The organism is Bacillus sp. JJ1562 (genome assembly GCF_036962705.1).
Lineage (GTDB): Bacteria > Bacillota > Bacilli > Bacillales > Bacillaceae_L > Ferdinandcohnia.
On sequence record NZ_JBALOQ010000051.1, the window covers coordinates 1 to 43480 of the forward strand.

The following is a 43480-nucleotide window of genomic DNA, read 5'->3' on the forward strand; positions in this document are numbered from 1 at the left end:
CTCAAGGACCTCAAGGCGAAACCGGGCCTCAAGGAGAGACGGGACCTGGCTTAACAAGTTTTGAAATAGTATCAAATTGTGTAACCGGTAGTGGTTCCCAAACCCTAACTATTACTTGTCCTGATGGTAATATTGCATTATCGGCTGGTTTTAGTTTAACTGGTGCCGGATCTCCGAGAATAACTCGGATGGAACCTGTAGGTACTCATCCTAATCAATGGATTTTTCGCGCAGAAGGTACAGGTAATCAACAGTATACCCTTTGTGGTTATGTAATTTGTGCGAGATAGTTTGCCTTAACCGGAATGTAATTAAGATGTTTGGAAGGTTTTGAGCAACAAATAAAAACACTTAGACAGCCTGTTCCCTGAATTTAAAAATGGGGATAGGCGTTTATTTTTTACTGGCAGACTTCAGTCTAAGAAACATTAGAATTACTTATATTTCTAGTATATCGAATCCTACATTTTATTTCGCATAGTTGGCTTACTGAGTTAAGCAACACTTACAATTTCCCTGTGGCGGTATAGTTTCTTGGACCTATATCATGTTGCCCGTAAGTTGAAAGTGTGTAATATCTTTATTGATGAGTGCATAAAGTGCGAATATGTAATTTTTTAAATAAGTATCGCTTCAACCAATCTTTTACAGAGCTATTTTATCTCTAGACTTTATTTTTTCACCTAAAAGGAGAAGTGATTAAAATAGCTTTTGAGACAAGAATTTTCATATTATTACTAGTCCAAAAAAACTCATCCTAAAGGTTATCTAATAGAAAGTGAGGTTGGATATCTATGCACTTTCCTCTACAAGAACCCGTTCTCATATTTGGTTTTGCTGTTTTAATTTTTTTGTTATTCCCATTACTGATGGGTAAACTGAGAGTTCCTGCAATTATTGGTCCCATTATAGCAGGAATTATCGTCGGACCAAACGGGCTCGAATTATTAGCACGTGATTCCACAATTGAATTGCTTGGAACAGTCGGATTATTGTTTATTATGTTTATTGCAGGGCTTGAGTTGGACCTTGATGGTTTCAAAAAACACCGAAATCGAAGTGTTTTATTTGGCATCCTATCCTTTTTAATCCCATTAATCCTTGGAATAATAGTAGGACTATGGCTCGATCTCAGTATGCTGTCAGCCATTTTATTTGGTGCCATTTTCTCTACACATACACTTTTAGGGTACCCTGCCATTAGCCGACTTGGTGTTGCGAAAAACAAAGCTGTCACAACAGCAGTTGGCGGTACATTAATAACGGATAGCTTGGCATTGCTTGTTCTTGCTGTAATAATAGGGGCATCGGATGGCGGTTTAACAATTGGATTTTTAGGATACTTGATTATTGCTACAACCCTATTTGCTGTAGTCGTTCTAATTTGTACACCTTACCTGACAAAGTGGTTCTTTAGGCGCTCTAATAATGAAGGAACGATCGAATTTAACTTTGTTCTGGCCATTTTATTCGTTGCAGGGGCATTATCACTGTTTGTAGGATTAGAACCAATTATCGGGGCATTCTTGGCCGGTCTAGCTTTAAACCGGTACATTTATGATCACGGCCCATTAATGAATAGAATCCGTTTTACAGCAAATGCATTATTTATTCCGTTTTTCTTGTTATCTGTCGGTATGTTAATGGATCTTCGTGTACTTATATCTAGCCCTGATTCATTATTAATAATCCTAGTAATCACCATTGTAGCAGTTGGCAGTAAACTACTTGCCAGTTGGATTACGAGTAAAGTATATGGGTATTCCAATGCGGAAAACAAGGTAATGTTTGGTCTTTCCACTACACATGCTGCAGCAACATTAGCCATAACAATGGTTGGGTATCAATTTGGATTATTTGACCAGCAAATCATAAATGCCGTCATTATTATTATTTTAGTTACCTGTATTCTGGGTCCATACTTATGTGAAAAATATGGCAGAAAACTGGCCGTTGCACAAGATAAAGTGGTAATAGACGATGCACTACCTGAACGTATATTAATCCCGATGGCGAACCCAAATACAATGGAATCTCTGCTCGATTTAGGGTTTGTGATAAGAATTGCGATGAAGTCAGATGAACCGCTTTACCCATTAACAATCGTCCAAAAGGATTTAAAACAGGCAAACAATGAAGTGGCACAGGCTGAAAGAATGCTTGGACGCTCTCTCATGTATGTATCAGGGGCAGATATTCCTGTTAAGCTATTGACGCGGGTGGATCATAATATTGGCTGGGGGATCGAACGTGCTGCTATTGAAGAACGAATCACCACTATTATCGTGGGGTGGGATGGTGCAGCTGGTGAGGGAAACCAAAAGGTCTTCGGGAAAGTTATCGATAATTTCCTTGAACATACCTATCAGCGCTCACTCATAACAAAAATAAGGCAACCGTTGAATACGATGGATCGGGTGACTTTTATTCTGCCAAATAATGTCGTATATAAACCGGGCTTTGAAGACTCAATTTCAATTATTAAGGGTATAGCTTCACAACTCAGTGCAACAATTAAAGGCCTTGTCATTCGAGATGACATAGAAACTTATAAAAAAGTTTCCGAACGTGTACATCCTAATATTAATATCGAGTTCCAATCCATTGATGCCTGGAATTCCCTTTATGAACATGCTTTGAATGATGTTAAATCAACCGATCTTGTGATTTTATTAAGCGCTAGAAGAGGTACCGTGGCATGGCATCCAGAATTAGAAACGATACCGAAAAAACTAGCTGCAATGAATGTAGGGAACTTCATCGTGTTCTACCCAACTGAAATGAAGGAAACAGACATTCGCGGCTCACGTGGGACTGAAATCCCGAAAGGATTACTTTTTAAAAGTGATTATGAGGACTAATGATGATTTTATGTACTGAACGGGTCTAAGGTATTGTAGGAGGCTAAAGCAGCTATAGATTTAGATTAAAGTATGTTTGGATCAAATAAAAACCCTTGCCACATCAACGTTTGTGGCGAGGGTTTATTTTTTTATGTATTCATGCCTAGAAAATAACCTACCCTCCTGTCCCGGTTTTTGACCTTAATTACGGATTCGGAATACTTTATTTGTAAGTGGATATAGAAATTTAACCCCTTTTTTCGTTAGCATATCCCCTACTATATGCGAAAGGTAAGCTATCGTGGAAATAAGAGCCAAACCGTCAATCTTTGTACTAACTTCTAACAGATGTGACATATACCACCAATAGAGCAATGCCCAAATCGTATGCGTTGGTCCTCGGTGTGCAAACCACCCAGCCACCCCTATGTATAAGGCAAACATAACCAGCCACCACAATTCATTCGCACCTGCATAATATAGAAGGAATAAACTGAAGATGCTCATTAGTATATTTTTCAGAGTTTCCTGGCTCTTCAGGGAAAGTCCTAAAATAACGGCTCCCCACCCAAAAAGTAGAAGTATATTTTGTTGATTAAACCATTTTCCATCAATGAAAGACAAGAAATTTAAATCTAAAAAGAATGTAACCAATGACAGGACCATTAATATCCCACCTACAAAAACTCCACCTTTTTTGATTAGTTTAGCTGTCTTCGTTACACGTCTATTTAACAGATTATTTCCATCTAAATCAGGAGCAAGGGATGCCACACCTGATGCAACTAAAAAGATAGGCATCGTTTCAAGTGTTTGGCTAACAGTCGCCACCACTCCTATTCCTAACCCCACTGCTAAATGAGTTCGACCTTTCATGTTGCCACCTCGTTGTTGTTAATTCTCTTATTCTACCAGGGGTTATCAAAAACTGTTCAACTTTACGGTTAGGTTCCATTAAACTAGAAAAAACTTTATATGACATTAAGACAATCATAAGTCTTAATTCTATATCCTCCTACTAACCTTAAATCTCCATATTTCATTCTAATTTATTTGTCGATATCAGCTCATAATTTGTGAATATTTCCCGGGAATTTGTTGAAATTTGAAAAATAGTGATATTTATTGGGGGCGATGGGTATATTTTTTAATGTATCTGGTGTCGCAATCTCTGTTTCATTGTTCATTCTAATCTCTCTTTTTGTTCACAAGATCTTAGCTATATTCCTTAGGAACTTGTCCGTATCGCGCAACGATATAAGGCTCCGCTGTCGGATAAGACAAGATACACGGATTGCTTTTTTAAAAAAACTCATGGCCGTTTCACTCATAAACTTTTGAATTTGTAGATGCTGCAATACCACTTCCTAGGAAGAGTGTGGTCTTTCATCATATGTATATCCTGTTGCATCTCAGGCTTCCCTTAAAGATAAAGGTTCTGGAATCCAAGGCATATCGCCCAGCGATACGAATTAAAAAATAGTGACCAGCCCCTTTCTCGTTGAACACTATTAAAGAGCTACTGGAACCGGTTAACCTTTATTTTAGACTGGAACATTTCGCTTATTAGCTGGGTCACGCTTCACACGTGGCTGTGCGTTCATTGGTTCATTCTAATCTTTCTTTTTATTGATAACAAGATCTTTGGCTGTATCATCTAGGATCTTGTTCGTATCGCGTAACGATATAAGGCTCCGCTNNTAAGGCTCCGCTGTCGGATTCAAAATAGATACGCGGATCGCCCTCTCTAATAACTCATGGCCTTTTCACTATTTAAAAAAGACCATACTTTTGAAATTGTGGGTGCTGCATTCCCTTTACTAAGAAGAGAATGGACATTCATCATATGTATTTCATGTCGCATATCAGACTTCCTTAAAGATAAAGGTTCTGGAATCCAAGGTGTATCGCCCAGCGATATAAAACAAAAAAAGAGTCGTTCAACCCCTTCTAGATTACTCTATTAAAGATGACTCATATTTTTATTATGATTCTTAAGCACCTTAACTCCCATTTTATCAATCATTTTTGTTTATTTTCTTCAAGTTGTGTCGATTAAAATTTGTTACAAATACCTTCATAAATCTTAATTTTGCATAAAAAATCCAAACAGGTACATTTATTTTCGGAATATCGATAAAATTCCTCCCCATTTTTCTTTAGGTTTATGTATCGCTTCTTCTAAACGTTTATTGAAATCATTTTGTGAATTCCATTCTTTTTTCTGTTCGTCCCGCAAATTTTGTATTTCTTTTTGTAAAAGCTCAGATTTTTGTTTTTCTTGTTGCAGCAATGTTTCGTAATGGTTCTTTTGTTGCTCAGTTAATTTTTCAATTCTAGCATTCGTTTTTTGCGCTGAATTTCCAATAGTAGAACTTATAAAATGATGATCTTGCTGAAGTCGGGATACCTTTGTTTTAAGCTCTACCATATCGTTTGTCAGTTGGACATTCATTTCACGTGTGGCTGCGAGTTCATTAGCTAAAAACATGAATATCTCTTTTAATTGATTAGGATCTTGTGGTAAATTTTCATATGTATTGGTTATCGTAATCTTTGTTTCATTGGATTCTTCTAATCTTTCTTTTTGTTGTTCCACAAGGTCTTTAGCTGTATCGTCTAGAGACTTTTCTGTATCGCGTAACGCTATAAGTACTTCGATGTCAGATTGAACAAAAATACGCCGATCGCCATCTTTTAAAAAATTATATCCATTCTGCTCTAAGATTTGGCCATACTTTCGGACAGTGGGTGTTGCAATTCCCACTTTTTCTGCCACTTCCTTAGTAGTGAAAGCTCGTTCATTAGGTTGTATATCACGTCTCATATCGCACCTCCCTTCTTTTAATATGAAGGTTTTTAGATTTATTTGCAAGTTTCATATCGCCCGGCGATACGAAATAAAAAAGAGCCCATCTGCCCCATTCATAAAGATTCCTTTGATATTTTCAATCTCTTAACAAAAATTTATCCAATTCACGTACTTGATCATATGCATTTAATAGATTTTCAGGTACCAGTGTTCTCCCATATTCCCAAGCATTTTCTTCGATTTCTGCTAAAAGCAGTTCCTTTTCTTTTTCCTCACCATAAATGAGAGTCTTTAAAACTCGTGTGTTTTTTCTAAATTCTATATAATAACCAAGCTGACGAAAAAGAATAAGCTTTACAAAGTTATCATCTGTTTCTTTAACTTTAAAATTTATTTTAGAATTATATCCGTTAATTTGTAAGTAGTTAAACTTTATCGTATTTGTTGATACATTATAACTCATCGGTACAGTGAGTTTATCGCTGGATTCAACATTTATTTTTAGTTTGAGTTCTAATAACGTATCATTAATTATCTTCTCAATATGCCACATATATAGCATTTTTCTTCACCGTTCCTAAAAAAATTTTCAACCATCACAAGAAACCGCAGTCATTTTTACATTATAATAAGCTGCATAATGGGACAAGAGTCATTTATCATGGGCACGATTTACTGTCACTCTTCGATCAATCTTGTTTCACATCAATGTTTTACAAATTGACTTTTATAAATGAAATCCACATCGGACCATGTAATTTATAATTTCCCTTATTCTTAAGAGTTTGATAGATTATACCTGCTTAAACCCCCGCTCTTAGCATCTAATAAATATTGGCAAACGTGTGTGTAAGTTAAGTCTTCAAAGACAGGAGCAAGGGAAGCCACTCCTTGTACAACTAAAATGACAGGCATCATTTCAGGTGACTGGTTAACAGACGCCACCTATTTGTTGTTAATTCTCTTTTTCTATCCGGGTTTCACGAACCGAATATGAAAAAAAGAGGTTTCCCTTTTTAAAATAAATGTTTAATTTGTTCTTCTATCACTTGTTTTAGCTCTTCCTTTGAAGTGATAGTTTGTATTTCGTAATAATCAAGAATAATATGGTAGATGCTGTAGTCAAGCATAAATATCCTTAGTTCATCGATTGGCATGGGTGATTGTTGCAAAATGCGTATCATTTCATACCATTTATTTATTTCCTCTTCCTGAAGAAGATGTTTATATTTCTCTTATTATATAAATTTATAGTATGAATCGCCCAAAAAATCTTGAAAAACAAGTTTTTAAAAGATAAAAAAGACTACCTCCATGGAATTAGGAAGTAGTTTATACTTTTGAAAAAAATCATTTACATGATTAGATCACATTATGGTGAAAAACAGCTTTCACTATTTCTTAAGAGAGGGCTGGTATTACATCATATCGTTCGTATGGTGTTAGCAAAATGCTAACATTTTTATAGATGGGACGTGCTCTGCAAATTTTTCTATCTCTTCCCTTTGTCATAAATTTCACCTAGTGCTCTTGGAGCGCGATTTGATTTAGAGAAAAAGATTAGTAACAATAACGTTAATACATAAGGTAAAATCATGAATAAATCGGTAAAACTACTTGGTAATGCCATTGACTGAGCAAAAAACGATCCCCCAGATTTTGCAAAACCAAATAATAGACAAGTTGCTAAAGTAGGCAGAATCCGCCAGTTACCAAATATCAGTGCAGCAATAGCTAAGAAACCATATCCCATATAAATATTTGAAGAAAAGTTAGCTGAAATAGAATAGGCAAAACACATGCCACCTAGACCTGATAATAGACCCGATATGAGAACTGCGGAAAACCTTATTTTCGATACATTTACACCGGCTGCATCAACCGAATGAGGATTATCCCCGCTCGCTCTTAGACGCATACCAAATTTTGTTTTATATAATAGATACCAAGCAAAAATGGCAATCACGATGATAATCACTTCGAACGTATACATATTCGTAAAGACCGCACCAAGCACTGGTATATTGGCTAAACCTTCAATCGTAAACCGCTCTGATACACCTAATCGAAATTTGTCCGAAGCCGATCCAAATACAAGTGCATTTATTTGGGTTGTTAAGAAAGTTGTTAGCGCTAAGGCCAAAATATTTATTACAACACCACTGATTACTTGATCTGCCTTAAACTTAATGCTTAATACAGCATGAATAATGGAAAAAGCCATCCCGCCAATCATCGCAAATAATAATGCCACGTAAAATAGATTTTGAATATCTGTACCAGTTGCATTTGCGATTAAAACAGCTGACAGCGCTCCGATGAAGGCTCCAAATCCTTGAAAGCCTTCAAGTGCTAAATTGGTAATACCACTCTTTTCACTATATATACCGCCTATTGCGATAATAAAAAGAGGCAGAGCAAAGGATAATCCATCAATAATTATTGTATCCATTATGATTCAATCTCCTTTCGTTCCACTTCTTTTTCCTTCAAACGGCTTACTTTATATTTCATGTATGCACCACATGCACTGAACAATAGGATTAACCCGATGATAACCGAAGAGATTTCTTGTCGGATTCCAGCCTGTGAACTCATATATGTGCTTCCCTGATCTATAATCGATACTAGAAATGATGAAAAAATAATACCAATTGGATGAGAGTTCCCTAAAAGGGAAACAGCAATGGAATCAAAACCGATACTTGATAATACTTTTGGTTGGATGGAAGCAAAATAACCTAAATAATAAGTGACACCTGCTAAACCAGCCAAACCTCCTGAAATCGCCATGGCTAAAACTGTATTTCTTCCGACATTAATCCCCGCATATTTTGCTGCATTGCGGTTGGAACCTACTGCTTTAATTTCAAAACCAACTACAGTTTTGTCCATGAAAAACTTTATTAAAATAGCAGCAATAATGGCCAAAATAAAGCCCAATGGAATATCCATTTTAAGATTGGCTATATCGACATTTACTAATGTCAATCTGGCTTCTTCTGCAATATATTTGGATTGTCTTGAAATTGGATCAACATAATACATTTGTATAAAAAAGCTTATGACATATTGAGCAATATAATTTAACATGATCGTAGTTACTACTTCATTAATGTTAAATTTATATTTTAGCCACCCTACTAATCCTCCCATTAATCCTCCAGCGACAATTCCGATTACTAACACAAGCGGCTTAGCAATGATGGCATCTAAACCACTGTAACCAACGATAATCGTCGCTAAGAAACCAGAGACAAGCATTTGTCCGGAAACCCCAATATTAAATAGACCCGCTCTAAAAGCAACAGCAACTGCTAAACTGGCAAACACAAGTGGTGTCATGGCGTTTAGTAAACTCAAAAAATCAGTTAACATGCTCTTATAGCCAGCATAAGATGGCTTAGGCATAATCCCTGCCCCTTGAAGTAAGTTGTAAAATGCTTGTAATGGATTTTTGCCAATCAAAAGTATAACAATAGCCGCAGCGATAAAACTTATGAGTATGGAGACTAATGGAATGGAGATAGGTTGCCATTTCTCATTACTTATTGGTCGAATAAGACTATATCTTAAGATGTTTTTCTTTTTATCTTTACTCATGCTTTGCCCCCATCATATATTCGCCAACTTTATTCGTCGTTAATGCTTCACTACTAGCAATCTTTTGAAGTTGGCCATTATATATAACTCCTATGGTATCTGCTACATTCATAATTTCATCTAACTCCAATGAAACTAGTAAGATCGCTTTTCCTTGATCTCGTTGTTGAATGATCATTTTATGAATGTTTTCAATCGCACCAATATCTACTCCTCGTGTTGGCTGAACGAAAATCATAAGTGGCGACTGTAATTCGATTTCGCGAGCAATAATTGCTTTTTGCTGATTACCACCACTCATCGAACGAACTTGCGTCTTATTGCCTTGTCCACTTCTAATATCAAATTTATCAATCAACTGACTTCCAAATTGCTCAAATTCCTCTGTTTTTAAGATTCCCTTACTAGCAAATGGCTCCTTATAGTACTGCTTTAATGCTAGATTAGTTGATAAATCAAAATCCAAAACGAGTCCAAAGCTTTGTCTATCTTCAGGTATATAAGAGATTCCTGTTTCTGTTCTGTTTCTTATCGTTTCATTCGTAATGTCCTTACCCTCGAGGATTATTTTCCCGCCACTAACCTTTGTTAATCCAGCAATAGCATCCGCAATTTCAACTTGTCCATTATCTGCGACACCAGCAATAGCAAATATTTCGCCACCGTGTATGGTAAAGGAAACATCTTTAACTACTTCAAATCCATATTCATTTTTAATGGTTAGATGTTCAACCTTCAATACTTCCTCTTTAAACTGAGCAGGTACTTTTTCAGATTCAAAGCTTACCTCTCTACCTACCATTAATTGAGCCATAAGATTAACCGGGGTTGACTTTACATCCAACACATCAATTAATCTACCTTTGTTCAATACAGCGCATCGATCGGCCACTTTCTTAATTTCTTCAAGCTTATGCGTAATTAATATGATCGTTTTTCCAGCGGTTCGTAAGCCCTCGATAATATCGAGCAAGAAATCAATTTCTTGCGGGGTTAAGACTGCAGTTGGTTCATCAAAAATAAGGATTTCTGCTTCACGATAAAGCACCTTTAAAATTTCTACCCGTTGCTGCATGGAAACAGTAAGATCGACTATTCTTTTCGTAGGATCGACTTCTAAGCCAAACTTTTTAGACAGTTCTTCAATTTTACGATTGGCATTTCGAATATCTACGTATGGAAAGAGACCTGCTACTTTTTTGATTGGCTCGACCCCTAAGATAATATTCTCGGTAATCGTATAATCAGAGACCAACTTAAAATGCTGATGGACCATTCCTATGTTAAGCTTTGCTGCATGGTTAGGTGAGCTAATTTGTACTTTATCTCCACGAATAAAGATTTCTCCTTCATCTGGTTCGTACATACCACCCAAAATACTCATCAATGTTGATTTACCTGCACCGTTTTCTCCAAGTAAAGCAAAAATTTCTCCTTTTTTAATACCAATGGATACATCATCATTCGCTACTATTCCAGGAAATCGTTTGGTTATATGTTTCATTTCTACAATATAATCAGACATCTTACTTCTCCTTTATCACACTAATAGGAAATAAAAGAAGTTCATCCTTCCCTAAATTGAGGAATGATAAACTTCTATGATTCATTTCGTTATTGTGCTCTATTTAATGTTATAGCCCTGGAAACTCTTCTGGAGTATGCTCATTAAAATTAGATGCGGGTACAATTGTACCATCTTTAACTAATTCGTATGCTTCATTCAATTTGCTAAGTGCATCATCTGATAATTGATGACGACCTTCTTCTTTTATAAAGCCAGTTGAATCTGAATCTGCATAAAGAACTACATTTCCACCTTCAAAAGTTCCATCAACAACAGAATTTAATGTCTTTTCGATATTCATAGCCATGAATTTCACCCCAGATGTTAATACGATGTTTTCAGAACCATTTACACCGTCATCATATTGGTCAACGTCCACGCCAATTACTTTTACGTCGCCTTCAGCTTCCTTAACTGCTGTGAATACACCATTACCAGTACCACCTGCGGCAACAAAGATGATATCTACACCTTGTTTAATTAACGCATTTCCGATCACTTTACCAGTTGCTTCATCTGCAAAAGATCCTGCATAGTTACCACCAACATCAGCACCTGTAACATCAGTCCCTGCATAACCTGATAATTCAACCATTTCTACATTCTTTCCAAAAACCTTATTTGCATAGTTTACACCTGATTCAAAGCCAAATTGATAATTTACATTTGACGGATAAGCTATACCATTTACAACCGCTACTTTATTTGATTTTGTTTCAAGGGCTGCAGCCATTCCTGCAAAGAAGCCACTTTCTTGTTCAGCGAAATTCATTGCATATATATTATCGAAATCTGTTTGGTCACCTACAGGTGTAGGCTCAGAGTCATTTAAAATAAATATTTTATCAGGATTTTCTACAGCAATACTTGAAACACCAGCAAATTGAAACCCAGGTGTTACAATCACATCATAATCTGCCACAATATCAGCAACAGCTTGTACAGCTGCGGCTGGGTCACCAGTTTCTTCTTTAACAGCTTTTACTGTTGCTGTTGGGTGTTTATCAATAAAGCTTAAAATTCCGTTATAGTTATCTTCATTAAAGCTGCCATCATCCACGCCTGAAGGGCTTGTTACAATAGCAATTTTTAATCCTTCTTCACCTTTTTCAGACTTAGCTTCATTTCCATTAGCTGAGTCACTTCCGCATGCTGCCATTACAGCAGTTATTAATGCAATAAATAATATCATTACGATTTTCTTTGTATTTTTTTTCATCGAAATGATCCTCCTCTGTAAGTCATGTTGTATTGTTTTTGTAAAAATTAAAAAGCACCGAGTTATACCGGTGCTTGACTTTTAGGAAGGTAAATAATAGAAATAAAACATACGTTTATCTCCATATTTATATACACAACCTCGTAGTCAAGCTATTTACGGTAGCTTGGTAGAAACTTTAGGGCCATATCCCCAATATTATACGAGAATAATATTTAATTTTCACTCACTCATAGTAACATCATAAATTTTAACTGTCAATAAAATACGTATATTTTTTTATGGATTATAATCAACGTTCGGAAATTGAGTGTATTGTTATATAAAAATAGTAATATTATTTTTCGAAGAAAAAGGAGAAGACCTTATATAATACTAGTGTTCTTCAACATAGTAATATATAAGGAGGTAACATAAGTTGTTCAAAATCGCATCCTTTAATGGAGTCACGATACTTTTTAAGTTACTTCTCCTTAATGTACCGATATTTATATATGAGCCATGCTACAACAGTTATTATTACTACAAAAACTCTTCCTAACTCCAGTCCAGGGCCTTTATCCGGAATTAATATCATCCCCATAAAAATACCAACAATAAGGCCGATGATAATAACTGTAATTGTCCTCACTTTTCTAATCATCCTTCCTTTATTGATTTCGGAGTAAAAGCTAATATTTTTCGGTTTCATCTCTTAATCCGGTAAATTTCCTGATCTTGTTCCCATTTCATAAGATGGAGTGACTTGATCATACATTAGATGTAGCATCATCCCAACAGATGCATGGGGAAGATTGTGACAATGATCCATCCACATGCCTGGATTATCTGCAACAAAAGCCACATCATAAGATTCACCTGGTCGTACATTTAGAGTATCCGTTATCCAAGGGGTTTTTACCTTTTCACCATTTTTCCTTAATACTGTCATGTGATGACCATGGAGGTGCATTGGATGTTCTGTAAAGCTTCTATTTACAAACGTTGTTTTGATTTTTTCTCCTTCCTTTACAATGAACGTTGGTGTGTGAGGGAATACCTCGCCATTAATCGTCCATAAAAAGTTGGGTTTGCCATTATAAAAGCCCATTTCATTTGAGAATATCATTTTGAATTCCCGATCAAATTGTTTTGTTTCTGTTAAATTATTTTCCAATACGTCCCCATAATTTTCTGGACTAAATATGTCTGATTCCTCTTTGAATTCTACATCTTCCATGTTAGAATTTTCATTAAAAATAATGCTAGGAGAATGTTTATCACTAAAATTTCCTATTTTAAATTGAACAGGGTTTTCTGGCATTGTAAATATGACATCATATCTTCCACCTGCCGCAACTTTAAAAGCGTTTTTATCAAAAATTTGGCCTGGGTTCATTATTGGAACACCATCAATGCTGAATATTTTATAATCAACTCCTTGTAACAAGTATTTTCTCGATAAATTATCTGTATTAATAATTCGTAATCTTACTTTATCACCCGGTTGTACTTGCTTTAGTTGACTATCATCAAACAAACCAAAGGACATTGTCTTATCCAGATCAGTTTCCCATCTATGATTGATTACCGTAATATCTTCATCTACAGGCTCCGTTTCGCCTTTTGTTTCAACGATTAGGGATCCAAAAAGGCCTTTTTTTACTTGTTCGGATGCTTGCTGATGAGAATGAAACCAGTATGTGCCTACTTGGTTTGCGTGAAACTTATATGTGAACGACTCTCCAGGTTTAACAACATCTTGCGTCATACCAGGAACACCATCCATTGCATTTGGCACATTGTAACCGTGCCAATGAATCGTAATGCCACTCTCAATGTCTTTGTTTTCCAATTTAATTTCTATCATTTCTCCTTCTTTTACACGAAGTTGTGGTGCGATTGTTCCGTTATATAACCATGCTTTCACTTTTTTCCCTGACTGAAGTGAAATTTCCTTTTGTTCTGCTACTAACACAAAATTTTTATCTGCGGGTGCGGATATATCACCTGTTAAATCCTTTACTTCTACCATTTTTGAATGATGTTGGTGGTGATCTCCGTGAGCCATATTATTTGAATGCATGGTAGGTGCTCCGCCACCTTCATCAATCAGATGATGATTCATCATATCCGAGGATTCTGGCAACTTCGTTGTACTTATCCCAATAAAAACATTGACTACTATAATGAGAATACCTATGAATCCAATAACCACCATGGTTTTTAGAAATTTTAGGAACCTTATGCCCAAAGACTTGAATGTTAGTTGGCCTTGCAAAGCTACTTTATTTTTGCGAATCGAAATAAAAGTTGGGACAATAAGGATCAAAATTAAGCACACAGATGGCCCCGCAATTTCAAAAAAACTAGGCTGAATTGGCTGAGAAAATATATTAAGATAAACGATTATCCCTGTTGATACCATTGCGGCATAAATAGGTACGACCATAAAGGGATTGGTTGCATTTACAAGTGTTTGATTATCTGGAATACGATCATTCGATTCCTTTCTCCATTTTAATCGAGGTAAAGTGTAAACAATCACAGCTATGTTCCCAATTAAAGAGGTTGGAAAAATTGCTTTAATAGTTCCTTCAACAAATAACCAACCATTTTGCAGAAACATCATTAATATGCTTGCATACCAGAGAAACCCTAGTATAAGTGCAATGAGGCACGCACCGATTAATACATTTTTTCTATATAGAAGATGTTTATTGCTTTTCACATAAGAGAGATTGGTTGCCATCACACTTGCAATACACCAAAAAATAAACATTACCAATGGAAGTATATAACTTGCACCGAAAACAATTTCAAACATGACCTTTCCCCTTTCTTGCTTTTGTTATCTTCATTATAGGGAGCAAATGTTGCATTCCTGTGATGAAACATTAAAGGTTTTTTGATGGTAGATATATTCCTGTTTCAATCGGTATAATGGAATAAAAAGGAGGGTGAAGGGATATGAAAAAGGTATTAGTAGTGGAGGACGAAACAAAACTTGCGATGATTATAGACGAATTTTTAAAGGGGGAAGGTTATGAAGTGGAAGTTGCTAAGGATGGTTTGAAAGCACTTCAATTAGCAGTTCAGATGAAACCTGATATTGTCCTTCTGGATTGGATGCTTCCTGAGTTAAGTGGAATTGAGGTTTGTCGGAAATTACGGGAAATGGGTTTGTTTGGAATTATCATGATTACCGCAAAAGCTGAAGAAACTGACAAGATTATTGGTTTAGGGGTGGGTGCTGATGACTATATGGTCAAACCTTTTAGCTTACGGGAAATGGCAGCAAGAATACAATCTCTGTTACGACGAATGGCCCCTCCGGAAACTACGTCAACTACGATACGGAAATTCGGAACACTGGAAATATCCCCTGTTTCTCATCGGGTACGGCTAGACGGAAAAGAAATTATGTTTACTCCTACCGAGTATAAAATATTGGAATTTCTATCGGCTTCTCCAAACCAAGTATTTAGCCGTGAACAAATATTACAGCATGTCTTTCATGACGAAGACATTATCGATGTGAGGACCGTCGATGCCCATATTAGTAAATTAAGAAAAAAGGTAAATGGTTATATTCAGACCGTGTACGGGTTCGGTTATCGCTTTGGTGTGAACGATGAACATTAGAACGAAGCTCATTCTTTCCATGACAAGTGTGGTTCTTTTAATGGTAATTCTGTTCATTTTCTTGATTCAAATTTTGTTTTTTATCAGTCGGGACATCTCTTATTTTGCCAATAAAGAAGAGATTGAAAAAGTGGAAAATTTCATGGAGGATTATTTTAAGCGAAACAATTCTTGGGAAGGTATTCAGAAAGAGGAATTTCCGACGGATATGCCGTTTGTCCTCATTGATCGCAATCACAATGTTTTGTGGAAATCCGAAGATTTAGTCGAACAAACGGTTATAAATACAGCATTCCCAACTTCTCTTAAAGATGGTTCTCAAAGAATTGGTAGGCTATTCGTGATGACTCCAACCCAACAACAGATATACATAGTGAAAAATACTTGGGGCCAATATATGTACGGAATCATTGCATTAGCTGCTATTATAGGATTGTTTTTTGTATTCATCCTAATTTTGTTACTTTCCAGAACACTTACCAAACCTATTAATATCATTACGGAAAATATAAAGAATTACGAAATGGGTGACTCCACTATTAATTTTCAAATGAAACGTAATGATGAGTTTAATAAGATAGGTGATGCATTGGAAAGCATGAAACAAAACATTAAAAATGCAGAGATATCCCGAAAATCACTCGTTACAGATGTTGCTCACGAATTAAAAACTCCCCTAATGGTCATTCAGGGGGAAATTGAATTATTGCATATCCAACAAAAAACAATAACAAATGAAAAATATGATTCCATATTCAATGAGATTCAAAGATTAACAGCCATTATCAATGATTTATTATATTTATCAAAAATCGATGCTCGCCAAGTAGAAATAACGAAACAAAAAGTAGATGTGAATGAAGTTTTTGATCAACTTGTGGAAAAGACACAATTCTTATTAAATAAATATAACGCTGAAATCACTTTTAAAAAGAACAACGTACAAATAATCTGGGCAGATAAGGATAAAATCATACAATCGCTTTATAACCTTGTAACAAACGCACTAATACATGGTAAAACAACCACAAAAATTATTATAGAAACAAATAACAATCAAAATGAAACCGTTATTACTGTTACGGATAATGGGATTGGACTAGCTTGTGAAGATATTCAGCTCATATTTGAGCGTTTCTATAGAGGGGATAAATCGCGCAGCCGTGAAACAGGCGGGACCGGAATTGGACTATCAATAGTTAAGGCTTATATAGAATTGCATAAAGGAAGAATTGAAGTGGAAAGTCAAGTAGGTAAAGGCACTACATTTATGATTTATTTACCAAATCCTTAAAGTAGATATTTCAATTCAAAAAATCCTTCCTCACTTTATGCAAAATGAGGAAGGATAAAAATTCTATTTCATATGAGGTCACGATGTTTTTGATACCCCTTGAAGCCTTGATATAACAAGGCGCAGGCGTTATTACATCATGCCGCCCGTAAGAGATCGTGCGGATTCGATAAAATCCGGGAAATGACGGGCACCTTTAGCTCTCGATTAATCCGTTTTCCGTTAAATACTCTTTGGCTACTTCGTCGACGCTTCTATCTTCGATGTCGACTTCATAGTTTAATTTTCTCATGGTTTCGCTATCTAGTGATTCGGATAGAGGTGCAAGAATTTCTTCTAATTCTGGATAATTTTCGTACGTTTCAGTTGTCATGACTACTGCTGCGTTATAGGAAGGGAAGAAGCCTTTGTCATCCTCTAAGTTGATAAAGTCAAATGCTTCAATCCGGCCATCAGTTGCAAAGCCTACAGATACATCCACTTCACCGTCCCGTAATGCGTTATAGTAAAGTCCTGTTTCCATATCGATGATATTCCCTTTTTGGAACTCAAATCCATACAATTCCTCAACACCAGGTAGACCGTCTTTGCGGTTACTAAATTCAGCATCAGAAGCCATCGAAAGCTCGCCTGGATTTTTGTTGATGTATGCAGCAAGATCACTAATAGATTTAATACCTAATTCCTCTGCGTCAGCTCGGCGCATTATAAGAGTATACGTGTTATCTACACCATTAAGATTAGTCCAGATAATGTCATTTTCAGCTTGGTCAATATTATTTACCTTTTCATATGCTTCTTGTGGATCTGTTATTGGTTCTTCACCTAAGTAAGTGACAAGACCGGTACCAACGTAATCCCAGCTAAGGTCTACTTGTTTGTTTTCCAAGGCTTGTCGTAAAGCAGTACTGCCAAGGTCAGCGACTTCTTTCACGTCATATCCTTCTTCTTCCAATACATACTTCGTCATTTTCGCAAATAAGTATTGCTCTGTAAAGCTCTTAGCTCCAATTGTAATTTGTTTATCACTGCCGCCACTACAGGCTGCTAATATAAGTCCTGCAATCAATATCGTAATGAGTAATTTTAACTTATTCATTTTTTCTCCTCCAAAAATTTATTTCTTCGCTAGTCGTAATCCTTCTGGTACAAGGACTTGCCGCATGATTTTGAAAAAGTAATCTACTAAAATAGCAAGCAATGTCACTGGAACTGCTCCGGAAATTAAGAAAGCATTATCAAATAATCTGATTCCAGTAAAAATCCATGCACCAAGCCCGCCACCACCAATCAGGTAGGCAAGTGCTGCTGTTCCAATATTAATAATAATGGCTGTACGAATTCCGGCAATAATGGATGCTGCTGCATTCGGAAGTTCAATTTTTATTAAAATTTGAAATGGAGTTAACCCCATCCCACGAGCGGCATCAATGAAATTCTTATCAACAGACCGAATACCTGCGATGGTGTTTTGCAGAATCGGCAGTAGGGAATAGATTAATAGAGCCACAATCGCTGCTTTCATCCCAATGCCTAGGAATCCCATCGCAAGAGCCAATACAGCCAAACTCGGAATGGTGTGGCCAAGATTCGCGATATTCACAATCCAAAACTCAAACTTTTGGAACCTTTCCCTTGTTACAAAAATACCAAGTGGAATCGATATCATAATAGCTAGGAATCCCGATATAACCACAATGATTATATGTTGACCAAGTAAATGTGAGAATTTCCCGAAATCCTCGAAAATAGGGCGGAACATATCATTCATGATGGTCCATGTGAAAAAGGCGAGGATAATTAGCCAGAACAGAATTTTTACAATCCAAGCGATTCGTTTCTTTGCATTCATGATATCACTCCACCCTCTTTGGAGTTTCTTTTATTTGCTTATAAAGGAACTTTTCTACTAAGTCGAGGGTTAGAATCCCTTTTATTTTCCCCTTATGATCCTCTACAGCTAATTGCTCTGCCTCTTGATTCAAAAGTTTTGAAATGATTATACGTAGAGAAGTATCCTCTTGAACCATTTGTGCACTATCTGTCTTTTCAAAGTCAACCAAAGAAAGACTGTCAGTAAGGTCTTTCACAGAATATAGGCCTGTACTTTTTAAAACACGATCTTGTCCAATGAATTCAGAAACAAACTCATTGGCAGGATGGTGTAGAATTTCAAATGGGGCATCGTATTGCTGCAATTGCCCATTACGAATCAACGCAATTTTATCTCCCATTTTTACTGCTTCATCGATATCATGACTAACAAATAAAATCGTCTTGTTAATTTCCTTTTGAATCTGTAAAAACTCATCTTGAATCTTTGTACGAATAATGGGATCTAATGCTCCGAAAGGCTCATCCATCAACATAACTGGCGGATCTGCTGCAAGTGCACGAGCAACCCCGACACGCTGTTGTTGTCCACCTGATAATTCGTGTGGGTAGCGGTTGCGATACTCGTCTGGATGCAATCCGATAAGATCCATTAAATAATTAAAGCGATCATGCTGCTTTTTCCTATCCCATCCTAGTAAATCGGGAACAATCATGACATTTTTCTCGATTGTCATATTAGGAAACAGGCCATTACTTTGAATAACGTAGCCAATCTTACGGCGCATCTCAATCTTGTTGGAATCTTTTACACTTTTGTTATTTAAAATAATATCCCCTTCTGAGATGGATTCTAGTTGATTTACCATACGTAATAGGGTAGTTTTTCCACAACCAGAAGGACCGAGTAAGACAACAAGCTCCCCTTCCTTCACATTGAAATTCACGTCATCAATGGCTTTCTTATTGTCGCTATATATCTTTGAAACATTTTTAAATTCTATCACCTAATCACCTAACTTCTAGTTTTATTCCTTTAGGAGTAAATCTTTTTTCTAAGTATTTTAATAGCAGGTCAACGAGAATAGCCAATATGGATACAACAACAGCACCAACAAGAACCATGGTTGTATTCGATCTTGAAATTCCTTGGTTGATTAACGAACCTAACCCACCAGCTCCAATGTATGCTGCAATCGCACCAATTCCAATATTCAGAACGGTTGCTGTACGAACTCCAGCCATAATAAGTGGCATTGCATTCGGGATTTCCACCTTGATTAATCGCTGAAATGTTGTCATTCCAATCCCTTTTGCTGCATCCCTAATGTTCGGATCCACTTCTTTAATACCTGTATATGTGTTCCGGATAATCGGCAATTGAGAGTATAAAACTAAAGCAATAAATGCGGGGAGAAATCCAATTCCCTGTCCGATGGTGGATAAAATAGGAATCATAACACCGAACAAAGCGATACTTGGAATAGTCATTATAATAGAAAAGATCTGTAACACGGTTTCAGCTAAGTACTCATTTGTCGTTAAATAAATTCCTAATGGAACACCAATAAGTATAGAAAAAATAATAGCCAGTCCCACTAATTGGACATGCTCCACAGTATATTCCAAAACTTGAATATAGTTATTACTAAAATATTGGAAAAAATCGATAATAGTTAACACCTCCAGTGCAGTAATTTTTATGCTCAACATTTCACATTTTTTCAGTAAAAAGTGAAATGTTGAGCATACTTTTTGTCTACTCTTAAAGCGGTCAACCACTTCATCACTCTATTACTCTATCAGTTTTCCAAAAAATTAGCAAAAACGGTTTGTACAATCAAAACTGTACAAAGCGGGGTATTTGGAAGGTAATGTTGAATTTAAGAATGATTTGGGTATAATATGACGGATAATCGAGGAATACTGTCGAAATTGAGAGAAATTTATCGGCAATAGTGAATGTGCCGTATGAATCAGGTGAAGTGGATCTATTTTGATAGTAGTATTGAAAAGAATGGAGAAAATGATAAATGATATATCTTAAGTTGTTCAGAATACCGTTACACAAGAAATAAAAAAAACTTCCCACAAGTTTGCCCAACTCATGAGAAGCCACTATTAAAAACCTCGATGCTAACAAATTGTTAGCATTTCACTTTCAACTTACATACATACCCTTATATTTTAAGTGGTGAAGCGGCTTATTACATCATGCCGCCCGTAAGATGAGAGTGTGTAATATCGTTAACGATGAGTATGAAAAGTACGGGATATCAGTTTTTTAAGAAATCTGAGGTGTAACATCTTTAACGAGAATTTACCGTTTTTCATCAGATTGCGTTAGCAAAATGTTAGCAATTTCAAGCAGATATTCTGAAACAGTTGTTCACACACTCTACATGACTGGTGTATTGATTGTAGAAATCAAATTCATTATGGATGTAGCTACGTTCACCTTCATATACTTTTTAAAATCTAATGTTTACAATTATTACGCTTTATTATTCAACAAAACATTAAAAAAGTCGCTCCTAATTGAACTAGGAAATGGATAATCTCCTTATTTTCACCAGTCCAATCCTTAAAGTCTTCAAATTCACTTGATTTAATTCCAAAATGCTCATTTCTCCTGTCAATCTTAGCTATTCAAACTTCCTTTTAACCAGACGCGAGGATGATATGGACCGACAGGGATTTGGATAAGGCTTGTTTTTCCTATCGAATTGACTCCGTAAAGTTCATCACTTTGGTTCGAGTCGAATCCTAATAGTGGGTGTCCCCCCAACTCTAGGGCACATGCTGTCAAGAGCAGCCTTTGCACGAGTATACCTGCTTCCATCTGTTGAATTCTGTATCCTCTATAGCCCAGTTCCTTTTTGTAGTGGTCCTTGTCTCCAACAACATGCAGACAGAGTGGAACTTGAAACAGATTTACAATAGGCGTTGTTAAACAATTTTGCATATACTCGCGGAAATCCCCCTTAGATATTCTCCGAAGTGCATGTGCACCTTTGTCATAGGCGTAAGCACCATCTTTAACACCTTCCACGTTATAAAAAGTGCCATACAAATTTAATCCTGTATCATGATTCCCCTGGGTATTGTCAAGGTCTTTTTGATATGAAAATGATAAAGTCTCATTTAACAAAGTGGATACTGTTGTTTGACTGACTTTCCCTATCATAAAATCAATATCAGGAGAATGCCTCTCTCTGCAGACGGATGCTAAATCGTATGACATTGCCTCCGTAAATGGCAGTATGATTAACTCTGTACCTAATGCATTTTTAAGAGGATCATCTTTTTTTATGTTCACAAATGAATGTGTTGCTTCCAACATCGAGGCTTCATTGATCTTTTTCAGTACTGGGTAATCAATGACTCTCTTTGAACGGTTATATGTTACATGCTTGAGCAACGGAACTTCCCTTGACAATTCCGTTGCAGAAATATTTTTATCTATTTGAAATTGGTCAACATTATAAATAGATAATGGGATCACAGCATTTACACTTTCATCCTGTTCAGATAGCCCAAGCAAATGATTGATCGAACGATCTAGAAATTGGTAACATACCCGTGTTGAGAACCCCATCCTATCCGCCACTTCCAACGATTGCCCAATTAGCACGCCTGCATCTAACCCTTGTAACCTGTAAGAGAAATTATTGTATTTGTAAAAATTTTTCCAAAAAACCGTCGATACAAAAACAATGCAAAAACAATCTGAAAGATTATAACGATTTCCAAGACTTCTGGATAAATAGGAATCGTAGTTGCCTTCTCGTAGCAATAAAAGGCGATGGTGTGCAACATCGTAGTGGTAAACTCCCTCTGGTACATCCTCCAACTTTAAGTACACATATAATTCATTGGGATACAACGCTCCACCAGAGGGAACAAATCTGCGAAACAACTGGGCGTAGCTTACAGTAGGTTTTTCCTCGGTGCCCTCAATGAAAGGAACTTGAGAGTATCGAGTAAGACCATAAACATACCATAAGTAATGACCAAACTCCTCTAGGCTTGGTGTTGAATTAACTTCTCTCCCTTTGAAGATTAACGGTACATTTGCGGTAAGTGGAATCTCTGGTAAGCCACGGTACAGTTTATAGGGAAGTGGTGCGTCTTCCCAATCCGGTTGCCAATCCGACGCAAGAAGTTTATCAGTGTCAAAATGCAGATTGTATAGGAATGTATCTAGTTCCAACCTGAAACCCTCCTACTCTTGCAGTTATGGAAATGGATGGGGATATGGATTTAACTGTTCATATGTTAACGGTTGCTTTTTAAACCCGAGTTTCACAGGTACGTTGAGTACCCGGTCAAGACCTCTTATACGTGTAAGGTGATGTCCAAATGTCATTGGCAACATTCCAGGAATCAATACCTTTACACAAAATAAGCTGTTCCTTTTGGTTATAGGTGATGTTTGGTCAACCACAATGACTTCCAGGTCTAACCTTCGAAACTTATTTAGAATATCCTCAACATCATCCTTCAAATCAGCATTCACCAACGGACATTTAAATTCCTCATCAAATGTACGTAAAGGACGATTTTTATCCAATAAAAAACTTAAATTCTCCTCTGCTTCTTTCAGCCCGTAAAGCATGCCATGGTCCTCCATGGTACGTACAGCAAACGGATTCTGTAACATTTCTTCATATTTCTGTCGATTTTTGTCTAAGATTTCGTCATGCCTAATCATCATTCCTGCAAGCTCGTAAATCGCACTTTTTACTGCCTTTACAGGATCAGGATTAGCTCCTGCTGCACAAATGAGGTTTGCACCCTTGGATTTTCTGTTTTTTGCCACTGCCCAAACGCACGGAATCTCATGTTCCATTGTCGCATTGTAAAAAAGCAGGTCATACCCAGTGACTTCACGAATCCGGCTAACCATCAACTGCAATTCTTTATCGTTCGCAGAACTAAGGTCAAGGCGGGGAAGTGGGAGTTGTGCATACCAGGTTAATAAGAATGAGTCTCGCTCAACGACCTCCATAATGGCATGGAAAATGGCCTCCTCTAAACTCCCTCCTAATGCACAGCCGTTGGAAGTCTCATAAACAAATCCTTCTCCATATCCCAAACTGTAATAGGCCAGTAACTCCGGAACCAGAATAGGGCGTTCTTGTAAAAATGAATATCCCCAGACCCAATTCATTGGTTGATCAGGATGAAATGGTTTAAATGGAAATTGTGGCTTTGCATACTGTTCCTCCTCATGCAAACCTACCCTTGCAGGATTTAATGCTTTATCCGCCAAATTGTGATAGCTATCACGAATTACCTTCCTTTTGCCTCGAGGTTCGATTCCGCAATATCTCTCCAAACCCTCTAAAATAGCAGTTAGCTCACTCATTTCATAAGAATTAGATCTACCTGCTACTCCCTCGTCCCCAACAAACAACGGCATGTTCACTAAAACGTCAGCGAACGGCAGCCTAAAATCCTGCATTTTCCCATTCATGATACCAGTACGATAATCCAGATAATCTTTGACTAGCACGTTTTTTAATTCATCCATCGAACGGCATCGGTAACCAGCAGGATTCAATTTAGGGCTAGGTTCTAACTTAATGTAAGCCAATTCAGATGTGTCTTTAGGTATTAGACTGCATATAGGGCACAACGAATCTGGCAAGAAAAAGTGGCTGGAGATCGTTAACATTTTCAGATTTGTAATGAACACCCGTTCTCCTAAGCAGCTTTGTTCTCCTTGAAGAATCTTCATCACTTCGTTACTAATCAAGATCGCCATTTGCGATAGTCCGGTTCGTGATACCCATGCATCACGGAGTAAACCTTCTCTTGCTGCCATTTTCATCCGAAGACCCAACATTTCTTGGCGATCAGGTCCAGCTAACATAAGTCGTATGTCAGCACATTGAGAACATCCCGGTACATCAGGTCGTACAAATGGACCAATGATTCCCTCACCAAACGAAACGAAACCTCGAAGCCATGGAATACCTAGGGCCCTTAACCTCTCTTCAGCTTTTTGATGAACGTGTGGTTTCCAGGTATCGTGCAGAACAAGAACTAATTCTGTATTTTCGGGAACCTCTTCAAGAATGCTTTGGCGCCTAACAATATAGTTTGGGGACAATTGATCATAGACATATTCCGCTAATAGACCCTCACCATCTATAAGTATATAAGCAGCCATTAGGATCCCCCCTCTTGAACCTGAACTCCAAACACCCCTGCCAGCTCTTGCTTTAAAAAAGGCTCAAAGGCAAAGTCATAGATTACTAACCGCATGCAGTTCCGGTTTAATACATGAATAGACGATTGTAATAGCTCCCGAGACGTAATTTCATCACAAGATGGGATATCAAGTTTGCTTTCGTTTTTTTCTAGAAAAACCTCTGACTCCATCTCTTGCTTTACTGTAGAATTCACTTGGTTTTGAGATTCCAAAAGCGCTTGTTCCAATGCATTACGTAATGCCAATGTTGTATTTAAACCTGCACTTTTGTACAAACGGCCATTCGACCTTACACATGCCACAGGAAAGCCTAGTACATCCTCTTTGAAACCAATTGTTGGAGCACCATTTAAGGTAGTCAGGGCATTAAAATAAAATCTGCATCTCTTATCTTCTATGGCTCCCAACTTAATACCATAAACCGTACTCTGCTGATCGACCTTTCTCTTTTTCAATTCTTCACCTAAATATACTTGAAGGCCTCTACAAACAGACTCAGCGATTGTTTCTCCAGCACCGATGCCTATAAATTCCTTAGGTATGTTTGAACCTACCTTATTCTTCTGATGTTTGTAACCCACATCGTGCAAATTTATCATTTGTGAAACATACATTTCAATGCCCGTCAGCCCGGCCTCTTTTTTTGCTTCCTCATGTGTTAGTCCCGCACAGACAACTTCAGGAAGTAGCTCTGCGGGTCCCTCTGGAAGGGGGTTAACGGCTTGTACATAGCACTGTGCAAGTGGAAGTTGGGGTAAATTTCGTTCCTCCCAGGTATGGAAAATTCCTATTTCTTCTGACGTTAATCGACTGAAATACTCTAAGAGGTCACTCGATTGTTCATTTCGGTCCGTTTCCTGTTCAAGGCGTAAATCAAAATCTTCCACCTGTCTTAGAGTATCACGTGTAGACGTACCCAATGGATGTGGGATGAAGTAAAGCCAGTTTCCTTCGAGGGTTTCAAGATCAAGCATGTAAATTTGATGACTCTCATTGGAATCTGCAATCCCTGTAGCCCTTTTAAAAAATTCGAATACTGAAACATTTGCCAGAATCGATCCCGCTGTCGAAGAGAAGGATTGAGGCAGTTGATCTTTTTTTAGTGCTGAGTGATGGATTCTGCGCCAAGCGGACTCCCAGCATCCATCTGTATCCGTTTGATCGAATGGACCAGATAGCCCCACCTGGTCTAAATAGACGGATGGCATAAATGCCTTCTTTTCTTGTTTGCAAACCAGATTAACATCCCTTAGTTCATTTATATTGCCATCCTGCGAGACGTATAGAATACAATCATAGGGCTGAATTGCTTCTCTCCAGAAACTGCTCCCCGCGTCTTTATGAAAGGGTACATTCTTTATCTCGACTTCAGAATCGGTCTTACGGGCCTTTTGCACCAGTTCATTTAGCCTCTGCCAATTGGTAGGAATGGAATCTGTAACCATAACATTTATTTTGGGCAGACCTGATTCGATTAACGCGGAAACCAATGAAACCATAAAGGGCCCAGAGCCAACAGCCAGAACTTTCGCCTGACGATATTCTTGAAAATGGTACGCACCAGATTCCATAAAATTCTCTATAAATTCGATTTGTGTAGCATACTTTTCAAGAACGTTTCGATTTAATTGATGAGGAGCCTCTTTGCTTAGATCCCGTACAAAACCGTTGGTGTACAACATTTCTCCTATTTCGTACACCCTGTCCCGATAAGGGGCAGTTAATCCCACTGTTAATTCTCCCAATGTAAGCTCTCCATTGAACGAGGGAATTATTTTTTCAATCCACTGATAGATTGTATTACCTTCCATTCGTAAGGTGCTTAAGTTGTTTCTAAAATACACACCGCCATGTGGATCTGGAAGAAAAAAAGTATCCCTTTTGACCTTCAGACGTGAGGACGAGTCTAGTTTTGTCATACAGCCCCTCCTTATTCATAATCATATAAATATGCATTATTAGTTTATGTACGATTTTTTGTCCAATATGATAACTAATAAAGAAGTGCCCCTGCGACAAATTACGCAAGGGCATTTTTGATTTACAAAATTAATTTTTCCTTTAGGAAATTACCCGGCTCCAAACAGCTCAAACTGCCAAAAGAATTAAATAAAACCGAAACCGAAACAACTAAAACCGAAGCCAAAGCCGAAACAGCCCAAACCAAAGCAGCCGCCACAGCCACCACAGCCGCCGCATCGGAAGCCACAGCCTCCACAAAGCCTGCTCATCGTATGCAGGTCTTGGCTTTGATGATCCAGAGGAACTAACTGACCAACTTGGTAAGGGTCGATTGCCAACCCTTGTAGCTCATTTTGTAACATTTTATTTCTTTCCTCCCCATTGTAATTATTTTGGTTAAACATGAATAAAGAGTGGAAAGTCAATGCCAGTTCTGTGTAAACGAAATCATTAGTTACGAAGTGTACTCTCTTTAACAAATTATGTTTTCTTTTAGGTCTCTGTTACTAATCATAGAGCCTATTTCTTTTTCCCTCCAATTTTTATCTATTGTTTTTTTCCATGGAATGGTTATGTTTCTTTCTGCCGGTGGATAAACGACCGAAACAAAATAAAACTTCAGAAGGAACATACAACATGAAAACAGCAAAAACCAATAGTAATTGTTACTTTTTTAAAGAAACCTTCTTCAATTCGATTGGCATATTGCTGTAAGAGCATTGGTCCTAAAATCTGGCTTGGGACTTCTTTTATATCTTCAATAATAATCTTTGTCCCTTTAGCAATATTGCAACCTTTACATAATATCCAAGCATTGGCCTCGACACTTGCTGTATTAGGCTTAGAGACATTCTGTTTGGTTGTGTTCTTGAAACGTTGGTCACCCAAAAAATCTTGATACGCAAATTTTAACAACACAAAAAACCACTCCCTAATTTTTATAGGAAGTGGTTATTGATATTGATATAAGTTTATTCCATGACTACTTCTCAGAATGAAGTAAAAATTGAGCGAAAAATAGTAATTACTATTTCTCAAATGTATGGCTTAAAAGCCCTACATCATGCCGCCCATTCCACCCATGCCACCCATGTCAGGCATAGCAGGAGTTTCTTCTTTAATGTCAGCAATTACTGCTTCAGTTGTTAGGAACATAGCTGATACAGATGCTGCGTTTTGAAGTGCAGAACGAGTAACCTTAGTTGGGTCAACGATTCCAGCTTCAACCATGTTTACCCACTCACCAGTTGCAGCATTGAAGCCTACACCAAGTGCTTCGCCTTTTAAGCGTTCAACAACTACAGATCCTTCAAGACCAGCGTTGTGAGCGATTTGACGAACTGGCTCTTCTAAAGCACGAAGAACGATATTCACACCAGTTGCTTCGTCTCCAGCAAGTTCGATAGCAGCTACTTTGTTATATACGTTCACAAGGGCTGTACCACCACCTGAAACGATACCTTCTTCAACTGCTGCACGAGTTGCGTTAAGAGCATCTTCAATACGAAGTTTGCGTTCTTTAAGTTCAGTTTCAGTTGCAGCACCAACTTTGATTACTGCAACTCCACCTGCTAATTTAGCAAGGCGCTCTTGTAATTTTTCCTTGTCAAATTCAGAAGTAGTTTCTTCCATTTGAACACGGATATTGTTAACGCGAGATGCGATCTTATCAGACTCACCAGCACCTTCAACGATTGTAGTATTTTCTTTTGATACTACGATCTTAGAAGCGCGACCTAATTGAGTAATGTCAGCAGATTTAAGGTCTAAGCCTAAATCTTCGGTGATTACTTGACCACCAGTTAGGATTGCAATATCTTCTAGCATTGCTTTACGACGGTCACCGAATCCAGGAGCTTTAACAGCAACTGCATTGAATGTACCACGAAGTTTGTTCACAACCAGAGTTGCTAGAGCTTCACCTTCAACATCTTCAGCAATTAGTAATAATGGCTTACCTTGTTGAACAACTTGCTCTAATACTGGTAGGATTTCTTGAATGCTAGAAATCTTTTTGTCAGTGATTAGCACATATGGATTTTCAAGAACTGCTTCCATTTTGTCAGAATCAGTTACCATGTATGGAGAAGCATATCCACGGTCAAATTGCATACCTTCTACTACTTCTAGTTCAGTAGAGAAGCCTTTAGATTCTTCAATTGTAATAACACCGTCATTACCAACGCGCTCCATTGCTTCAGCGATCAGTTGGCCAACTTCACTGTCGTCCGAAGAAATAGCAGCAACTTGTGCGATAGACTCTTTACCTTCAATTGGTTGTGAAATAGCTTTTAATTCTTCAACAGCTACAACAACAGCTTTTTCAATACCTTTGCGAACTACCATTGGGTTTGCACCAGCAGTAACGTTCTTTAAGCCTTCGCGAATCATCGCTTGAGCAAGAACAGTTGCAGTAGTAGTACCGTCACCAGCTACATCGTTTGTTTTACTAGCAACTTCAGCAACAAGCTTAGCACCCATGTTTTCGAATGCATCTTCTAGTTCGATTTCTTTTGCAATTGTTACACCGTCATTAGTGATAAGCGGTGAACCAAATTTTTTCTCAAGAACCACGTTACGACCTTTTGGTCCTAATGTTACTTTTACAGCATTAGCTAATGCATCAACACCACGTAGCATTGCGCGACGAGCATCTTCACTAAATTTAATTTCTTTTGCCATTCTAAAGCCCTCCTCAAAAAATTAATAAATCTTATGATATAAAATGCTGCTTCTTATTAACCGATAACAGCTAAAATGTCGCTTTCACGTAAAATTAAGTATTCAGCACCTTCGTATTTCACTTCAGTACCAGCATATTTTGAGAAGATAATGCGATCACCAACCGCAACCTCTAAAGCTACTTTTTCACCACTGTCTAGTACACGGCCTGTGCCTACAGCCACTACTTTACCTTCTTGAGGCTTTTCCTTTGCAGAATCCGGTAATACAATTCCGCTTGCAGTTTTTTCCTCTGATTCAACTAGTTCAATAACAACGCGATCACCTAATGGCTTTAACAAGTGAAACGACCTCCTCAAATAATTTAAATAATTAGTTTTTTTCTTATTAGCACTCAAACCTCTTGAGTGCTAACACAATTATTATATTAAATAATCTCTATCTATTTTGCAAGCAATTTGATATAGAATTTGGAAAAAAGATTCTATTTCTTCCATCAAATACGCCCTTGGCGTATTTGCGCCCGATTTTTCAGGCCCACATGATGTGGGTTACAAAGACGTTGCCACAGGATGTGGCGCTCTTAGTCTTTGAACTTAAGCTCGAAAAGTTTCCTTTTAGATTCGTGGCATCTGCCGAAGGCTTTACCTTTATTCAGTCGGAGTTCAAACTCTGACGGAATAAGTTAATAATTTGTCCACCCTACCTATCCTATGTTACAAATAGGAAAAATAAACCAACATTTAAAGTTCTTTCAATGAAATTTTGGTTTTGCATTATACTAATGGATAAGTATGAATATATGTTACAATACAAAGGGTGGACAGGTTCATATTTATTACTATTCCATCTATAAAAAGGAGATTTTCATGAAAGCTCGATATTGGTATGTCATTTTAACTTATATCATCATGCAGTTCTCTGGAGTTTTAGGTATCCCGCTTTTATTATATTTTGGTGTTGGAAATGACCTAGATCCAGCCACTGCTACAAATACAATTATTGCACAATGGACTGTTATTAGTTTTGTTGCTGCACTTCCGATTGTATTATTTTTATTAAGGCAAGATATTAAGGAGAGACATCAGAACTTAAGACGTTCCTCAAAAGGTGAGGCAATTGGATGGGCGATTGCAGGTGTAGTAATGGCCATGACAGCCCAGATAGTTGCTGCAAACATTGAAATTCATCTGTTTGGAATTGAAGCTGGATCTGAAAACACCCAAGAAATCATGTCCTTGGTCAAATCTTTACCATTACTTGTCATCGTTGTTTCGATTATTGGTCCAATTCTTGAAGAGATTATTTTCCGCCAAATTATCTTTGGATCATTATATAAAAAATTTAACTTTTTCATCTCGGGCTTAATTAGTTCGTTAATTTTTGCTGTTGTGCATATGGATTTCACTCATATCCTTATTTATACCGCAATGGGCTTTACCTTTGCATTCCTCTATGTACAAACAAAGCGAATTATCGTACCGATTTTTGCGCATGTTGCGATGAATACTTTTGTTGTAGTGATGCAGACGGTTTTTGCAGATGATATAGAAAGGATTATGAAGCAAGCCGAGAAGCTACAACAGTCATTTATTGGGGGCTTTTAATTTATGCGAAGAACTTCACCTTTTGCAATGGGCATCATTTACGTATTAATGGGAACTTTATTTACTTATATCGCGATCAGTAGTGCAACGGAGACAATCTGGAACTTTTCCACCATTCTTCTAGCACTTGTCGCAACCTTCGACTTTGGTGTGGCAATCCGAATGTTTGCCCTACACTTTAAAATAAAAAAAGTCACAAACGCAAAAAAATAACCTCTGAACGGAGGTTATTTTTTCTATTCTCTGCACTTTTCTTTATTCCATCGAATTCGAATTTGCTGCCATCATTTCCGCTTTAAGCACCTTCCTGTAGGCACTTCTTGATACGAGAATACTGATTTCATATAATCCGAATAACGGCACGGTGACCATTAAATGAGAGATTATCTCAGGAGGTGTGATTAAACCTCCAATTACTAGAAGCACAAAATATGCATATTTTCGTATTTTCGATAAGAACATCGGTGTGACGATTCCGAGTCTTGTTAGGAACATTACAACAACCGGCAGCTGAAATAAAAAGCCAAACGGTAAAGTCAGCTGCAACAAGAATTGAAAATACTCATTAATCCCGATTACCTGATTAATATCAAGGCGATCCGCTAACCGCGTCATAAAATTCACAACAAATGGGAATAAAATAAAATAGGAAAACGACACCCCTACTAAAAACAATCCTACTGAAAGCGGAATATAACTTAGAGTTACCTTTCTTTCCTTCTCATACAAGCCTGGACTAATGAATGCCCAAAGCTGGTACAGTAAAAAAGGAGAAGAAATAACAAGTGCAATAATAAAGGCAAATTGCATGTAAATTTTAATTGGATCTGTCATACGGAAAGCATTCATTGTCAGCTCTTTGGCTTCCTTGGCATTTTGCAAATAAAGAATTAGCGGTTCGGCAAGAAAAAAGCTTCCTAATGCAACAATGAAGAAGAAAACGACTATATAAATCAGTCGTTTTCGTAACTCACCAATATGATCATAGACGGACATTTCTCTTTCGTTCATATGACCCATCCTATCGTTACTTCACATCATTAGTTTCGTTCTTTTTAACATCATCATCGTCATCATCTGCTAAGCCTTTTGTTGCGTTTTTGAATTCACGCAATGTATTACCTGCAGCTTTTCCTAATTGAGGTAACTTCTTAGGTCCAAAGATTAATAATGCAGCAAATACAATCAATAGGATACTACCAAATCCAAGATTTCCCACTGTGTGCACCTCCCAATAATTTTAAAATGTATTTCTATTCTTCAATTGAATAATGCTTTAAAAAGTAAACTAGTGCTTGTAATTCAACAGCCAGATCAATATGATGGACTCGAATATGTTCAGGCACATTGATTCTAGCTGGTGTAAAATTAAGGATACCTTTGATTCCTTTATTCACAAGGCGATCAGTAATCGACTGTGCTGCGCCAACCGGCACTGTTAAAATAGCAACCGTGACATCATCAGGCAATTCTTTTTCAAGATCATCTAAATGGCACACCTTTACTCCACCTATACTACTTCCTACTTTATTATAATCCACATCAAACGCAAGCTCAATTTTTGTATTATTATTTTTTGAAAAATTATAATGTAAAAATGCAGTACCTAAGTTACCAACACCGATTAACGTAACCTTCGTCAACTCATCCTGATCAAGGGTCTTACTAAAAAAGGATAATAAATAATTGACATTATATCCATACCCTTTTTTTCCTAATGCACCAAAATAGGAAAAATCGCGCCTAATCGTGGCTGAATCAACCTTTACTGCATCACTCAGTTCTGCAGATGATACCCTCTGCTTTCCCGAGGCATGCAAGTTTTTCAAAAACCGATAATAAAGTGGCAGCCTTTTGGCAGTTGCTTGTGGTATTTTTGATTGTTCAAGATTCATGTCTATTCCCCCGCTACTTGCCTTTTAAAATCTCCGTTCTTTCCACCTGTTTTTTCGGCTAAATAGGTTGGCCCAATCACCATGCCTTTATCAACCGCTTTACACATATCATATACAGTTAGCGCACAAACAGATGCAGCCGTAAGGGCTTCCATCTCGACACCGGTACTACCCTTTGTTTTAACCGATACGGTAATATGCAAAATATATTCATCTTGGGTCGTCCAACTAAAACGAATATCGACGCCCTTCAATGCCAACGGATGGCACATCGGGATTAGCTCTGATGTCTTTTTAGCTGCCATAATACCTGCAACCTGAGAAACAGCAAGAACATCCCCCTTGCTAACTTCATTATTTATTATTTGCTCATAAATCAATTTATTCACATTAATACTCGATTTTGCAATCGCTGTACGAACAGTATCAGATTTCTCTGTAATATCGACCATTTTCGCTCGACCCTGCTCATTAAAATGGGTAAATGATGTCATATATCGAACCCTCCCATAAACTATACACTATTTTACCACATCTGTCTTTTAAACATCTGTGAACATTATCATTGCAGTTGCTCTATTTAGATAATATAAGATACACTGTTGTTAGAAACAAGAGGTGAGAAACAATGATTTTACTACAAGTAAATCAGCTCAAAAAGTATTTTGCTGCTGATCTTATTTTATCGAATATAAAACTAGAAGTACAAACGCGTGACCGAATTGCCATAGTTGGCCGAAATGGTGCCGGAAAATCAACCCTATTAAAAATTATTGCAGGTCAGATGTCCCATGATGGCGGTGAAATCATTAAGCCAAAAAGCGTCACAATCGATTACCTCGCACAGGACACGGGACTTGAATCAAATCTTACCATTTGGCAAGAAATGCTGACCGTCTTCGCACCATTACAAAAGCTTGAAAAAGACTTAAGAAACCTTGAAGTAAAAATGGGAGACCCTTCTGTTTTTGAAAATACCGCTGATTATCAAAAACTGCTCGAAGAATACGACCAGCTTCAGGTCGATTTTAAGGAAAAAGGTGGCTATCAATATGAAGCCGATATTCGCTCCCTTCTACATGGCTTTAATTTTACAGAAGAATTCTACGAAACCAAAATATCTAGCCTAAGCGGTGGTCAAAAGACACGCCTTGCCCTTTGTAAACTATTACTAACAAAGCCTGATTTATTGATTCTGGACGAGCCGACAAACCACCTCGATATTAGCACGCTTACTTGGCTTGAACAATATCTCCAGGGCTATCCTGGTGCACTCTTAATTGTTTCACATGACCGATACTTCCTAGACAAAGTCGTCAATCAGGTCTATGAGATTTCAAGACACACTAGCTCCAAATTTGTTGGGAACTACAGCAACTATTTAAAATTAAAGGCAGAAAACTATGAGCTTGATTTGAAAAAGTACGAAAAACAACAGGAAGAAGTTGAAAAACTAAAAGACTTCATCGCGAAAAACTTAGTCAGAGCTTCAACAACGAAACGTGCTCAAAGTAGACGAAAACAGCTTGACCGAATGGAGCTGATGGACAGGCCATTAGGTGATGAAAAATCAGCTTCCTTCCGTTTTGAAATTGAAAGACAAAGTGGAAATGATGTACTGAGCGCAAAAGACATCTCCGTTTCCTATGTAAAAGAAAAACCAATTATCAAAAATATCAATTTTAATATTTATCGTGAAGACAGTATTGCATTAGTGGGCCCAAATGGGATTGGGAAGTCAACCCTATTAAAAGCAATTATCGATAAGCTTGACCATGTGGATGGAACAATTCGTTTCGGTTCTCATGTCACGATTGGCTACTATGACCAACAACAAGCAAACCTCACCTCGAATAAAAGAGTGTTAAATGAATTATGGGATGAATATTCGCTTAAACCTGAAAAAGAAATCCGCACTGTTCTTGGGAACTTCCTATTTTCAGGGGATGATGTGTTAAAAATCGTCTCAACCTTAAGTGGTGGAGAAAAAGCGAGGCTTGCTCTTGCAAAGCTTATGATGGAGAAATCGAACTTCCTCATTCTTGACGAGCCAACGAACCACTTAGACCTTGATAGTAAGGAAGTACTTGAAAATGCTTTAATTGATTACCCTGGGACAATCCTTTTTGTATCCCATGACCGATACTTTATTAACCGTATCGCAACGAAAGTATTTGAGTTATCCCCAGCTGGACTGACAGAATACCTTGGTGATTATGACTACTACCTTGAGAAAAAATTCGAAATGGAAGAATTGGCTAGACTTGAATCACAGGAGAAAAAGACTGATAAACGAGAAGTGGTCCAAGTAAAAACATCCTATGAACAAGAAAAGGAATTAAAGAAGCAAGAACGCCAACGAAAACGTAGAATTGAAGAAATTGAACTTGAGATATCCTCTCTTGAGGAAAAAACCGAAGAAAATGAACAGCTTCTGTGCGACCCTGAAGTCTACCAAAACCATGAAGAAGTTCAACGTATTAATGAAGAAAATGAGAAAATATCAGCTAAGCTAGAAGCCCTAATGGAAGAATGGGAATCCCTCCACGAAATAAGTGGTTAGACCTTTTCCGCTTATCCACAAAACAAGTTATCCCCATCTAAAAACAAGTTTAGATGGGGATTATTTGTAGCATTTTCCACATTTTTTCGAGTTATACACTAACTTATCCACATTATCAACATTTATCAACAGAGTTATCCACAAATAGTGTCCACAAATTCACATTAGTTATTTCAGTACTTTTTATTAGTTTTCCACAAATTTATTGAGTCTGTGGATTATTTATCAACAAAAAAATAGCCCTTATGGACTACTTTTTTGCATTTTTGTTTTATGACTAATAAGTGACATAGGATTTTTCATCTATGCTAGGACTAATAATTTCACCTTTTACTGTAAGTGAATTATTTCCGACTGTCTCTGATTTCCTCATACACTTATCCTGATATGTTGTAGAATTGTATTCATTTGAATAAACTCCTGGAATATTTCTCATGCTAGCTGGTGTTATTGTTCCCTTTACACATACTTTAGTGAGGGAATCAGCATTTTTTAATATGAAACCCGTTAAATCTGCATCCCCCGTAATATAAATACTTGAGTTCACAGGTTTCATAATTTGATCATATAGTTTGGCATTACCGATAATCACAATTGATGAATTAATAAATCCATTAGGATTAAACTTGCCGATTCTAGTCGGGTTATTTACGTCTAAACTATGGATAATTAGTTTAGAATGTGAAACTGCATGCGACAAGTGGTCAAGATTCACTCCTTTATTAAAAACAATAGAAGAATTAGAGATTCCATTCGTATCTGGAATTTTCGTAGGATCCAAATTTGAACTGCAATCTACCGTGGTTTTATTTTTATTAAAATCAGCAGTTGTACATGATCGTAAATTTTTACTTTGTATGGAATTAATAATGTCTTCATATATTGGTACAGGGGTAGGAGCACCGGCTGTTATTTCTATGCTGTTTGAGTTGATAAAATATGAAAAATCAAATGTTGCACTCAATACTTTTTCAAGATTTTCCCCATAATACCCATAACTATCAAAAGTAATACTGTAACATTGTGAATTGGCAGGTGTTTGGGGGGAGCAAGTCGTTTTCATGATCCCATTCGGGTTAATTTTAATTTTAAATGAACTATCTGCATCCACCGTCTTTTCTGGAAGAAATCCATCCCCAGTGTGAGTAAAAAGAGAGTTATCATTCTTATACAAATTATTTAATTCAATAGGAAATTGATTATTAAACTTTTCGATTAATACAGCTTTTGATGCTGCATTCGTAAAGTAGCGATTAATGATTTCTTTTTGCTTTGCTTGATCATATAATTGCTCATTTAGAAATGACTTTAATTGAGTTTCATAGTATACGACTCCCATTTCAGCAATGTCTGTTGTTTTTATGTTGGATTCAGTCTTACTAATTTGCTTCATGTTATTAATTGAAGCACCCATTACTGCCAAACCTAATACGGAAATCACAGTAAGTATTAATAAAACAACTACAAGGGACATTCCTTGCTCATTTTTTAAGTTCCGCATAATATCCCTCCTTACAGTCTGGAAATAATGGTTTTAATCTCGGACGTTTGGCTTGGATGCTTTTTATCTTTTATGATAATTTTTATGTATAAAGGTTGAGATGAATTAACAGTTGTTGTAGTCGAAAAAGGGACTTCAGCAGATCCTTGAGAATTGACCAATGAATAAACAAAGTTTTCATTTGATATTTCCACAGTATTAACAACAGTTCCGGATACATCTTTTCCTATGAGTTGAATTCTATTTGCATCTGGACTCTGATCAACGACAATATCATACATTGCATAAGTTTCATGGGCTTTCGTAATAGTAGTGACAAGGATATTCATTTCTTGCTGTCTTGAAACATTATCCCTTGATTTTTCGGAGTAGTTCATCCCATTTATTAAAACACCATAGATTAGTATGCTAACAATTGAAAAAAGCGCCATTGTTGCAAGTAGTTCAATAAGTGTAATTCCGCCATTGTTTCGGAGGTGTTTCATCATCTACTAATCCTCCTTTTAGTTCTCAAAGTAGGTAAAAGTTTCGGATAATACGTTTGTCCCATTTATAACTTGAACATTTATTTTTGATAAGGATATATCTATATTTTCATCACTGCTTGTATCCACATTGACTTTAATGGTAAAGTTTTGTTTTGTAAAAATAAGGGTCAAAATATCGTTGTTTATTTGAATATCCTGAGTTAAATTAAGGTTTGGATAACTGGATTTAGGAATGGACGTAACTGAAGAAGTTCTGGAATAATTGATCAAATTTTTTAGCGCCAGATTTTTTTCTTCATTTACTTTGAATTCTTCTTGTACTTCTCTGGCAATATTTGTTGCGTTCATTTTGTCAGAGGAGACTCCATTATATTTAGCTGACATGATGAAAAATGACATGAAGCTAAGCAATATGATGGTTAAAATAGCAATTGAACTAATTAATTCTATTAAGGTAACCCCTTTTTCGTTTTTAATGGATTGGGTCAAGCAATCACCTTCTATTAATATTTTCAAGTGGCAAAAGCACCATTTCCTATCTTTTTATATAACTAAATAGTATTATACATGATTTTTAAGAAGTCATTTGGTATTTTAGAGTAATTGGAGTGTGTGCTGTCGAAGTTAATAGTTATCGAAATGCAAAAAAGTCCCAAGTGTAGGTTTTTCACTTGGGACTTCTCTTTATTTCGCATATGATGGATTCAATCTAAGTTAAATCTCGATATCTAGGCCGGGATTGGCGTTTAACGCATAGGATGAACGTTTCCCTTTTTCGTACAAGACACTTCCAACTGCCGCAATCATCGCAGCATTGTCTGTACAAAGTGAAAGTGGCGGAATAATGAGCTTCACTTCTGGCATTTCCGAAAATGCTTCCTCCAAAGCTGCCCGCAATCCTTTATTTGCTGCAACTCCCCCAGCTAAAAGAACTTGTTTTACTTGATACTCTTTTGCTGCCTTCACAGTTTTTGTTACTAAAACATCAATAACACTTTCCTGAAAGCTTGCTGCTAGATTCTTTGGATCAATCGTTTCTCCACGCTGCTCCGCATTGTGGAGAGTATTAATGACAGCTGATTTTAACCCACTAAAACTAAAATCGTAAGAGTCCTCTTCTAGCCATGCTCTTGGTAAATCAATCGTCGCTGTTCCTTCATGGGCAAGTCGATCAATATGAGGGCCGCCTGGATATGGGAGACTAAGTGTTCTAGCCACCTTGTCGTATGCCTCGCCAGCAGCATCATCCCTCGTTTCCCCGATGACCTTAAAGGATGCATGCTCTTCCATATAAACAAGCTCAGTATGGCCTCCAGACACAACTAACGCTAATAACGGAAACTCCAGCTCCTCAACTAATCGATTTGCATAAATATGACCTGCAATATGGTGAACTCCTAAAAGGGGAATGTCGTGGGCAAATGCCACCGCTTTTGCTGCATTGACCCCAATTAATAAAGCACCTACTAAACCAGGTCCTTCCGTTACTGCAATACCATCAATATCTGAGAAATTAACATCAGCCTGCTTCATTGCCTCTTCAATTACAAGTGTGATGGCTTCAACATGATGCCTTGATGCAATTTCCGGAACAACCCCACCGAAGCGTTTATGACTTTCTATTTGTGATGCAACAACATTTGATAAAATTTCCCGTCCATTTCGCACAATCGAAACAGCCGTTTCATCACAGCTTGTTTCAATTCCCATAATTATTTGGTTATCACTCATGTAAATTCACCCACATTACTAGCGCATCTTCATTATTGTCTGTATAGTAATTTTTTCTGATTCCGCCAGGCTTAAAGCCTAGTTTTTTATAGAGGTTTTGTGCAACAAGATTCGTTACTCTAACCTCAAGCGTCATCGTTGCTGCTTGATGCTGCATCGCTAATAGCTTCGCCTGCATCAACAAAGCTTCCCCTAGCTTTTTTCCTCTATATTCTGGAAGCACCGCGATATTGGTAATATGGCATTCATCTAAAATAAGCCACATCCCACAATACCCAATCACTTCGCCGTTATCAGTCATCACAATATACTTGGCAAACTGATTATGAACTAACTCATTATAAAATGCTTCTCTCTTCCACGGAACAGTAAATGCCGACGTTTCAACCTTCACTACACCATCAATATCGTCTAACGTCATGAAACGAAACAAAATCTGTTGATTGATGATATCTTCCATTCTTACCCCTGCCTCTTCCCTAACCAGTTCGCTTCTGCCTCTGCCAAACGAATATAATTTGGCACAAATGAATGAACATCCACTGGCTCTTTCTTCAACCCTAATTCTGCTAACTCACTTGGTCTCGGATTCCAATCTGTGTATGGTGCAACATATGCAAGTTGATCAAAATCTGTTTCTATCTGTTCCTTGTGGATAACTAAATCATTCCCAATAAAAAGTACCGGTGTTTCTTTCTTTTTAAGCTCCTCAAGCCAATCCGATAATAAAATAATTTTATCTTCTTCCACACAAGTCAGGGTCCTTCCTTCATATTGATAAAGACCTGTATATACTTGGCCTCTTCTTGCATCAAATAATGGAGAAATAAAGCCATTAAAATACCTGCCATTGGCTGCTACCACTTCTAGACTCGATACTCCTACCAACGGAATTTGTAATGACCATGCTAATGTTTTCGCAATCGTGACTCCAATTCTTACCCCTGTATATGAACCAGGGCCCATAGCCACTACAATTTTTTCAAGCTCATTAGGCTTTATGCCGCATTCCTTCATTACCTGTTCAATGGCTGGCATCACACGGACAGAATGGTTCTTTGGTAGATTTGTAATGACCTCTCCAATCACTTTCTCCTCATCAACAATCGCGATCCCTAATACATAATTGGATGTATCTATTGCTAAAACCTTCATTCGCCAAATAACTCCTCACATAAATGTTGATACCTTTCCCCAATTGGCATCACCGTAATCTTACGCTTTGTATCTCCTTGGTGTTCGATTCTGATTGTGAACCGATCCTTTGGTAGCCGGTCTTCGATAAGATGGGCCCACTCAACGACAGTCACTCCATCACCCTCAAAATACTCATCAAATCCAAGATCCTCATCACTACTATGCTCCAAACGATATACATCCATATGGTATAAAGGAATTCGCCCATGGTATTCCTTGATTATCGTAAATGTCGGGCTATTCACCGTTCTAGTAATACCAAGTCCTTTTGCCAGCCCTTTTGTAAAAGTTGTTTTTCCTGCCCCTAAATCACCTTCAAGAGTTATCACATCGCCTGATCTAAGCCTTTCAGCCAGTCGATAAGAAAAATTCTCCGTTGCTTCGGGTGTATTCGATATAAACTCATATTTTTCCATACAATCCACCTTATTTAGTAAAATGATTATACCCCTTCATTTCAAGCTTTTGTAGTTCCCCGTCTCGGTTTAAAAATACAGCTGGACCGCCTTCCGAAACAGTCCCAATTTTTGAAAGGACATAACCATGTTCTTTTGCTTTTTTCTGTAGTATATCCCAATCTGAAGCAGCCATCGTCCCAACTAGTTCAAAGTCCTCCCCACCGTATAATGCAAACTCTAGAGCATGGTCTTTAAACTGTGCTAAAATAGCATCGCTGAATGGGATTTTAGCATCATCTATAAGTAAAGTAACACCGCTTGCTTTTGCTATCTCATTGGCTTCACTGGCTAAACCATCACTAATATCATTTAAAGAGACCCTTCCAAAAGTAGATAAAAGTCTCCCAATCTCTACTCTCGGTGTCGGATATTGATGTTTTCTTATAAGGGGTTCCTCTAACTCAGTAAACGAATGTTTTTTTCCACTATGTAATAATACATTCAACCCAGCTGCTGAGTCTCCAACCGTCCCAGTCACAAAAACAATATCTCCTGGCTTTGCATGGCTTCGTAAAAAATGCTTTCCTTTCTCAACCTCACCAAGAACCGTAACGGTTATAACCAAGGATTCAGAAATCGACACAGTGTCGCCACCAATTAAATCCATCCCGTACTTATCTGCTAGCATTGCCATACCTTCATAAATCGATAACAAATCCGCTTCATTCCAATCCTTCGGAATAGCAATAGACACCAAATAATATGTAGGGATTCCACCCATTGCCGCAATATCACTAATATTAACAGCTAAAGCCTTATATCCAATTTGATAAGGATCCATTGTGTGAGAATTGAAATGAATCCCCTCCACCATTGTATCCATACAGATGATTTGTTCCATATTTGGGGTCGGACGAAAAAGTGCAGCATCATCACCAATCCCTGCAATTAAACCAGATTGAGAAATATGCTTAGGTTTGATTTGATCAATAAAGTGAAATTCATCCTGCAAAGCCATCTAATGTCACTCCTAATATGTCAAAAAAGAAAATAGTAATCGAAGTAGTGAAAAAAAGCCTTAGGACAACGCCTAAGGACCTTTATACAATATTATAAGTTTACCGTATTTCAACAAAATCAGCAAAAAAAGATATTAAATTGATGAATTTTTGTACAAGAAGGAGCCACTTGTTCGCTTTTGCATTCAAAATTTTGATGAAGGACTTTTTGACGAGGTGCTCGCTGTGTTCGTTCCTTCACCGGGACGATGAGGACTTTTTGGAAGTGATTCTGCTTTCGTTTAGGTCTTCATATGCATGATGAGGACCTTTTCGAGGTGATTTTGCTTTCGTTTAGGTCTTCATAAGCACGATGAGGAACTTTTGGGAGGAATCCCGCTTTCGTTTGGGTCTTCATAAGTGCGATGAGGTCCTTTTCGAAGTGATTCTGCTTTCGTTCGGGTCTTCATAAGTGCGATGAGGACCTTTTGGAGGGGATTCTGCTTTCGTTTAGGTCTTGAAGGACTTTTCCTAGTGGAGTTGGTTGCGTTCGGTCCTTCATAACCATAATCCAGAATGAAAGGTTTATTAATGGGATTTTTCACTTTTTTCCCCTTCATGACCATGATGAAGGGTATTTGGGCAAGGTTCTTCGCCTCTTTTCCTCTTCATAACCACGATGAAGAGCATTTAGGAGAGGTTCTTCACATATTTTACACTTCAGAACCCCTATGAAATGCTCTTTGATATGGTTCCACGCTTCTTTTCCCCTTCATATGATTAATGAAACAATTTCTGTTAATCCTTTTTTCATTTACGTTTCCCTTTATATAAAAAAACTTGGCTTTGAATATTATTCCCATAATTAGAAAGAACCACAACAATAAATGTTGTGGTAGACCCAAATCTTATTCTTTTTTTCAAAATAAAAATACGAAACCTGAAGTTTCGTGTGTTTGTAAAATATGGCGGTCCCGACCGGGATCGAACCGGCGATCTCCTGCGTGACAGGCAGGCATGTTAACCGCTACACCACGGGACCATTTGGTTGCGGGGGCAGGATTTGAACCTACGACCTTCGGGTTATGAGCCCGACGAGCTACCAGACTGCTCCACCCCGCGATAATAATAAATATACATTTTTGCCATGCGTATAGTTTGCACATGACTGTCCCATAATTGTTGTGGTAAACCCAAATTTTCCTTTTCCAAAAAAAAACGAAACCTGAAGTTTCGTGCGTTTGTAAAATATGGCGGTCCCGACCGGGATCGAACCGGCGATCTCCTGCGTGACAGGCAGGCATGTTAACCGCTACACCACGGGACCATTTGGTTGCGGGGGCAGGATTTGAACCTACGACCTTCGGGTTATGAGCCCGACGAGCTACCAGACTGCTCCACCCCGCGATAATAATAATATAAAAGCCTAGCGACGTCCTACTC

General features: G+C 37.5%; 40 protein-coding genes, 4 tRNA genes and 1 riboswitch. Of the genes, 7 read left to right on the forward strand and 37 right to left on the reverse strand.

Annotation, left to right across the window (positions count from 1 at the left end; all coding sequences use genetic code 11):
* Both V7097_RS22760 and V7097_RS22765 read left to right on the forward strand, forming a co-directional pair.
* Positions 1-290, forward strand: a 290-nt coding sequence (locus V7097_RS22760) for a hypothetical protein (protein ID WP_335705918.1), incomplete at its 5' end; no start/stop codon positions are given.
* A gap of 504 nt (positions 291-794) precedes the next feature.
* Positions 795-2861, forward strand: a complete 2067-nt coding sequence (locus V7097_RS22765) for a cation:proton antiporter (RefSeq protein ID WP_335705919.1) — start codon at positions 795-797, stop codon at positions 2859-2861.
* A 183-nt stretch (positions 2862-3044) separates the two neighbouring features.
* Here the strand turns inward: V7097_RS22765 and V7097_RS22770 are convergent, their stop codons facing one another.
* From V7097_RS22770 to V7097_RS22815, 10 genes are all read right to left on the reverse strand, one after another.
* Complete coding sequence (locus V7097_RS22770) at positions 3045-3719, reverse strand: metal-dependent hydrolase (RefSeq protein WP_335705920.1); 675 nt, start codon at positions 3717-3719, stop codon at positions 3045-3047.
* A gap of 1243 nt (positions 3720-4962) precedes the next feature.
* Positions 4963-5670 (reverse strand): hypothetical protein, encoded by a 708-nt coding sequence (locus V7097_RS22775; protein ID WP_335705921.1) that lies wholly within the window; start codon positions 5668-5670, stop codon positions 4963-4965.
* A 121-nt stretch (positions 5671-5791) separates the two neighbouring features.
* On the reverse strand, positions 5792-6217 hold the full coding sequence (locus tag V7097_RS22780) for a hypothetical protein (protein WP_335705922.1): 426 nt from the start codon (positions 6215-6217) through the stop codon (positions 5792-5794).
* Between the two features lie 454 nt (positions 6218-6671).
* Entirely contained in the window at positions 6672-6839 is a 168-nt protein-coding gene (locus tag V7097_RS22785) for a hypothetical protein (RefSeq protein ID WP_335705923.1), read from the reverse strand.
* A 308-nt stretch (positions 6840-7147) separates the two neighbouring features.
* A complete protein-coding gene (locus V7097_RS22790) occupies positions 7148-8107 on the reverse strand; it encodes an ABC transporter permease (RefSeq protein ID WP_335705924.1) in 960 nt (319 codons plus the stop codon).
* Positions 8107-9258: an ABC transporter permease gene (locus tag V7097_RS22795; RefSeq protein ID WP_335705925.1), complete on the reverse strand. Its 1152-nt coding sequence runs from the start codon at positions 9256-9258 to the stop codon at positions 8107-8109. Before V7097_RS22795 ends, V7097_RS22790 begins: the two co-directional genes overlap by 1 nt.
* The gene (locus V7097_RS22800; protein WP_335705926.1) at positions 9251-10783 is read right to left on the reverse strand and encodes an ABC transporter ATP-binding protein; all 1533 of its coding nucleotides are present in this window, start codon (positions 10781-10783) and stop codon (positions 9251-9253) included. Before V7097_RS22800 ends, V7097_RS22795 begins: the two co-directional genes overlap by 8 nt.
* A gap of 109 nt (positions 10784-10892) precedes the next feature.
* Positions 10893-12044, reverse strand: coding sequence for a BMP family lipoprotein (locus V7097_RS22805; RefSeq protein WP_335705927.1), 1152 nt, complete (start codon positions 12042-12044; stop codon positions 10893-10895).
* A 124-nt stretch (positions 12045-12168) separates the two neighbouring features.
* A riboswitch (purine riboswitch) is annotated at positions 12169-12270 on the reverse strand.
* 237 nt (positions 12271-12507) lie between these two features.
* Entirely contained in the window at positions 12508-12675 is a 168-nt protein-coding gene (locus tag V7097_RS22810) for a hypothetical protein (RefSeq protein ID WP_335705928.1), read from the reverse strand.
* A 63-nt stretch (positions 12676-12738) separates the two neighbouring features.
* On the reverse strand, positions 12739-14850 hold the full coding sequence (locus tag V7097_RS22815) for a multicopper oxidase family protein (protein WP_335705929.1): 2112 nt from the start codon (positions 14848-14850) through the stop codon (positions 12739-12741).
* 143 nt (positions 14851-14993) lie between these two features.
* Here V7097_RS22815 and V7097_RS22820 point away from each other — a divergent pair, with 143 nt between their 5' ends.
* Complete coding sequence (locus tag V7097_RS22820) at positions 14994-15668, forward strand: response regulator (protein WP_335705930.1); 675 nt, start codon at positions 14994-14996, stop codon at positions 15666-15668.
* The gene (locus V7097_RS22825; protein WP_335705931.1) at positions 15658-16962 is read left to right on the forward strand and encodes a sensor histidine kinase; all 1305 of its coding nucleotides are present in this window, start codon (positions 15658-15660) and stop codon (positions 16960-16962) included. Before V7097_RS22820 ends, V7097_RS22825 begins: the two co-directional genes overlap by 11 nt.
* Before the next feature lie 196 nt (positions 16963-17158).
* Here the strand turns inward: V7097_RS22825 and V7097_RS22830 are convergent, their stop codons facing one another.
* The 11 genes from V7097_RS22830 to groES form a co-directional block, all read right to left on the reverse strand.
* On the reverse strand, positions 17159-18061 hold the full coding sequence (locus V7097_RS22830; RefSeq protein WP_335705932.1) for an ABC transporter substrate-binding protein: 903 nt from the start codon (positions 18059-18061) through the stop codon (positions 17159-17161).
* 18 nt (positions 18062-18079) lie between these two features.
* Positions 18080-18814 carry an ABC transporter permease gene (locus V7097_RS22835; RefSeq protein ID WP_335705933.1) on the reverse strand — a complete coding sequence of 245 codons (735 nt, stop codon included), beginning with the start codon at positions 18812-18814 and terminating at the stop codon, positions 18080-18082.
* 4 nt (positions 18815-18818) lie between these two features.
* Positions 18819-19802 carry an ABC transporter ATP-binding protein gene (locus V7097_RS22840; protein WP_335705934.1) on the reverse strand — a complete coding sequence of 328 codons (984 nt, stop codon included), beginning with the start codon at positions 19800-19802 and terminating at the stop codon, positions 18819-18821.
* A 4-nt stretch (positions 19803-19806) separates the two neighbouring features.
* Positions 19807-20508 carry an ABC transporter permease gene (locus V7097_RS22845; RefSeq protein ID WP_335705935.1) on the reverse strand — a complete coding sequence of 234 codons (702 nt, stop codon included), beginning with the start codon at positions 20506-20508 and terminating at the stop codon, positions 19807-19809.
* 928 nt (positions 20509-21436) lie between these two features.
* Complete coding sequence (locus V7097_RS22850; protein WP_335705936.1) at positions 21437-23008, reverse strand: SagB family peptide dehydrogenase; 1572 nt, start codon at positions 23006-23008, stop codon at positions 21437-21439.
* Positions 23009-23032: 24 nt separating this feature from the next.
* Positions 23033-24973 (reverse strand): TOMM precursor leader peptide-binding protein, encoded by a 1941-nt coding sequence (locus V7097_RS22855; RefSeq protein WP_335705937.1) that lies wholly within the window; start codon positions 24971-24973, stop codon positions 23033-23035.
* Positions 24973-26934, reverse strand: a complete 1962-nt coding sequence (locus tag V7097_RS22860) for a putative thiazole-containing bacteriocin maturation protein (RefSeq protein WP_335705938.1) — start codon at positions 26932-26934, stop codon at positions 24973-24975. Before V7097_RS22860 ends, V7097_RS22855 begins: the two co-directional genes overlap by 1 nt.
* 186 nt (positions 26935-27120) lie before the next feature.
* Positions 27121-27339, reverse strand: coding sequence for a heterocycloanthracin/sonorensin family bacteriocin (locus tag V7097_RS22865; protein ID WP_335705939.1), 219 nt, complete (start codon positions 27337-27339; stop codon positions 27121-27123).
* 256 nt (positions 27340-27595) lie between these two features.
* A complete protein-coding gene (locus V7097_RS22870) occupies positions 27596-27895 on the reverse strand; it encodes a hypothetical protein (protein ID WP_335705940.1) in 300 nt (99 codons plus the stop codon).
* 138 nt (positions 27896-28033) lie between these two features.
* Positions 28034-29659, reverse strand: a complete 1626-nt coding sequence (groL, locus tag V7097_RS22875; protein ID WP_335705941.1) for a chaperonin GroEL — start codon at positions 29657-29659, stop codon at positions 28034-28036.
* A gap of 56 nt (positions 29660-29715) precedes the next feature.
* On the reverse strand, positions 29716-30000 hold the full coding sequence (gene groES / locus V7097_RS22880) for a co-chaperone GroES (RefSeq protein ID WP_335705942.1): 285 nt from the start codon (positions 29998-30000) through the stop codon (positions 29716-29718).
* A gap of 528 nt (positions 30001-30528) precedes the next feature.
* Here groES and V7097_RS22885 point away from each other — a divergent pair.
* Together V7097_RS22885 and V7097_RS22890 are read left to right on the forward strand one after the other, a co-directional pair.
* A complete protein-coding gene (locus V7097_RS22885) occupies positions 30529-31266 on the forward strand; it encodes a CPBP family intramembrane glutamic endopeptidase (RefSeq protein ID WP_335705943.1) in 738 nt (245 codons plus the stop codon).
* 3 nt (positions 31267-31269) lie between these two features.
* Positions 31270-31479 carry a YdiK family protein gene (locus V7097_RS22890; RefSeq protein WP_335705944.1) on the forward strand — a complete coding sequence of 70 codons (210 nt, stop codon included), beginning with the start codon at positions 31270-31272 and terminating at the stop codon, positions 31477-31479.
* Positions 31480-31521: 42 nt separating this feature from the next.
* Here the strand turns inward: V7097_RS22890 and tatC are convergent, their stop codons facing one another.
* The 4 genes from tatC to moaC are packed head-to-tail and all read right to left on the reverse strand — an operon-like array spanning position 31522 to position 33655.
* Positions 31522-32277, reverse strand: coding sequence for a twin-arginine translocase subunit TatC (gene tatC, locus V7097_RS22895; RefSeq protein ID WP_335705945.1), 756 nt, complete (start codon positions 32275-32277; stop codon positions 31522-31524).
* 16 nt (positions 32278-32293) lie between these two features.
* Complete coding sequence (locus tag V7097_RS22900; protein WP_335705946.1) at positions 32294-32485, reverse strand: twin-arginine translocase TatA/TatE family subunit; 192 nt, start codon at positions 32483-32485, stop codon at positions 32294-32296.
* A 34-nt stretch (positions 32486-32519) separates the two neighbouring features.
* Positions 32520-33161 (reverse strand): redox-sensing transcriptional repressor Rex, encoded by a 642-nt coding sequence (locus V7097_RS22905; RefSeq protein ID WP_335705947.1) that lies wholly within the window; start codon positions 33159-33161, stop codon positions 32520-32522.
* A 2-nt stretch (positions 33162-33163) separates the two neighbouring features.
* Positions 33164-33655, reverse strand: coding sequence for a cyclic pyranopterin monophosphate synthase MoaC (moaC, locus tag V7097_RS22910; protein WP_335705948.1), 492 nt, complete (start codon positions 33653-33655; stop codon positions 33164-33166).
* Between the two features lie 134 nt (positions 33656-33789).
* Between moaC and V7097_RS22915 the strand changes: the two genes are divergently transcribed.
* Positions 33790-35724: an ABC-F family ATP-binding cassette domain-containing protein gene (locus V7097_RS22915; RefSeq protein ID WP_335705949.1), complete on the forward strand. Its 1935-nt coding sequence runs from the start codon at positions 33790-33792 to the stop codon at positions 35722-35724.
* A 277-nt stretch (positions 35725-36001) separates the two neighbouring features.
* Here the strand turns inward: V7097_RS22915 and V7097_RS22920 are convergent, their stop codons facing one another.
* The 12 genes from V7097_RS22920 to V7097_RS22975 all read right to left on the reverse strand — a co-directional run bounded on the left by V7097_RS22920 (position 36002) and on the right by V7097_RS22975 (position 43444).
* Positions 36002-37225 (reverse strand): hypothetical protein, encoded by a 1224-nt coding sequence (locus V7097_RS22920; RefSeq protein ID WP_335705950.1) that lies wholly within the window; start codon positions 37223-37225, stop codon positions 36002-36004.
* 11 nt (positions 37226-37236) lie between these two features.
* Positions 37237-37713: a PulJ/GspJ family protein gene (locus V7097_RS22925; RefSeq protein ID WP_335705951.1), complete on the reverse strand. Its 477-nt coding sequence runs from the start codon at positions 37711-37713 to the stop codon at positions 37237-37239.
* Between the two features lie 15 nt (positions 37714-37728).
* Complete coding sequence (locus V7097_RS22930; protein WP_335705952.1) at positions 37729-38202, reverse strand: type IV pilus modification PilV family protein; 474 nt, start codon at positions 38200-38202, stop codon at positions 37729-37731.
* Positions 38203-38427: 225 nt separating this feature from the next.
* Positions 38428-39444, reverse strand: a complete 1017-nt coding sequence (gene tsaD / locus V7097_RS22935) for a tRNA (adenosine(37)-N6)-threonylcarbamoyltransferase complex transferase subunit TsaD (protein WP_335705953.1) — start codon at positions 39442-39444, stop codon at positions 38428-38430.
* Positions 39437-39904: a ribosomal protein S18-alanine N-acetyltransferase gene (rimI, locus tag V7097_RS22940; protein WP_335705954.1), complete on the reverse strand. Its 468-nt coding sequence runs from the start codon at positions 39902-39904 to the stop codon at positions 39437-39439. Before rimI ends, tsaD begins: the two co-directional genes overlap by 8 nt.
* A 2-nt stretch (positions 39905-39906) precedes the next feature.
* Positions 39907-40599: a tRNA (adenosine(37)-N6)-threonylcarbamoyltransferase complex dimerization subunit type 1 TsaB gene (gene tsaB / locus V7097_RS22945; protein WP_335705955.1), complete on the reverse strand. Its 693-nt coding sequence runs from the start codon at positions 40597-40599 to the stop codon at positions 39907-39909.
* Complete coding sequence (gene tsaE, locus V7097_RS22950; RefSeq protein ID WP_335705956.1) at positions 40596-41057, reverse strand: tRNA (adenosine(37)-N6)-threonylcarbamoyltransferase complex ATPase subunit type 1 TsaE; 462 nt, start codon at positions 41055-41057, stop codon at positions 40596-40598. The genes tsaB and tsaE overlap by 4 nt, the downstream gene beginning before the upstream one ends.
* Before the next feature lie 10 nt (positions 41058-41067).
* Entirely contained in the window at positions 41068-42057 is a 990-nt protein-coding gene (thiL, locus tag V7097_RS22955) for a thiamine-phosphate kinase (RefSeq protein ID WP_335705957.1), read from the reverse strand.
* 946 nt (positions 42058-43003) lie between these two features.
* Positions 43004-43079 (reverse strand) — tRNA-Asp (locus tag V7097_RS22960).
* A 3-nt stretch (positions 43080-43082) separates the two neighbouring features.
* Positions 43083-43159, reverse strand: a tRNA-Met gene (locus V7097_RS22965).
* Positions 43160-43288: 129 nt separating this feature from the next.
* Positions 43289-43364, reverse strand: a tRNA-Asp gene (locus V7097_RS22970).
* Between the two features lie 3 nt (positions 43365-43367).
* Positions 43368-43444, reverse strand: a tRNA-Met gene (locus V7097_RS22975).
* Between the last annotated feature and the right edge of the window lie 36 nt (positions 43445-43480).

Coding starts and splice junctions, on each gene's coding strand:
- V7097_RS22765 (WP_335705919.1), top strand. CDS start 795: ATGCACTTTCCTCTACAAGAACCCGTTCTCATATTTGGTTTTGCTGTT.
- V7097_RS22770 (WP_335705920.1), bottom strand. CDS start 3,719: ATGAAAGGTCGAACTCATTTAGCAGTGGGGTTAGGAATAGGAGTGGTG.
- V7097_RS22775 (WP_335705921.1), bottom strand. CDS start 5,670: ATGAGACGTGATATACAACCTAATGAACGAGCTTTCACTACTAAGGAA.
- V7097_RS22780 (WP_335705922.1), bottom strand. CDS start 6,217: ATGCTATATATGTGGCATATTGAGAAGATAATTAATGATACGTTATTA.
- V7097_RS22785 (WP_335705923.1), bottom strand. CDS start 6,839: ATGATACGCATTTTGCAACAATCACCCATGCCAATCGATGAACTAAGG.
- V7097_RS22790 (WP_335705924.1), bottom strand. CDS start 8,107: ATGGATACAATAATTATTGATGGATTATCCTTTGCTCTGCCTCTTTTT.
- V7097_RS22795 (WP_335705925.1), bottom strand. CDS start 9,258: ATGAGTAAAGATAAAAAGAAAAACATCTTAAGATATAGTCTTATTCGA.
- V7097_RS22800 (WP_335705926.1), bottom strand. CDS start 10,783: ATGTCTGATTATATTGTAGAAATGAAACATATAACCAAACGATTTCCT.
- V7097_RS22805 (WP_335705927.1), bottom strand. CDS start 12,044: ATGAAAAAAAATACAAAGAAAATCGTAATGATATTATTTATTGCATTA.
- V7097_RS22815 (WP_335705929.1), bottom strand. CDS start 14,850: ATGTTTGAAATTGTTTTCGGTGCAAGTTATATACTTCCATTGGTAATG.
- V7097_RS22820 (WP_335705930.1), top strand. CDS start 14,994: ATGAAAAAGGTATTAGTAGTGGAGGACGAAACAAAACTTGCGATGATT.
- V7097_RS22825 (WP_335705931.1), top strand. CDS start 15,658: ATGAACATTAGAACGAAGCTCATTCTTTCCATGACAAGTGTGGTTCTT.
- V7097_RS22830 (WP_335705932.1), bottom strand. CDS start 18,061: ATGAATAAGTTAAAATTACTCATTACGATATTGATTGCAGGACTTATA.
- V7097_RS22835 (WP_335705933.1), bottom strand. CDS start 18,814: ATGAATGCAAAGAAACGAATCGCTTGGATTGTAAAAATTCTGTTCTGG.
- V7097_RS22845 (WP_335705935.1), bottom strand. CDS start 20,508: ATGTTGAGCATAAAAATTACTGCACTGGAGGTGTTAACTATTATCGAT.
- V7097_RS22855 (WP_335705937.1), bottom strand. CDS start 24,973: ATGGCTGCTTATATACTTATAGATGGTGAGGGTCTATTAGCGGAATAT.
- V7097_RS22860 (WP_335705938.1), bottom strand. CDS start 26,934: ATGACAAAACTAGACTCGTCCTCACGTCTGAAGGTCAAAAGGGATACT.
- V7097_RS22865 (WP_335705939.1), bottom strand. CDS start 27,339: ATGTTACAAAATGAGCTACAAGGGTTGGCAATCGACCCTTACCAAGTT.
- groL (WP_335705941.1), bottom strand. CDS start 29,659: ATGGCAAAAGAAATTAAATTTAGTGAAGATGCTCGTCGCGCAATGCTA.
- V7097_RS22885 (WP_335705943.1), top strand. CDS start 30,529: ATGAAAGCTCGATATTGGTATGTCATTTTAACTTATATCATCATGCAG.
- V7097_RS22890 (WP_335705944.1), top strand. CDS start 31,270: ATGCGAAGAACTTCACCTTTTGCAATGGGCATCATTTACGTATTAATG.
- tatC (WP_335705945.1), bottom strand. CDS start 32,277: ATGAACGAAAGAGAAATGTCCGTCTATGATCATATTGGTGAGTTACGA.
- V7097_RS22905 (WP_335705947.1), bottom strand. CDS start 33,161: ATGAATCTTGAACAATCAAAAATACCACAAGCAACTGCCAAAAGGCTG.
- moaC (WP_335705948.1), bottom strand. CDS start 33,655: ATGACATCATTTACCCATTTTAATGAGCAGGGTCGAGCGAAAATGGTC.
- V7097_RS22915 (WP_335705949.1), top strand. CDS start 33,790: ATGATTTTACTACAAGTAAATCAGCTCAAAAAGTATTTTGCTGCTGAT.
- V7097_RS22920 (WP_335705950.1), bottom strand. CDS start 37,225: ATGCGGAACTTAAAAAATGAGCAAGGAATGTCCCTTGTAGTTGTTTTA.
- V7097_RS22925 (WP_335705951.1), bottom strand. CDS start 37,713: ATGATGAAACACCTCCGAAACAATGGCGGAATTACACTTATTGAACTA.
- tsaD (WP_335705953.1), bottom strand. CDS start 39,444: ATGAGTGATAACCAAATAATTATGGGAATTGAAACAAGCTGTGATGAA.
- rimI (WP_335705954.1), bottom strand. CDS start 39,904: ATGGAAGATATCATCAATCAACAGATTTTGTTTCGTTTCATGACGTTA.
- tsaB (WP_335705955.1), bottom strand. CDS start 40,599: ATGAAGGTTTTAGCAATAGATACATCCAATTATGTATTAGGGATCGCG.
- tsaE (WP_335705956.1), bottom strand. CDS start 41,057: ATGGAAAAATATGAGTTTATATCGAATACACCCGAAGCAACGGAGAAT.
- thiL (WP_335705957.1), bottom strand. CDS start 42,057: ATGGCTTTGCAGGATGAATTTCACTTTATTGATCAAATCAAACCTAAG.